The 57,671-nt window shown below is 66.6% G+C and carries 47 protein-coding genes (2 of these 47 cut by a window edge); 35 read left to right on the forward strand and 12 right to left on the reverse strand.

The window, feature by feature from the left end:
• The 4 genes in view from gcvH to HK401_RS03560 are tightly spaced (at most 10 nt apart) and all read left to right on the forward strand, a layout consistent with a single transcriptional unit that may run on beyond the window.
• Window positions 1-354, forward strand: the 3' portion of a protein-coding gene (gene gcvH, locus HK401_RS03545; protein WP_181273319.1) for a glycine cleavage system protein GcvH. 51 nt of this gene lie to the left of the window's left edge; only the last 354 of its 405 coding nucleotides appear in the window; its start codon lies off the left edge, out of view; the stop codon is at window positions 352-354.
• The gene (locus HK401_RS21145; RefSeq protein WP_181273320.1) at window positions 354-1,340 is read left to right on the forward strand and encodes an FHA domain-containing protein; all 987 of its coding nucleotides are present in this window, start codon (window positions 354-356) and stop codon (window positions 1,338-1,340) included. Before gcvH ends, HK401_RS21145 begins: the two co-directional genes overlap by 1 nt.
• 10 nt (window positions 1,341-1,350) lie before the next feature.
• Window positions 1,351-1,836: a bifunctional nuclease family protein gene (locus HK401_RS03555; RefSeq protein WP_181273321.1), complete on the forward strand. Its 486-nt coding sequence runs from the start codon at window positions 1,351-1,353 to the stop codon at window positions 1,834-1,836.
• Window positions 1,837-1,846: 10 nt separating this feature from the next.
• The gene (locus tag HK401_RS03560; protein ID WP_181273322.1) at window positions 1,847-3,241 is read left to right on the forward strand and encodes a class II 3-deoxy-7-phosphoheptulonate synthase; all 1,395 of its coding nucleotides are present in this window, start codon (window positions 1,847-1,849) and stop codon (window positions 3,239-3,241) included.
• 209 nt (window positions 3,242-3,450) lie between these two features.
• Here the strand turns inward: HK401_RS03560 and HK401_RS20975 are convergent, their stop codons facing one another.
• Together HK401_RS20975 and HK401_RS03570 are read right to left on the reverse strand one after the other, a co-directional pair.
• A complete protein-coding gene (locus tag HK401_RS20975; RefSeq protein WP_181273323.1) occupies window positions 3,451-5,610 on the reverse strand; it encodes a protein kinase domain-containing protein in 2,160 nt (719 codons plus the stop codon).
• The gene (locus HK401_RS03570) at window positions 5,607-6,902 is read right to left on the reverse strand and encodes a lytic transglycosylase (protein WP_258233992.1); all 1,296 of its coding nucleotides are present in this window, start codon (window positions 6,900-6,902) and stop codon (window positions 5,607-5,609) included. Before HK401_RS03570 ends, HK401_RS20975 begins: the two co-directional genes overlap by 4 nt.
• A gap of 130 nt (window positions 6,903-7,032) precedes the next feature.
• On the opposite strand from HK401_RS03570, the gene HK401_RS03575 reads away from it, so the two are divergent.
• Window positions 7,033-7,383, forward strand: coding sequence for an Rv2175c family DNA-binding protein (locus tag HK401_RS03575; RefSeq protein WP_166972379.1), 351 nt, complete (start codon window positions 7,033-7,035; stop codon window positions 7,381-7,383).
• Window positions 7,384-7,524: 141 nt separating this feature from the next.
• Here the strand turns inward: HK401_RS03575 and HK401_RS03580 are convergent, their stop codons facing one another.
• On the reverse strand, window positions 7,525-8,829 hold the full coding sequence (locus tag HK401_RS03580; RefSeq protein ID WP_181273324.1) for a polyprenyl synthetase family protein: 1,305 nt from the start codon (window positions 8,827-8,829) through the stop codon (window positions 7,525-7,527).
• Window positions 8,826-9,371 (reverse strand): hypothetical protein, encoded by a 546-nt coding sequence (locus tag HK401_RS03585; protein WP_258233993.1) that lies wholly within the window; start codon window positions 9,369-9,371, stop codon window positions 8,826-8,828. The genes HK401_RS03580 and HK401_RS03585 overlap by 4 nt, the downstream gene beginning before the upstream one ends.
• A 60-nt stretch (window positions 9,372-9,431) precedes the next feature.
• Here HK401_RS03585 and dinB point away from each other — a divergent pair, with 60 nt between their 5' ends.
• The 3 genes from dinB to HK401_RS20980 all read left to right on the forward strand — a co-directional run bounded on the left by dinB (window position 9,432) and on the right by HK401_RS20980 (window position 12,380).
• Window positions 9,432-10,670 (forward strand): DNA polymerase IV, encoded by a 1,239-nt coding sequence (gene dinB, locus HK401_RS03590; protein ID WP_181273325.1) that lies wholly within the window; start codon window positions 9,432-9,434, stop codon window positions 10,668-10,670.
• Between the two features lie 128 nt (window positions 10,671-10,798).
• Window positions 10,799-11,206, forward strand: a complete 408-nt coding sequence (locus HK401_RS03595) for a DUF3040 domain-containing protein (protein WP_181273326.1) — start codon at window positions 10,799-10,801, stop codon at window positions 11,204-11,206.
• A 301-nt stretch (window positions 11,207-11,507) separates the two neighbouring features.
• Window positions 11,508-12,380, forward strand: coding sequence for a YdcF family protein (locus HK401_RS20980; protein ID WP_219921714.1), 873 nt, complete (start codon window positions 11,508-11,510; stop codon window positions 12,378-12,380).
• Window positions 12,381-12,495: 115 nt separating this feature from the next.
• Here HK401_RS20980 and HK401_RS03605 read toward each other — a convergent pair whose 3' ends face one another.
• From HK401_RS03605 to HK401_RS03615, 3 genes are read right to left on the reverse strand one after another with little or no spacing between them, the layout of a single operon-like run.
• Window positions 12,496-15,141, reverse strand: coding sequence for a transglutaminase TgpA family protein (locus HK401_RS03605; protein WP_181273327.1), 2,646 nt, complete (start codon window positions 15,139-15,141; stop codon window positions 12,496-12,498).
• Window positions 15,138-16,385, reverse strand: coding sequence for a DUF58 domain-containing protein (locus tag HK401_RS03610; RefSeq protein WP_181273328.1), 1,248 nt, complete (start codon window positions 16,383-16,385; stop codon window positions 15,138-15,140). Before HK401_RS03610 ends, HK401_RS03605 begins: the two co-directional genes overlap by 4 nt.
• A 4-nt stretch (window positions 16,386-16,389) precedes the next feature.
• Window positions 16,390-17,379: an AAA family ATPase gene (locus HK401_RS03615; RefSeq protein ID WP_181273329.1), complete on the reverse strand. Its 990-nt coding sequence runs from the start codon at window positions 17,377-17,379 to the stop codon at window positions 16,390-16,392.
• A 459-nt stretch (window positions 17,380-17,838) separates the two neighbouring features.
• Here HK401_RS03615 and mraZ point away from each other — a divergent pair, with 459 nt between their 5' ends.
• The 22 genes from mraZ to nrdR all read left to right on the forward strand — a co-directional run bounded on the left by mraZ (window position 17,839) and on the right by nrdR (window position 44,281).
• A complete protein-coding gene (gene mraZ / locus HK401_RS03620; RefSeq protein ID WP_181273330.1) occupies window positions 17,839-18,270 on the forward strand; it encodes a division/cell wall cluster transcriptional repressor MraZ in 432 nt (143 codons plus the stop codon).
• A 165-nt stretch (window positions 18,271-18,435) separates the two neighbouring features.
• Window positions 18,436-19,398 (forward strand): 16S rRNA (cytosine(1402)-N(4))-methyltransferase RsmH, encoded by a 963-nt coding sequence (gene rsmH, locus HK401_RS03625; RefSeq protein ID WP_181273331.1) that lies wholly within the window; start codon window positions 18,436-18,438, stop codon window positions 19,396-19,398.
• On the forward strand, window positions 19,395-19,961 hold the full coding sequence (ftsL, locus tag HK401_RS03630; RefSeq protein ID WP_181273332.1) for a cell division protein FtsL: 567 nt from the start codon (window positions 19,395-19,397) through the stop codon (window positions 19,959-19,961). The genes rsmH and ftsL overlap by 4 nt, the downstream gene beginning before the upstream one ends.
• Before the next feature lie 82 nt (window positions 19,962-20,043).
• Window positions 20,044-21,825, forward strand: coding sequence for a peptidoglycan D,D-transpeptidase FtsI family protein (locus HK401_RS03635; RefSeq protein WP_258233994.1), 1,782 nt, complete (start codon window positions 20,044-20,046; stop codon window positions 21,823-21,825).
• Entirely contained in the window at window positions 21,825-23,480 is a 1,656-nt protein-coding gene (locus HK401_RS03640; RefSeq protein WP_258233995.1) for a UDP-N-acetylmuramoyl-L-alanyl-D-glutamate--2,6-diaminopimelate ligase, read from the forward strand. The genes HK401_RS03635 and HK401_RS03640 overlap by 1 nt, the downstream gene beginning before the upstream one ends.
• A 1-nt stretch (window position 23,481) precedes the next feature.
• The gene (locus HK401_RS03645) at window positions 23,482-24,948 is read left to right on the forward strand and encodes a UDP-N-acetylmuramoyl-tripeptide--D-alanyl-D-alanine ligase (protein WP_181273334.1); all 1,467 of its coding nucleotides are present in this window, start codon (window positions 23,482-23,484) and stop codon (window positions 24,946-24,948) included.
• On the forward strand, window positions 24,945-26,033 hold the full coding sequence (mraY, locus tag HK401_RS03650; protein ID WP_181273335.1) for a phospho-N-acetylmuramoyl-pentapeptide-transferase: 1,089 nt from the start codon (window positions 24,945-24,947) through the stop codon (window positions 26,031-26,033). The genes HK401_RS03645 and mraY overlap by 4 nt, the downstream gene beginning before the upstream one ends.
• Window positions 26,034-26,043: 10 nt before the next feature.
• A complete protein-coding gene (gene murD / locus HK401_RS03655) occupies window positions 26,044-27,564 on the forward strand; it encodes a UDP-N-acetylmuramoyl-L-alanine--D-glutamate ligase (RefSeq protein WP_181273336.1) in 1,521 nt (506 codons plus the stop codon).
• 1 nt (window position 27,565) lies between these two features.
• Window positions 27,566-29,200, forward strand: coding sequence for a putative lipid II flippase FtsW (gene ftsW / locus HK401_RS03660; protein ID WP_181273337.1), 1,635 nt, complete (start codon window positions 27,566-27,568; stop codon window positions 29,198-29,200).
• Window position 29,201: 1 nt separating this feature from the next.
• Window positions 29,202-30,302 (forward strand): UDP-N-acetylglucosamine--N-acetylmuramyl-(pentapeptide) pyrophosphoryl-undecaprenol N-acetylglucosamine transferase, encoded by a 1,101-nt coding sequence (locus tag HK401_RS03665; RefSeq protein WP_181273338.1) that lies wholly within the window; start codon window positions 29,202-29,204, stop codon window positions 30,300-30,302.
• A 2-nt stretch (window positions 30,303-30,304) separates the two neighbouring features.
• Complete coding sequence (murC, locus tag HK401_RS03670) at window positions 30,305-31,705, forward strand: UDP-N-acetylmuramate--L-alanine ligase (protein WP_181273339.1); 1,401 nt, start codon at window positions 30,305-30,307, stop codon at window positions 31,703-31,705.
• 5 nt (window positions 31,706-31,710) lie between these two features.
• Window positions 31,711-32,469, forward strand: coding sequence for a cell division protein FtsQ/DivIB (locus HK401_RS03675; RefSeq protein WP_181273340.1), 759 nt, complete (start codon window positions 31,711-31,713; stop codon window positions 32,467-32,469).
• A gap of 267 nt (window positions 32,470-32,736) precedes the next feature.
• A complete protein-coding gene (ftsZ, locus tag HK401_RS03680; RefSeq protein WP_181273341.1) occupies window positions 32,737-33,921 on the forward strand; it encodes a cell division protein FtsZ in 1,185 nt (394 codons plus the stop codon).
• Between the two features lies 1 nt (window position 33,922).
• Window positions 33,923-34,681, forward strand: coding sequence for a peptidoglycan editing factor PgeF (pgeF, locus tag HK401_RS03685; protein WP_181273342.1), 759 nt, complete (start codon window positions 33,923-33,925; stop codon window positions 34,679-34,681).
• A 76-nt stretch (window positions 34,682-34,757) separates the two neighbouring features.
• Window positions 34,758-35,282 (forward strand): cell division protein SepF, encoded by a 525-nt coding sequence (locus tag HK401_RS03690; protein ID WP_181273343.1) that lies wholly within the window; start codon window positions 34,758-34,760, stop codon window positions 35,280-35,282.
• A gap of 93 nt (window positions 35,283-35,375) precedes the next feature.
• Window positions 35,376-35,675: a YggT family protein gene (locus tag HK401_RS03695; RefSeq protein ID WP_181273344.1), complete on the forward strand. Its 300-nt coding sequence runs from the start codon at window positions 35,376-35,378 to the stop codon at window positions 35,673-35,675.
• 470 nt (window positions 35,676-36,145) lie between these two features.
• Window positions 36,146-36,964, forward strand: coding sequence for a DivIVA domain-containing protein (locus tag HK401_RS03700; RefSeq protein ID WP_181273345.1), 819 nt, complete (start codon window positions 36,146-36,148; stop codon window positions 36,962-36,964).
• Between the two features lie 99 nt (window positions 36,965-37,063).
• Entirely contained in the window at window positions 37,064-37,600 is a 537-nt protein-coding gene (locus tag HK401_RS03705; protein ID WP_181273346.1) for a signal peptidase II, read from the forward strand.
• Window positions 37,593-38,516 carry an RluA family pseudouridine synthase gene (locus HK401_RS03710; RefSeq protein WP_181273347.1) on the forward strand — a complete coding sequence of 308 codons (924 nt, stop codon included), beginning with the start codon at window positions 37,593-37,595 and terminating at the stop codon, window positions 38,514-38,516. The genes HK401_RS03705 and HK401_RS03710 overlap by 8 nt, the downstream gene beginning before the upstream one ends.
• 186 nt (window positions 38,517-38,702) lie before the next feature.
• Window positions 38,703-42,215 carry a DNA polymerase III subunit alpha gene (gene dnaE, locus HK401_RS03715; protein WP_373563640.1) on the forward strand — a complete coding sequence of 1,171 codons (3,513 nt, stop codon included), beginning with the start codon at window positions 38,703-38,705 and terminating at the stop codon, window positions 42,213-42,215.
• A 255-nt stretch (window positions 42,216-42,470) separates the two neighbouring features.
• Window positions 42,471-43,784, forward strand: coding sequence for a histidinol dehydrogenase (hisD, locus tag HK401_RS03720; protein WP_181273348.1), 1,314 nt, complete (start codon window positions 42,471-42,473; stop codon window positions 43,782-43,784).
• On the forward strand, window positions 43,784-44,281 hold the full coding sequence (gene nrdR / locus HK401_RS03725; RefSeq protein WP_181273349.1) for a transcriptional regulator NrdR: 498 nt from the start codon (window positions 43,784-43,786) through the stop codon (window positions 44,279-44,281). The genes hisD and nrdR overlap by 1 nt, the downstream gene beginning before the upstream one ends.
• Window positions 44,282-44,513: 232 nt before the next feature.
• On the opposite strand, the gene HK401_RS03730 is transcribed toward nrdR, so the two are convergent.
• Together HK401_RS03730 and HK401_RS03735 are read right to left on the reverse strand one after the other, a co-directional pair.
• Window positions 44,514-46,745, reverse strand: a complete 2,232-nt coding sequence (locus HK401_RS03730; protein WP_181273350.1) for a HelD family protein — start codon at window positions 46,743-46,745, stop codon at window positions 44,514-44,516.
• A gap of 338 nt (window positions 46,746-47,083) precedes the next feature.
• Complete coding sequence (locus HK401_RS03735) at window positions 47,084-47,836, reverse strand: spermidine synthase (RefSeq protein ID WP_309135902.1); 753 nt, start codon at window positions 47,834-47,836, stop codon at window positions 47,084-47,086.
• Window positions 47,837-48,086: 250 nt separating this feature from the next.
• On the opposite strand from HK401_RS03735, the gene HK401_RS03740 reads away from it, so the two are divergent.
• Window positions 48,087-49,397, forward strand: coding sequence for a DUF4192 family protein (locus tag HK401_RS03740; RefSeq protein WP_181273352.1), 1,311 nt, complete (start codon window positions 48,087-48,089; stop codon window positions 49,395-49,397).
• A 141-nt stretch (window positions 49,398-49,538) separates the two neighbouring features.
• Complete coding sequence (locus HK401_RS03745) at window positions 49,539-51,020, forward strand: RNA polymerase sigma factor (RefSeq protein WP_181273353.1); 1,482 nt, start codon at window positions 49,539-49,541, stop codon at window positions 51,018-51,020.
• A gap of 120 nt (window positions 51,021-51,140) precedes the next feature.
• Here HK401_RS03745 and HK401_RS03750 read toward each other — a convergent pair whose 3' ends face one another.
• Window positions 51,141-51,980, reverse strand: a complete 840-nt coding sequence (locus HK401_RS03750) for an N-acetylmuramoyl-L-alanine amidase (RefSeq protein WP_181273354.1) — start codon at window positions 51,978-51,980, stop codon at window positions 51,141-51,143.
• Between the two features lie 127 nt (window positions 51,981-52,107).
• Here HK401_RS03750 and HK401_RS03755 point away from each other — a divergent pair, with 127 nt between their 5' ends.
• Complete coding sequence (locus HK401_RS03755; RefSeq protein WP_181273355.1) at window positions 52,108-54,219, forward strand: DNA gyrase/topoisomerase IV subunit B; 2,112 nt, start codon at window positions 52,108-52,110, stop codon at window positions 54,217-54,219.
• A gap of 116 nt (window positions 54,220-54,335) precedes the next feature.
• On the opposite strand, the gene HK401_RS03760 is transcribed toward HK401_RS03755, so the two are convergent.
• Both HK401_RS03760 and HK401_RS03765 read right to left on the reverse strand, forming a co-directional pair.
• Window positions 54,336-55,202 (reverse strand): M56 family metallopeptidase, encoded by an 867-nt coding sequence (locus HK401_RS03760; protein WP_309135923.1) that lies wholly within the window; start codon window positions 55,200-55,202, stop codon window positions 54,336-54,338.
• 45 nt (window positions 55,203-55,247) lie between these two features.
• Window positions 55,248-55,610, reverse strand: a complete 363-nt coding sequence (locus HK401_RS03765; protein ID WP_166975994.1) for a BlaI/MecI/CopY family transcriptional regulator — start codon at window positions 55,608-55,610, stop codon at window positions 55,248-55,250.
• 241 nt (window positions 55,611-55,851) lie between these two features.
• Between HK401_RS03765 and HK401_RS03770 the strand changes: the two genes are divergently transcribed.
• Together HK401_RS03770 and cydB are read left to right on the forward strand one after the other, a co-directional pair.
• Window positions 55,852-57,426, forward strand: coding sequence for a cytochrome ubiquinol oxidase subunit I (locus tag HK401_RS03770; protein WP_181273357.1), 1,575 nt, complete (start codon window positions 55,852-55,854; stop codon window positions 57,424-57,426).
• A gap of 11 nt (window positions 57,427-57,437) precedes the next feature.
• Window positions 57,438-57,671 carry the beginning of a cytochrome d ubiquinol oxidase subunit II gene (gene cydB / locus HK401_RS03775; RefSeq protein ID WP_181273358.1) on the forward strand. Its footprint extends 789 nt past the window's final position, so the window shows 234 of its 1,023 coding nt (coding positions 1-234); it begins with the start codon at window positions 57,438-57,440; its stop codon lies beyond the right edge, outside the window.

Genomic DNA, 57,671 nt, shown 5'->3' on the forward strand with positions numbered 1-57,671 from the left:
TGGGCTGCGTCCACGGGTGACAACGCTGTCGTCCGTGTGGGCATCACGCATTTCGCGCAGGAGCAGCTGGGCGATGTCGTCTATGTCGACCTTCCGGCCGTGGGTGACGCGATCACCGCAGGCGAGTCCTGTGGTGAGGTCGAGAGCACGAAGAGCGTGTCCGACCTCATTGCGCCCGTCTCTGGGACCATCACCGAGGTCAACGAGTCGCTCGACGACTCCCCGGAGACAGTGAATTCGTCGCCCTTCGAAGACGGGTGGATGTATCTTGTCGAACTCAGCGAACCGGAACAGCTGGAATCGCTGATGGACAGCGAGCAGTACAAAGAGCTCATTGAGAGCGAGGAGGCGTAATGTCGCAGAATCACGATCAGAATCGTCCGGCCCCCTCGCAGCCCTGGTACGACAACGGCCAGGTGCCGCAGTCGAAGAAATTCCCGTTCGGCGCCGACAACAACGGCGACGATGATTCGGCGACCCGAGTGAACCAGCAGGTCGACCAGAACGGCCAGGGCAACAACGGCCAGGGCAACGCGCAGGCCTACGGTCAGCCGAGCAACGATGCCCCGCAGGCACCGCAATACGGCGGCGGCCAGAGCTACGGCGGCACGCCGCAGGCGAGTCAGAACTACGGTGGCACCCAGCAGGGCGGCCAGCCCTATGCGGGCAACGGTCAGGGCAGCCAGGGTCAGCAGCAGTACGGCCAGCAGGGAAGCCAGCCGCAAGGCAGCCAGTATCAGCCGCAGGGATATAGCCAGCCGCAGTACGGCTCCAACGGCGCCGGACCGTACGGCCAGCAGGGAAACCAGCCCGGCGGCTACGCACAGCAGGGCGGTGCCCCTCAGCAGTACGGTTCGAACGGCGTCGGTCAGAACGGCCAGGCCGACCCCAATCAGCCACAGTCGGGCCAGCCGCAGGGCGGACCGGTCGAAGGGAACTACGATCAGATGAGCGATTCGGGCAGCCAGCAGTTCCAGGGAATTCTGGATCCGCACACCGGCGAGATCCACCCGGTGCCCGACCTCGACGGTCTGCAGGACGCCGACGCTCTCCTCGTCGTCGTCTCGGGTCCGGACTCGGGCTCACAGATCCTGCTCGACACTGATGTGGTGACCGTGGGCCGCAGCCCGAACGCGGACATCTTCCTCGACGACGTCACCGTCTCGCGCAAGCATGCCGAGTTCATCCGCACACCCAGCGGCTTCACTCTGCGCGACACCGGATCGCTCAACGGCACCTATGTCGGTCGGCAGCTCATCGATTCCATCGAACTGCAGAACGGCGCCGATGTGCAGATCGGCAAGTTCCGTATGATCTTCCAGCAGCGTCCGCGCTCCTGACCGGGGGAAAATGTCCAAAGTCGAAGTCGAGGTTGTCGGCGTCCGCATCGAAATGCCCGCCAACCAACCGATCCTCCTGCTCAAAGCCAGCGAACCCGCCTACTACCTGCCCATCTGGGTGGGAGCGATCGAAGCCAATGCGCTCTCGATCGCACAGCGGGGCCTGACTCCTCCACGGCCGATGGCACATGCTCTTCTGCTCGACGTCCTCGCGAAGTACGAGGCCGAGCTCGATGACGTGACGATCACCGGCAAGGACGGTCAGATCTTCCTGGCCGAGCTGAATACGAACGACGGGAAGTCGATCTCCGCCCGCCCCTCGGATGCAGTGACGCTCGCGCTGACCGCGCACTGCCCCGTGTACGTCGACTCAGAACTGCTCGAAGAGTCCGGCATCGAAGCTCCCGAAGCCGACGAAGATGAAGTCGCCCAGTTCAGGGACTTCCTCGACAACGTCTCGGCCGAGGACTTCGAGACTGGAACAGAGAACCCATGAAAGCGAAACAGTGAGCCTCCACACCGATCCAGTGCTGTCCAACAGAGAAATCGCCGCTGCCGGCAATGACAATCTTCGCGGTCTCGACGACTGGCGTGAGATGGACCCGAAGCAGCAGCCGACGTATCTCGACGGCGCTGCGCTCGAGACGGTCCTCACAGATCTGCGATCCTCACCTCCTCTGGTCTTCGCCGGCGAAGCCGATGTGCTCAAGCAGCGCATCGCCGCCGCCTCGCGAGGAGAGGCATTCGTCCTCGCCGGCGGTGACTGCGCCGAGTCCTTCGACGGTGCGCAGGCGGACAAGATCCGTGCCCGTGTGCAGACGGTTCTGCAGATGGCGGCCGTGCTCACCTACGGCGGTTCGATGCCCGTGGTGAAGATCGGCCGTATGGCAGGTCAGTTCGCCAAGCCTCGTTCGGCCGATATGGAGACCCGCGACGGCGTGACCCTGCCGTCGTTCCGCGGCGACATCGTCAACGGCTACGAATTCACCGAAGAGTCCCGCCGCCACGACCCGGAACGACTGCTCAAGGCGTACCACGTGTCCGCCTCGACGCTCAATCTCATCCGCGCCTTCACCCAGGGCGGCTTCGCGGATCTGCGTTTCGTCCACGACTGGAACCGCGGTTTCCTCGCATCGAACCCCGGCTACCAGCGCTACGAGCAGACCGCGCGCGAGATCGACCGCGCCATCCGCTTCATGGATGCCTGCGGAGCCGACTTCGATGCGCTCAAGACCACCGAGTTCTACGCCGCCCACGAGGCGCTCCTGCTCGAGTACGAACGCGCGCTGACCCGCATCGACTCGCGCACCGGTGATGCCTACGACGTCTCCGGACACTTCCTGTGGATCGGTGAGCGCACTCGTGAGGTCGACGGGGCACATGTGGACTTCCTGTCCAAGGTGCGCAACCCGATCGGTGTGAAGCTCGGACCCACGGCCACGGCTGACGATGCCCTCGCGTTGGCCGAGAAGCTCGACCCGGACGCCGAACCCGGCCGCCTGACCTTCGTCACGCGGATGGGTGCCGGGCAGATCGGTGAGTCCCTGCCCAAGCTGCTCGCCGGCATCGGCGATCAGCTGCCGCACGTCACCTGGGTCTGCGATCCGATGCATGGGAACACGATCACCTCGAACACCGGCTACAAGACCCGCCGGTTCGAAGACGTCATGGCCGAAGTCGAAGGGTTCTTCAACGCCCACGGAGAGGCCGGCACGATTCCCGGCGGCCTGCACATCGAACTCACCGGCGACGACGTCACCGAGATCATGGGCGGCGCCACGGAGATCGACGACGAAGGCCTGCGTCGTCGCTACGAGACCCTCGTCGATCCCCGCCTCAACCACGATCAGTCGCTGGAGATGGCGTTCCAGGTCGCGGAGTACCTCACCCGCAGGAACTGAACGACACATTCGAGCAGTTCGCAGCGATCGAGCCGACCGAGTCACTCGAGCCGAGCGAGTCACTCGGGCGCTGAACGAAACGTTCGAACAGAGACAAAACCGGTGGCCCCGCAGTTCAACTGCGGGGCCACCGGTTTATCTGCTGGGCTGAGCCGACATCGGTCGGCCCAGGAGACAGTCGGACTAGGACACGTCCGGAGCAGGACGACTCAGTCCTTCTTGTCCTTCGACTCGTCCTTCTTCTTGTCGTCGTCCTTGGACTTCTCGTCCTTCTTGTCATCATCCGTCTTCTCCTTGCCTTTGGAGACACGGACGATGATGAGGGAGTTCGCCGGCTTCGTTTCGGAGCTCTTCGGGAACTGCGAGACGACCTTGCCCTTGGGTACGTCATCGGAGAACACTTCGTCCTTGCCGACGCGGAATCCCCGCTTGGCCAGCGTCGCATAGGCGGCGTCGAAGGTCAGTCCCTCGACATTGGGCACCGGTGTCGGCGCCACGCCCTTGGAGACGACGAGGTCGATCTTCTCGCCCTTCGACAGCTTCTCGCCGGGCCTCTTCGATGCTGAGATGATCTGGTCGTTGCCGACCGAGTCGCTGTACTTCTCGTCGACCTTGCCGACGGCGAGGTTCGCCTTCTTCAGTGCCGCCTCGGCGTCGGACCTGCTGAGTCCTTCGAGCTTGGGCACGGCGAACTTCTCCTCGCCCTTGGACACGACGACCGTGACCGTTGAGTCCGGGGCGAGTTCGGAACCGCTGACCGGTTCGGTGCCGATGACCTCACCGGCCGGAACGGAATCGTCGAAGACCTTCTTGGGTTCGGCCTTGAGGTCGTTGTCCTCGAGCTGCGAGGTAACTTCGTCGACTTTCTTGCCGGCCAGCTGGCCCGGCACGATCGATGTGGGTTCAGGCAGGTTCGCGACGACGAGCCAGGCCACGAGAGCCAAGACGGCCACGACCGCGACGAGCGAGGCTAGCACACGACGACGGCGACGGCGTGTCTTCGATGCCTTCGCCGAGGCGGGTGCGGCGGCGGCCGCGACCGCGGTCTTGTCATCGTCGTCCGATTCGTCGTCTGACCGATCCGCCGCGTCGCCACCGGATCCGGAACCTGATCCAGACCCAGATCCTGAACCGCTGCCCGAGGCAGCGCCGGCTGCGCCTGCTCCGGCCGCGACGCCGGCCTCACCGGCACCGGCCTCATCGTCACCGCTGTCATCGTCGAGGGAGCCGTTCTCCGACTCGTCGCCCGAGGTCACGGCGGCGGTGACGCCGCCGATTCCGGCAGCGGCGGCAGCGACACCGGCTCCAGCGGCGACGCCGGCTCCTCCCGCCGCATCTGATGGTGCGTCGGCACTGTCGTCATCGGCCGCCTCGGCGCCGGTTTCGTCGTCCTCACCCTCGAGGTACGGGATCTCGTCGGTCCGGGACTTCCTCTCCTTCGGGACCTCCTCGCCGAGGTCGATGCTCGCGGTGAGCACGGGGGAGTGCTCACCGGCGGCGATCGCCGGGTCGCCGAGGTCGAGTTCGGCTTCGGACATCTCGGCTCGCGCCTCGGCCAGTGCCAGGCGGAACTGGGCGGCATCGGCGGGACGGTCCTCGGGTTCCTTCGACGTCGCCCACAGGACGAGGGCGTCGAGGCGTGGACTCAGCCGGGGCACGACCTCCGAGGGCGGCGGAACCGTGTCATGGACATGCCGGTAGGCGACCTGGATCGGCACGTCGTCGGTGTAGGGCTGGGTGCCGGTGAGCATCTCGTAGAACATGATGCCGACCGTGTAGAGGTCGGTGCGGGAGTCGGCCCCGGCACGGGTGACGAGTTCGGGGGCGACGTAGCCGACGGTGCCGATGAGCGTCTTCGTCGTCGTCGCCGTCGTCACCGCGCGGGCGAGCCCGAAGTCGGCGAGCTTGACCTGACCATCGGTGCCCAGCAGCACATTGTCGGGCTTGAGGTCACGGTGGATGATGCCCGTCGAGTGCACCGCCTCGAGGGCGGCGAGGATCGCGTCGAGGACGACGATGGCCTGCCGCGGGGTGAAGGTGCCGCGGTGTTTGAGCTCGCGGCGCAGCGTCACCGAGGGCAGGTGCTCCATGACGAGGTAGACGACGTCGCCGTCACGTGCCTGGTCGTGGATGGCCACGAGGTTCGGATGGGTCAGCCGCCCGGCGTTGATCGCCTCCCGGCGGAAGCGTTCGACGAATGTGTCATCGGAGATGAGGTGTTCGTGCATGACCTTGATCGCGATCTCGCGATCCAGGCGCAGATCGGTGCCGCGATAGACCATGGCCATGCCGCCGCGGGCGATCTTCGCATCGATCCGGTAGCGCTCGTTGAGCACCGTGCCGATGAGCGGATCAGGACGGGTGCTCACAGGGCCTCCTGCATTCGGGTGCGCTGGAGCTGCACGGTGCGGACGAAGGCTTTGGTCTCCGGCAGGAGACCGTCGGCGCGGACCGAGCGCAGATCCTGGTAGTACCCGGCCAGTGCTTCGTTCTCGGATTCGGCTGTCTCGATGAGCCAGCCGAGGATGACGGTGCCGGCGACGATGTTGTCGGCGATGTCGAGCAGGTCGAGTCCGCGGCCGACGATGTCGGATGCCCAGCGACCCGAACGCGGGGTGACCTGCATGATGCCGATGGCGTTGCCGGCCGAGACCGTCGTGTGCTGGAATCCCGATTCCTGGTGGGCCACAGCCTGCATGAGTGCGGGATCGGCTCCGAGCTCCTCGGCGACGTGGGCGACGATGAGCTTGGCCTGAGCCGGGGCCGGATGACGGCGGTGGAGCAGGGTGTACTTGTTGAGGCGGGCCGCGTGGAGGACCGAGGGACGGATGCCCTCGACCTGGGCACTGGCAGCCACTCGGGGGATGTCGCGCGGCGGTTCGGGTGCGGCCCGGCGCGGGCGTGCCGTCGACGGACGCAGCAGAAGCAGCTCGCCGACCGTGAGATACGAGTCATCGCCCATCGCATTGGCCCGACGCAGGGTCGAGGCCGAGATGCCGTGCCGGGCGGCGATGCCCTGCAGTGTCTCACCGGGTGCGACGACATGCGAGGGGTCCTCATCGGGCAGGTCGTTCTTCTCCGGCAGGGACAGCACCTGCCCCTGGTGGAGGTTCTGCCGCGGCGAGATGCGGTTGAGTTCGGCCAGGGCCGGCACGGACACTCCGTGCTTGCTCGCGACCCCGTAGAGGGTGTCGCCCTGCTTCGCCTTGTACGTGCGGCCGCCGTGCGTGACCGGAACCGTCGCTCCCGCCGTACCCGAGATCCACTGCGGCCCGGTCGGAGGGTTCGCCGAGGCGGCTGCCGGGTCGGTCTCGGGTGGGTCGGCTTCGGGTGCGCCGTCGGTCGGTTCCGGGTGGACGGTCGAACCCGCCGAGGCGGCCGTCGGGTCATCGTCAGCTGCTGTGCCGGGCATGCCGTCGGGGGTGGTGCCTGTCGCCCTGCCGGGCGCGTCGTCTGCAGCGCCGGCGCGGGTCGCCTCGGTGCGGGGGTCGGTCGTATCTGAATCGGCGGCGACAGGGTCGGTCGCCTCGGTGGGGATGGCGGATTCGGGGTCGACGCGATCGGCTCCTGGGATCGGACCGGTCGAATTCACCTTCGAGGCGGCGCGGATGTCAGGAGCGGCCGTGATGGGCGTCTGCTGATTCCGTCGCGGTCGTGTCATCTGTACACCTGTTGACTTCATGTCGAATGGGGAAGCTACGGTCACCAGCCTAGCGATTGCCCGCGGCCGACCCGAGCATTCGGCCCCGCATGGCGGGGTGTTTCTGGCAAATATTGCTACCCTTGGAGGCGTGAATACCGAAGAACTCGTCCAGGACTGGGCCCCGCTGCCCGACATCGCCGAACTGACCGGGCTGAGCATCTCCCAGGTGCGGAGGCTGCTCGAAGACGACGCGATCTGCGGAATCAAGATCGGCAAGCCCAAGGTGATGCAGGTGCCCCTGGCCTTCTTCAAGGACGGCGAGGTCGTCACACCGCTCAAGGGCACACTGAGCACGCTCCACGACGCCGGGTTCGACGACGAAGAGGCGATCATCTGGCTCTTCACGCCCGATGAGTCGCTGCCCGGTCGCCCCATCGATCTGCTCCGCGCCGGCAATCGCAAGGAAGTCAGGCGCCGCGCCCAGGCCCTCGCGTTCTGAGGGGCCGTGTTCTGAGAGGTCCCTGCGTTCTGAGGGGCACTCGCGTTCTGAGTGGGACCCGGCGCGAAGTCAAGGCGTGGGAATTCCGCACGGTGATGTGAACCCGGCCGTGCTGATCCCGGTGCTGAGTCGGGGAGCGGGTCAGCTCGTGCGGTAGCTCAGTGCCGTCGCGAACTCCTTCAACCGCTCCTGTGCGGGAGCTCCGATCCGGACCCTCGCCGTGGCGGTCGGATCCGAATCGGCTGCCGACGCGGTCGTCGGTTCCGACGTGGACGTCTCTGTCGCCCACCCGGACCCTGCTGCTCCGGGCCTTGCCGCCTCGGTCCCTGCCGCTGCCCAAGTGTCGACGAGATTCTGCGCGCGGGCGTGCTTGTCCTCGATGAAGGCCTCGACGGCGGCCAGGCCGCCCGATGAGGTGATCATCTCCACGCATTCGGCCACCTCGGCGTCGGTGAGATCCGGATCGCCCAAGCGGGAGGCGAGCACATCGAACTGCGCGGGCGAGATCCGGGCCACGGTCTCGGCGATGAGCACGGTTCGCTTTCCCTCGCGGATGTCGTCCCCTGCCGGTTTGCCCGTGGCCTGCGGGTCGCCGGCGATCCCGAGCACATCGTCGCGCAGCTGGAAGGCCTGACCGAGGGGCAGGCCGAAGTCGGAGATCTCATCAAGCAGATCGTCGTCCGCTCCGGCCAGGGCCGCACCGAGGAGGAGCGGCTGCTCGACCGAGTACTTCGCTGATTTGAAGCTCAGCACCTCCCACGCCCGCTCGCCGATGCGGTCATCGTCGAGGGCGATCACCTCGGCGAGCACGTCGAGGTACTGGCCGACCATGACATCGCGGCGGACGGTGCCCCGCAGTTCGCGGGCACGCGTGTTTCCGCCGAGCGTCTCCTGCGCACGTTCGAACAGCTCCTCGCTCAGCGCCAGACAGATGTCGCCGATGACGATGGAGGCCGAGACGCCGAACGATTCGGCATCCCCGCGCAGACCCTGCCGACCATGTCGGGCTTCGAACTGGCGGTGCAGGGACGGCTGGCCGCGGCGGGTGTCGGAATGGTCGATGACATCGTCATGGATGAGTGCCGCGGCATGAAGCAGCTCGAGCGATCCTGCGGCCTGCGCGAGACCGGCGGCGGGGTTCACGGGGCTCGTGGGGTTCGCGGACCTATCGGCGCTTCCGGACACGCGTCCGCCGGCGAGCTGAAAGCCCCACCACAGCAGGACAGGACGGATCCGTTTGCCGCCGCGAGTGAAAGCGGTGAGTGACTCACCGATCGCCGCAGCATCGGGGGAGATGGCCTCGAACTGGGCGGCCTTCTCGGCGAGGAAGGTTTCGAGCTGCGCGGACACCTCGGCGGCGATCGACTGCGGTGAGTCGAGCTCGGCGACCGGCCGTGAGGACGGGGTGGAGGGCCCTCCCGGACCCAGGGGATGGTGCGAGGTCATGAAGCGATGTTTCCGCCGACGGTGACGATCGACTGTGCCTTGTCCTCGGAGTCCTCGGCGACCGTGACGACCAGGACGCTGTCGTTGTCCGTGTTCGTGAAGTTGACCACGCGTCCGCTCTTCGTCTTCGTCTCATCTCCGAGCGGCTCGAACTTCGCCTTGCCGAGCTCCTTCTCGTAGAACTCGAAGACGTCCTTCGCATGGGCCTTCGCGCGGACGACGAGACTGACCTGTTCGGGAAGCTTCGAATCCTTGTCGTTGTGGGCCTTGACGACCGAGGCCGAGAGCACCTCCGACTTCGGGTACGGCTTGATGTAGTCAGGCAGGTCCTTGACGTCGTTCGAGGTGTCGGAATCGGATCCCGTGGCATCGGTCGAGGCCTCTGCGGATGCACTCTGGGTCTCCGTCGGAGTCGCCTCGGCGGCGGAGCTCTGCTCGGCCTTCGGGGTCGAATCGTCGGCGCCCGAATCGCCCGAGGAGCACCCCGCGAGGGCGAGAGCGGCGGCGATGGGCAGTGTCATGACAGCGGTGCGCGATACCATGCTTCAAGAATACCCGGAGAGCTCTGCGGGGCCGAAAGGAACGAGTCCGAGGGGGAGGCGATGAGTCGCAAGCAACTGTCACGCTCCGGCGGCGATCTCAGCCGTCTGGGCACGGACGACACCGGGGCGACGATGCTCCACCTCGACATGGACTCGTTCTTCGTTTCCGTCGAACTCCTCACCCGACCCCAGCTCATCGGCCGACCTGTCATCGTCGGCGGTCGCAGTGGCCGCGGCGTCGTGGTCTCGGCCAGCTACGAGGCCAGGGAGTTCGGCGTCCATGCGGCCATGCCCATGTCCCGGGCGATGAACCTGTGCCCCATCGCCGAGGTGATCCCACCCTCCCACGGCCTGTACTCCACCTATTCCCGGCAGGTCTTCGACCTCGTCGCCGAGGTCACCCCCGACGTCCGACAGGTCAGCGTCGACGAAGCGTACATCGACGTCTCCGGTGCCGTGCGCCGCCTCGGTTCTCCGGTGACGATCACGTCCGAGCTGCGCGCGAAGATCAAGGAACGGACCGGCCTGAGTGCCTCGGTCGGGATCGCCGGCAGTCAGGTGGTGGCCAAGCTCGCCTCCGCCCGGGCCAAACCCGATGGGCAGCTGCTCGTTCCGCTCGCCGTGACTCAGGACTTCCTCGACCCGATGCCGATCGAAGCCCTGCCGGGTGTGGGGGAGAAGACGCAGCAGGCCTTCTCCCGCTACGGCATCCGCCTCATCGGTGACCTCGCCGACGTCGACGAAGCGTGGGCGGCGCGCGTCTTCGGCGCCCACGGGCACGCGCTGTGGCGAGCCGCCCACGGTCAGGACTCCTCCGGATTCGACCGGCAGGCGAAGGAGCACTCGATCAGCGCCGAGCACACCTTCCCCGAAGACCTCTGGGACCTCGATGTGCTCGAACACGAACTGCTGCGCCTGGCCGACAAGGTGGCCTACCGGGTGCGTGCCGAGGGCAAGGTGGCAACGACGCTGGGGCTGAAGTACCGCCTCGGCGATTTCACCACTCTGTCGCGGTCGGTGACGCTGCCGGCGCCGACGGACCTCGCCCGGGAGATGTACGAGGCGCTGCGCCCGGCGATGCGCACGCTGCGCGAGCAGCGCACCCAGGGAGTGCGCCTGCTCGGAATGCGTGCGGCGGGACTCATCGACTTCTCCGCCACCGGACGGCAGGCGACCTTGGATGAACCCGAGCATTCGGGGCGTGAGGCCGAGGTGGCGCTCGACGAGGTGAGGCGGCGGTTCGGGACCGCAGCGATCTCGCAGGCCTCGCTTCTGCGCAAACGCAGCGACGACTCGTAGGCGGTGAGCCGGGCCATAGTCTGAAGACCCAGTGAGAATCCGCACTCCAATGGCCTCCCGAGATGTTTTTTCGGTGCTCAGAGACTATGATTGTTTCAAAGTCTTGAGTAGGGAAACGGGGGTTCGAGATGCCACTCTCCGATCACGAACAGCAGCTGTTGGATCAACTGGAGCAGCAGCTGCGCAGTGAAGACCCCCGTTTTGCACGCAATATCTCGGAAACGCAGGCCGCGGCCACGGGCCCGGGATTCTCAGCCAAGCGCTTCGTCCTCGGCATCCTCATCGCCCTGGCCGGACTCGCCGCGACGATCCTCGCGATCTCGCTCGTGTCCACTTCGATGTGGTTCATCGCCCTCGGCGTCGTCGGCTTCGGTCTCATGGTCGTCGGCATGTATTGGGCGTTCAGCCGTCCGGGTCGCACGCACACCACCCAGACCGAGACGAAGAACGTCGGCTCGAAGTCCGAGTCCAAGGGCAGCGCCGGCTTCATGAGCCGTCTCGAAGACCGGTGGGAAAAGCGCCAGCGCGGCGAATGACTTCGGTCCCTGAGGATCAAGGCACTCTCATTCTGAGGGTGCCTTTTTCTATGCCCGGTTCGGCCGTGCGTGGTTCTGCGCCAGCTTCGGCCGGCGCCTCTCGACACTTTTCTGAGTCCGCTTCTCGGGCCGAAGCACAGCCGGGCGCCGATTTCCACGTGGGGCGTCCACCGGCGGCTTGGGGCGACTGTCTGCTCGGGGGCGATCGCCTGCTCGAAGGCGACTGTCGGCCGGCGGCTTGGGGCGACTGTCTATCGGAAGTGCACACGTAGTGATGAAAAACAGTACGCATGCACTTCCGATGCACAGTCGCACCGTGTGGCCGGCGAGGCGACGCTGGATGATCACGGGAGCCGGGGTCGGCCTGGGGCTGATCGCGGCAGTATTCGCCTTCGGAGAGCTCAGCCATCTGCGTTCGAGCTGGCGCCGGCTCGGCTCTCGTGGCGTCGGGGGTGGGTCGGACTCCGCTGCCGGCAGGGCGGACCTCGCCGGTGGAGGTGCCGTGCGAGGCGCCGCGGGCGGAGAGCACGCCGCAGGGGGCGCGGTGCGAGGCACCGGAGGCGGGTCGGACGTCGCCGGAGGGGGTGCCGTGCGAGGCGCCGCGGGCGGAGAGCACACCGTACGAGGACCCACCGCGGGAAGCGGGAGCGATCAGATCGTTGTGGTGCTCGGATACCGCAACCGCGGCACGAAGGCCAACGGGCTCAACCGGTTTCGGGCCAAGGCCGGCCTGCGTTCGATCGACCCGGCCGCCGGCTCACCGGTGGTGATCTTCTGCGGAGGCTCCGTCGCCGGCGCTGTGCCCGAGGCTCGCCTGCTCGATGACTATGCCCGCGACGAGCTCGGCTTTGTCGGCAGGTCGCTGTTGGAGACGGAGAGCACGTCGACCTGGGAGAACATCGCCAGGGCGACAGCGCTCATCGACGAGGTGATCCTGCCCGAGTCGACCATCTGCATCGTCTCGAACTCCCATCACGCCGAAAAGGCCCGCGAACATCTCTGGCAGATGCGCCCCGACCTCGGTGAGCGCCTCGTCCGCGGGGCCGACTACCGATTCGGCGAGCTTCCGCTCGTCAAACCGATCGCCGCAGCCCGCGGACTCCTCGCCCTGCGCGAGATGGACCGGGCACATGCTGAGCGCGAGATGGACTGGGCACACGCTGAGCGCGACTGAATCGGCACTCACTGAGGTCGACTCACCCGGCACACGGTGGGTGAGACACACTGTGCTCTGAGGGGATGGCCCGTGCGCTGGCCGCCTGCACGGGCCGGTGACGTTCACCCGACTGTCACTTCGGCGGGTCGAAGAGGCTGGCCGGCCAGATCTTCGCCGAGATCCGACTGCCCGGAGTCGCCCGTTCGGACAGATCCGTACCGACCTCATCGATGAGCGCACTCACCTCGGAGGGATCGAGCGGTTCGGACGCGGCACCGTAACGCTGCGCCTCGAGGGCATCGACGAACGCCGACAGCGCGGTATCGTCCCGGTCCCCGGCATCCGGTTGCGTCGGCACCGGACTGCGCAGACGTCGCAGACGCTCATCCGAGGATCCGAACGACGTCGTTCCGGCCGCACCGGCTCCCGCCGAGGACCCGGCAGCCACCTCGGCGGCCGATTTCCGTGTCGGAGTACCGTCCCCGGAATCTGCTGCGACGGCTCCCGAATCGGCCGCAGCCGCTCCGTTTCCGGCCGCGTCGGACGATGTCTCGGTTCCGGTTGCGGGACTCGCAGCGTTCGACGCCCCCGACTCGGCAGCGTCGGCCCCGGCCGAACCAGCGGCACTGGAACCGGCCGAACCCGTGGCACCGGCCGTATCGGACCCGGCGGTATCGGCCCCGGCCGAACCCGAAGCACCGGACCCGGCCGAACCCGTGGCACCGGCGAGGATGAGCTCGTTGAACCGCAGCGTCCCGCTCGGGTCGAGGCTCTGCCCGTAGTCGGTGGCGAGAGCGCGGACCTCGGTCCACACGGCCTCGAGGTCCGTCGGATCGTTCGTCCGCCGCGACCGCAGGATCGACCGCCAGATCGCGGGCATCGCGGCCAGGAGCAGCAGCACGAGGATGATGATGCCGCCCCACACGTATGTGCTCAGATCGGCGCCCGCCGGCTGTGCGGCCTGAGTGGACGTCTCTTCCTCGGTGGGCTCTTCGGAACCGCCGGCCGCGGTCTCCGAAGCCTCGTCGGAGGGCTCCTCGCTCGGGCTCGCGGACTCCGACTCGTCTTCCGAGTCGTTCTCCTGTGCGCCGCTGGCCAGAGTCCACTTCGGCGGATCCCCGGCCGGGCCGCCGGGAGTCGGTTCGAAGCGCACCCACCCGGCACCCTCGAAGTAGAGTTCCGGCCACGCGTGCGAATCCTGCATGCTCACGTCGTAGCCGCCGTCGGCCTCGTCGCCGCCGGCGAAGCCGACGCCGATGCGGGCGGGGATTCCCATCGTCCTGGCCATGATCGTCATGGCCGAGGAGAACTGGACGCAGTACCCCTTCTTGTCGTTGAGGAAGTCCGAGATCGCGTCGCCGCTGGCGCGTTCCGGGGCATCGAGTGAGTACTCGAACTCACCGCTGCGGAAGTATGCCTGCAGCAGGACCGCGGCCTCCCACTGGTTGTCGGCATCGGCGGTCACCCGTTCGGCGGTCTCCTTGACGGTGTCCGGCAGGGAATCGGGCACGGCGAGCTCGGTCTCGAAATCGCTCTCGCTCACCGGCGTCGCGTTCTTCAGGTCATCGACCGATGGGTTCGGCGAGAGATAGTCCATCGAGTACTTCAGGCCACCGGTCTTCTCACCGTTGCCGACGACCGTCAGGGTCTTCTCGTCGAAGATCCACCGCCGATCGAGACCGTTGGGCTGCTGCGGGGCATAGGGCGAAGGCAGGTACTGCTGGTCGTACTTGTCGCCGACGCGCACGTCGATCGTCTCGTTCTTGAAGTTCGTCTCACGCGGCATCCCCTCGGGCCAGGGCATGCCGTCTGTGGCGATCGCGAAGGGGTCGAGGCCGAAGGCACTCGGCGTCCAATTCTCCCCATCGAATTCATCGATCGAGGTCAGGCGGATCGGATCCGACTCCTCGCCCGTCGTCTCGTAGCTGAAGAGCGTGGCATCGTCACGGTCGCCGAGGTTCTGCCGGAGATTGAGGAACGGGTTCGTCACGGTCAGATCGCCCTGTCCGTTCGAAGCCCGGTCGGGCAGACTCGGCACAGGAGGCAGCGCCAAGGGAAGTCCGAGGCCGATGCCCAGAGCCAGCGCACCGGCGAGGACCGCGGTCAGTCCGCCCCTCCACCGTGTGGCCGGCAGATACGGGCTGAGCATGAGCAGCAGGAACGCAGCGAGAATCGCGACGATATGCCACCAGCGGACCTCACGGGAGGCGAAGTAGACGGGAATCATCCACAGCACGAGCAACAGCACACCGCCGACCTTCGGAGCCCGGAGGTCGGAGACGAGACCGTCGATGAGGATCGTGATGAGCGTGAACGCGATCGTGAGCATCGCGGTGAAGCCCGGGGTGCTCGCCGCCGGGGGAGCGGTGGCATAGAGATCGCTCACGCCGTCGGAGAGTCGGTCGATGACCATGCCGAAGGACTCGCCGGTGGGAATGAACCCGAGGATGAGCGAACCCTTCGCACAGATCGCGAAGACCGCGATGAGACCGGCCACACATTGGGCGATCACGGCGGTGCCGCTCGACCGCAGCGCCGGAATGCTGCGGAAGACGGCGCCGACGACGACGATGACGGCCGACGCCACGAGCACGGGCGGCAGCCACGCGAAGTCGGAGAACACGGCCGAGATCGCCACAGCGGTCAGCACCATCGCCGCGAAGACGATGCCGGCCTCGAGCCAGCCCGTCGGCGGACGCGTGTCCTGCGTCGACAGGGGGTCGGCCGAATCGTGTCCGTCCGACTCGCGGTCCACGGCGGGTGAGGTGTCGAGACTCATCGTCCCACCCCCTGCGGTCCGTCGGGCATCGGCGATCCGACGCCGGCGCTGCCTCCCGGGGTCGTGCTCGACTCGGCGGGCGATTGCGAGGCGGTGGACCGACGCTTCGATTCGAAGGTCGTCCAGGACTCGGGCAGATCCTCGCTGAGGCCGATCATCGTCAGATCACCGATCTCGCTGAGCGTGCGCAGCGTGACCGGGACCCTGCGGGAGAACGCCGAGGCGAGCTCCTGCCCGCGCTCGTCACCGACGGCACAGATGACGATGTGATTCGGATTGTCATGCTTGGGCAGTTCGACCCTGCCCGGTCGCACGATTGCGGAGAGAAGGCGCAGCCTGTCGATGTCGCGGGCTCCTTTGAGTCTGGTCTCGTGTCCGGGCGCGACGACGAAGACTTCGTAGTCGGACCGGAGGAAGGCAGTGCCGGCGGAGACGGCGGCGGCGAGGAGGAATTCGATCTCCTGCTCGCTCGGCTGAGCATCCGCGGCGTCGGCAGCGAGGTCGATGACGATGAGGGCATGCAGCGTCTCCTCATCGGCTTCGTGGCGGACCATGAGCTCACCGGACTTCGCCGTCGAAGGCCAGTGCACATGCCGCAGATCGTCGCCGGGCACGTACTCACGGGTGTGGAAGTCACGGGTCGTATGCCCCGAGCGGACCTTGCCGTCGTCGAGGCGGGCCGGCCGGATCGAGGAGTCCTTCGGGATGCGCGCGCCGAGGATCGGCACCGATACGGCCACGGGGAATGCCCCGCGCACCTTCCGCTTCATCTTCACCAGACCGAAGGGACCGAAGACGGTGATGAGCACAGCCTCGATGCCCGAGACGCCTCGACGGTTCGGGGTGAACGAGGTGAGCACGGTCTGGGAGGCCCGGTGCGCCAGCGGCGGAACCTCTCCCGATGTCGAATCGCCGAATCCCTCGGCGGCGACGAAGTCGATCGTCGCCGCGGGAATCGCGAGCTGACCGATGTTCGTCACCCGGGCCTCGACCTCGACCTCCTTGCCCTCGGCCGCCAGCGGGTAGCGGTCGCGGGAAGCGGCCAGAGCCACCTCGGGCAGGGGAGTGGACATCGTCACCGATACCCGGCGGGTGCCCCAGACGATGAGCAGAGCCGAGAGAACGACCAGACCGAGCAGCAGCAGCCCGGCCGGAAGCAGCCCCGGCAGCGCGAAGCGGTAGGCCGCGATGATCAGCGCCGCTCCGGCCAGGACGAAGATGATTCCAGAGGTGCTCAGTCGCATGCGTTCACTGGTTCGTCGAGACGGGCACGCGGGCGAGCACGCGGCCGATGAGGTCGGTGGCCAGCTCGGAGTCGTCACCGTCGCGGGGGATGATGCGGTGGGCGAGGATGTAGGGCGCCAGGGCCTGCACGTCGTCGGGAGTGACGAAGGTCCGCCCCGACAGCGCCGCCCGAGCCTTGGCGGCCCGCAGCAGGTGGACGCCGCCGCGCGGCGAGCTGCCGAGCAGGATCGCCGGATCGTTGCGGCTGGCCTGGAGGATCGCCACGATGTACTCGCGCAGCGCCTTGCTCGCCGAGACGTGCCGGACGATCGTGCGCGCCTGCGTGATCTGCTCGAGGTTCGTCACTGCGGCAGCCGTTTCGAGCGGATCGTTCTGGATCTGGTTGTCCAGCAGGTCGACCTCATCCGCCGTGGCCGGATAGCCCAGCGAGATGCGAGTGAGGAAGCGGTCGCGCTGTGCCTCGGGCAGGGCGTAGGTGCCCTCCATGTCGATCGGGTTCTGCGTGGCCACGACGATGAACGGCGTGGGCATCTGATAGGTCTGCCCGTCGATCGTCGCCTGACCTTCGGCCATGCACTCGAGCATCGCGGACTGGGTCTTCGGCGAGGCGCGGTTGATCTCGTCGGCGATGACGATGTTCGCGAACACCGGTCCCTGCCGGAACTCGAAGTGGCGGGTCTCCTGATTGAACAGGTTGACACCGACGACATCGGTGGGCAGCAGATCGGGCGTGAACTGGATGCGCCGGACCGAACCGTCGACGACCTTGCCCATGGCGCGGGCAAGCAGCGTCTTGCCGACTCCGGGGACGTCCTCGAGGAGGACGTGGCCGCCGGCGAGCAGAGCGATGAGCGAGAGCCCCACTGCCTCGTCCTTGCCTTCGAGCACCGAGTTCATGGCCGTGCGTGCCCGGGAGGTCAGATGCTGCACCCATTCGATGTGTTCAGCACCGATCACGGAATTGGTCTGTGTACCTTCTTGGCTGATCGACATAGCCCCATTGTCTCCTATCCCCGCGCCCCCAGCCACACGAGGTTTTCCCAGGCTCCCCACTTCGCTCCCCACCCCACTGCGCCATCCCTCCATTCCCCTCCCCGAGGCGGCTCCCCACTCCGCTCCCCACTTTCCTCCACACGGACCCTCCACTTTCCTCCCCACTTCGCCCCACCTCGGCGACGGGGAAGGCTGAGATCCGCACAATCGTGCGGATCTCGCCCCCTGAACCCACCCTCGCCGAGGTGGCTCACCCCTACCGTTGATCCGCCGTCCGACACCCCGATCGACCCGCCACGACGCACCGATGCGAAAAAATCCCCACTTTCCTCCACCTATCTGACCTGGGAAAACAATGCCTTCTAGACATCGGAGAGGCGAAGAGCTGGAATAGGTGGAGGAAAGTGGAGTACTGTGGTTGCTATCGGAGCCGATGGGTTTCGAAAGGGGTGAGACGACATGTTCTTGGGCACTCATATGCAGAAGCTCGACGACAAGGGTCGCCTCATCCTGCCCGCAAAGTTCCGCGAGGAGCTGTCGCCCGGACTCGTTCTGACCCGTGGCCAGGAGAACTGCCTCACCCTGTTCCCCACTACGGAGTTCGAAGCCGAGCACGCGCGAATCCAGAACGCGCCGAAGACGAATAAGGAAGCCCGCGACTACCAGCGTGTGTTCCTGTCGGCGGCATTTGCGGATCAGCCGGACAAACAGGGACGCATCACGGTCCCGAACATATTGCGGCAGTACGCATCACTTGATCGGGAGGTCGCAGTGATCGGCATGGGCAACCGAGTCGAGATCTGGGACGCACCGACCTGGGAGGACTACCTCGTCGGCGCTCAGCAGACCTTCGCCGAACGCGAGGAGGAGGTGATTCCCGGAGTGATCTGATTCTGCTCGGGTTTGATCCTTGCCCGCCGCGCTCGAGTTTCGGGGAACTTCCCCGTTTCCGAAGCTCGGATGTCCTGACACACTTCCCCGGTGGCAGGGCCGCGGCGGACAAGGTTCTGGCTCCAGCAGCACCACCACGACCACCCACGCACGAAGGATCCGACCATGACAGCTCAGCACGTTCCGGTGCTCCTCGAGCGCGTGGTCGAGCTCATCGGCATCGGCGTCGAAGCCGCACGGGCCGCCGGCATCACACCGGTCGTCGTCGACGGGACCCTGGGCATGGGCGGGCACGCCGAGGCCGTGCTCACCGCCTTCGACGACGTCCACCTCGTCGGCATCGACCGCGACACCCAGGCCATCGACATCGCGGCGAAGCGCCTGAGCCCCTTCGCCGACCGCACCGATATCGTCCACGCCGTCGACGACGAGCTGCCGGAGATACTGGACGACCTCGGCATCGATTCCATCAGCGCGATCCTGCTCGACCTCGGTGTCTCCTCCCTGCAGCTGGACGAGGACGACCGCGGGTTCTCCTACTCCCGGCCGGCACCGTTGGACATGCGCATGGACAGGACCCAGGAGCTCACCGCCGCCGAGGTGCTCGCCACCTACTCCGAATCCGAGCTGCGCCGCATCCTCCGCGAATACGGGGAGGAGAAGCTGGCCGGGAAGATCGCGAAGATCATCGTCACCGACCGGGCGCACACCCCGTGGGAGACCTCGGATCAGCTCGCGGCGATGCTCTCCCGAGTGATCCCGCAGACGAAGAAGAAGTCGCACCCGGCCAAACGCACCTTCCAGGCCCTGCGCATCGAGGTCAACGACGAACTCGGCGTGCTGCGCACCGCGCTGCCGGCGGCGCTGAAGGCGCTGCACATCGGGGGAGTGGCCGTCATCGAGTCCTATCAGTCGCTCGAGGACACGATCGTGAAGAAGACCTTCCGGACCGCCACGACCTCCTCGGCGCCGCCGGACCTGCCGGTGGTTCCCGAGGAGCATCAGCCGTGGCTGGCCGAGATCATCCGCGGAGCCGAGATGGCCGACGAGACAGAAGCAGAGAACAATCCGCGGGCGGCCAGCGTCCGTCTGCGGGCAGTGCAGAAGATCAGGGAGGCACGATCGTGAGCAATTCCCCGGCAAGAGCAGGTCGGCCCGACTTCCCCGAACGGTCCCGCCGCCTCGAGCAGGCCGGCGGCGGCCTGAGCAGCCCGAAGCTGCGGCTGCTCAAGTTCGAACTGCCTCAGTCCCGCCTGCCGTTCTCGCTGATGTGCGTGGCGATCCTCGTGGCCACCCTCGTGGCGGTGCTGCTGCTCAACATCTTCGTCTCCCACACCTCCTACAAGGTCGACCAGCTGACCAGTGAGAAGGAGGCGCTGGCCGAGCAGAAGGACCGCCTCGTCGAGGACAACTCCTACCGCGAGTCCCCGCAGAACATCTCCCTCGCCGCCGAACACCTCGGCCTCGTGCGCGACTCCTCCCCGGAGTTCCTCGACGCGAAGACGGGGAAGATCATCGACGCCCCAGGCATCGACGTCAGCGGTGAGAAAGAGCCCACAGTCGTGCCCGGGCCGCGTGCCGATACACGAGAAGACCTGCGACCCAATCTACGATCGGATGAGAAGCTCCCGGTCGTCGGGGGCAGTCCGAGTGAGGACGTCGCGGCTCCGAGCCAGGAGACCCCGAAGTAGTCCGAGCTCGCGGGCAGACGGTGCAGACCCGGCTGCGCGTGGAACCGAACGCGAACAGAGCTTAAGGACCAAGGACTCGGCTATGGGCTCAGGTAAGAATCGACTCAAGAGGAAGCGCAGAGGCTCCGGCCCCAACCTGCGACTGCGGATGGGAGCCATCGCCGCCATCGCGGTCCTCGCCCTCCTCATCACCTCGGTGCGACTCATCTCCATCCAGGGGATGGATTCGATGCAGCTTGCCGAGAAGGCCCTGTCCAACCGCCTCGTCACCCGCACCCTGCCCGCCGACCGCGGACAGATCCTCGCGTCCGACGGCACCGTGCTCGCCGACAGCGTCTCCCGCTACCAGCTCGTCGTCGACCAGGAGAACGTCGCCCAGTACAAGGTCGACGGCAAGCTGGTCGGAGCCTGGGGTGCGGCCGAAGCCCTGGCCAAGCCGCTCAACACGGATCCGGGACTCATCTATCCGAAGCTCGTCGGCGACAAACGGTGGAACCCCGTGGCCAAGGGACTGACCTCGGAGACCTGGCGGGCCGTGCAGAAGCTCGACGTCCTCGGCGTCTCCGCCGAGGAGTACTCCGTGCGCTCGTACCCCGCAGGCGGGATCGCCGGCAACCTCGTCGGCTTCCTCAGCTCCGACGGCACCGCCCAGGCCGGACTCGAGATGGCCTATGACAAGGAGCTCTCCGGCACCGACGGTCAGCAGCAGTACGAACGCGGTGCGCGTGGGGAGATCATCCCGCTCGGGGACAACAACATCAAGGACGCCGTCGACGGCGAAGGCTTGCAGACGACGATCGACCCCGACCTCCAGTACTACGCGCAGCAGGCCATCGAGGAGCAGCGGAAGAAGCACAAGGCCGAATCCGGGTCCATCGTCATCAAAGACGTCAAGACGGGGAAGATCCTCGCCGCCGCCGACGCCCCCACTGTGGACCCGAACTCGCCGGGCGAGGTCGACGGCGACGATCGCGGCTCACGGATCTTCACCGACGTCTTCGAACCCGGCTCGACGGCGAAGATGGTCACCGCCGCGGCCCTGCTCGACCAGGGTCTCGTCACTCCGAAGTCGGAATTCACGGTGCCCGACAAGTGGAAGGCACCCAACGACGAGGAGTTCCGCGACTCCCACCCGCACGAGGATGAGAAGCTCACCTTCGCCGGCATCCTCGCCCAGTCGTCGAACACCGGCACGATCCTCGCCGGACAGAAGCTCACCGAGGCTCAGCGCTACGAATACATGAAGAAGTTCGGCTTCGGCTCCACCACGGGAATCGGCTTCCCTGCCGAGACCGGGGGAATCCTCCACCCGTATCAGGACTGGGACGGACGCACGAAGTACACCGTGATGTTCGGCCAGGGTGTGGCCGCGAACGCACTGCAGACCACCGACGTCATCTCGACGATCGCCAACGGGGGAGTCCACGTCCCCTCCCGACTCGTCGACGGCATGATCTCCCCGAAGGGACAGACCGTGTCCGATCCGGCGGGCAAGACCCAGCGCGTGGTAAGCAAGAAGGCCGCCGACCAGACCCTGCGGATGCTCGAGGGTGTCGTCGCCGAGGGCACCGGCAAGTCCGCGCAGGTGTCCGGCTACCGGGTGGCCGGCAAGACCGGCACCGCTCAGGCGCCTGCCGCCGAGGGCGGCGGCTATGACGGCTACACCGCCTCGTTCGTCGGGGTGCTGCCCGCCGAAGACCCGCAGCTGGCGATCTCCGTGACTTTGCAGAGGCCCAGAGACGGCTATTACGGTGGACAGGCCGCCGCCCCCGTCTTCTCCGATGTCGCGGGTTTCGCGATGCGCCATCTGAGGATCCCCCCGTCGACCGAGAAGCCCGACCTGCCTGCTCGAGAATGGAAATGATGCGTTTTTCACAGCTGCTGCCGATCGCGCCCGGCACCCTCCACGGCGATCCCGAGAAGGAGGTCACGGGAGTCTCCCACGACTCGCGGGCGGTCACCCCAGGTCAGCTCTACGCGGCGCTGCCCGGGGCGAATGTGCACGGGGCGACCTTCGCTCCCGACCTCATCCGCCAAGGCGTCGACGCCGTGCTCACAGACGCGCACGGGTGGGACCGCATCACCGACGCCCTCAGCGGAACTGTGGCCGACCGGGAGCTGCTCGAAAAAGTCACCGCGCTCATCGTCGAAGCCCCGCGGGCGGTGCTCGGATACGTCTCCGCAGCCGTCTTCGGGACCACCTCGGCGCCGGAGCTCATCGGCGTCACCGGGACGAACGGCAAGACCACGACGACCTACCTGGCCGACGGAATGCTCGCCGCCCTGGGCCACCGGACCGCCGTCATCGGCACCGTGGCCATCCTCATCGCCGGAGACACCGTTCCCAGCGTGCGGACGACCCCCGAGGCGCCCGAGCTGCACGCCCTGTTCGCGAAGATGCGGGCGGCCGACGTCGACACCTGCACGATGGAGGTCTCCTCCCACGCCCTGAGCCAGCACCGCGTCGACGGCGCCCACTTCACCGTGGCCGGGTTCACGAACCTGTCCCAGGACCACCTCGACTTCCACAACACGATGGAGGAGTACTTCGAGGCCAAGGCAACGCTGTTCACCCGCACCTTCTCCGACCGTGCCGTCATCGTCGTCGAGGACGACTGGGGCGAGCGGATGGTCGCGGCCTCCCAGGTGCCCGTGCGCACACTCGGCCGCGACGAGCGCAGCGAATGGCGCATCGAGCACACACCGGGCGAGTCGGAGTTCCTCCTCCACCTCGGTCGGGGAAGCGACGCGAATCTCGGTCGGGGAGACGACGCGGATGCGGCTGCCCGCGCGGACGGAGGGCCACGATCAGCGGTCGACCAGCCCGAAAGCATCCGGCTGCGATCACCGCTGCCCGGGGACTTCAACGTCACGAACACCGCCCTGGCCGCAGCCATGCTGCTCGAATCCGGCATCAGCCCCGCAGAACTCGACGCGATCGGCCGCAGCTTCGCGGCCACGGTGCCGGGCCGGATGGAGATCATCGACGTATCCGGTCCCCGCGCCCTCGGCCAGTCCCACCCCGAACTCCTTCCCCGCGCCATCGTCGACTACTCACACACCCCCGACGCGATAGCGAAGGCGCTGGCGAGCCTCGACGCCGATTCCGAGGAGCTCGTCATCGTCTTCGGCGCCGGCGGCGACCGTGACCGCGGCAAACGCTTCGGCATGGGCCAGGCTGCCGCTCGCGAGGCCGACGTGATCGTTCTCACCGACGACAATCCCCGCACCGAGGACCCGTCCGCGATCCGCGCCGCCATCCGCGAAGGCATCGACGCCGAGGTGGCTGCGGGAAACGCACGTGTGAAAAAGATCATCGAAGTCCCCGATCGCGGAACCGCCATCGACGAGGCGATCGCGTCGGCACACCCGTCTGCGACCGTGCTCATCGCAGGAAAGGGACACGAGACAGGCCAGACCGTGGGCACGACCGTGACCGAATTCGACGACCGTGCCCGGACACGCTCGGCGCTGTCCATGCGACTGGGCGGGGCACAACCAGGTAAAGTTCACAGTTGATATGAAGCGACTGACTGCAGCCGAGATCGCAACCGCCCTCAGCGGCGAGTTGTACGGCATCGACCCCGAGACCCCATTGACCGCCGGCGTGGTGACCGACTCGAGAGAGGTCGGACCCGGCGACATCTATGTTGCCCGCCGAGGCGAGAGCTTCGACGGCATCGAATTCGCCGCCTCCGCCATCGAGGCGGGTGCGGCGCTCATCATCGGCGAATCCGTCCCCACCGTCGATGACGAACCCCTGCCGAGTGTGGTCGTGGCGGATGCCACCGAGGCGCTGGGGCAACTGGCCAAGCACAGCATCGAGGGCCTGCGCGCCGACGGTGAGCTCACCGTCGTCGCGATCACCGGTTCCGTCGGCAAGACCACGGTGAAGGACCTCGCTGCGGACCTGCTCGCCGGCGCTGCCGAGACCGTGTGGCCGCCGAACTCGTACAACAACGAGGTCGGGGTGCCGCTGACCGCGCTGCGCGCCGTCGAGTCGACCCGGTTCCTCGTCCTCGAGATGGGCGCCCGTTCAATCGGCAACCTCGCCTACCTCACGAGCCTCATCCGCCCCGACATCGCCGTCGAACTCGCCGTGGGCACCGCCCATTCCGGCGTGTTCGGGTCGATCGAGAACACCGCCCGGGCCAAGGCCGAACTCGTCGAGTCCCTGACCGCCGGGTCGACGGCGATCCTCAACGCCGACGACGCCCGCGTGGCCGGAATGCACGAGGTGCTCGCCCCCGATGTGAACACGCTGTGGTTCTCGCAGCGGGAATCCCTGCCCGAATGGGTCGGGGCGAACGATGAGGTCGTCCGCGGCACGTCGATGAGCACCGACGCCTCGGGTCACCCCGCGTTCACCCTGACGCTTCCCGGCGAGGAGCCGCAGGACTTGCGGCTGGCCCTCATCGGCGAACACCATGTCGGCAACGCGCTGGCCGCCGCGGCCATCGCCCATGCCTGCGGGGTCGGAACGAAATCGATCGTGACCACCCTGTCGACCTCCTCGGCGGCGAGCCGGTGGCGGATGGAGCTCATCGACTCGCCCTCGGGCGTGACGGTGCTCAACGACGCCTACAACGCGAACCCCGAGTCGATGCGGGCCTCCCTGAAGACGCTGGCGTCGATGGGCCGCGGAGACGACGAGAACGGACCACGCCGAACCTTCGCCGTGCTCGGTGAGATGCTCGAACTCGGTGACGAGTCCGTGTCCGCGCATTCGGACATCGGAGAACTCGTCGTCCGCCTCAACATCACCCGCACCATCGTCGTCGGCGAGGGCGCGAAGCCGATCTTCAACGCCGCGAACCTCGAAGGCTCATGGGGCAATGAGGCCGCGTGGGTCGCCACCGCGGCCGAGGCGAAGGATCTGCTCTCCGCCGAACTCGCCCCCGGCGACATCGTTCTGTTCAAATCCTCCCGCGACGCCGGACTGCGGTACCTCGGGGACGAAATCGCCGGTGTATCGGGGGCCCAATGATCGCCGTACTGCTCGCAGCCTGCCTGGCTCTCATCTTCGCCCTCGTCGGGACCCCTCTCTTCATCAGGGTGCTCGTCAAACAGGGCTACGGCCAGTTCGTCCGTGACGACGGCCCGACCTCGCATGCGACGAAGCGCGGCACCCCGACGATGGGCGGAGTCGTCATCATCGGCGCCGCCATCCTCGCCTACCTGCTCGGACACCTCTTCACCGGGTCCGTGCCGACCGCCTCTGGGCTGCTCGTCCTATGGTTGGCCGGGGGGCTCGGCGTCGTCGGCTTCCTCGACGACTTCATCAAGATCAAGAAACAGCGCTCCCTGGGTCTGCGCCCGGTGCCCAAGCTCATCGGGCAGGCCTTCGTCGGCATCTCCTTCGCCGTGCTCGCCCTGCAGTTCCCGAACTCCTTCGGTGAGACCCCGGCATCGACGAAGATCTCGTTCATCCGCGACACGAACCTCGACCTCGCCTTCGGCTCCGCGGTGCTCGGTCTCATCCTGTTCGTCGTCTGGGCGAACCTCATCGTCACCGCCGTGTCCAACGCGGTCAACCTCACCGACGGCCTCGACGGACTCGCCGCGGGAGCCTCGGTGGTCGTCTTCGCCGCCTACGTCGTCATCGGCACCTGGCAGTCGACTCAGAACTGCAACCTCATGTCCGAGGCCACGAACGCCTGCTACTACATGCGCGACCCCCGCGACCTCGCCATGGTCGCCGGCGCCATGGCCGCCGCCTGCTTCGGCTTCCTGTGGTTCAACACCTCACCGGCGAAGATCTTCATGGGCGACACCGGTTCGCTGGCCCTCGGCGGCGCCTTCGCCGGACTCGCGATCATGTCGCGCACTGAACTCCTGCTCATCGTCCTCGGCGGACTCTTCGTCATCATCACCCTGTCGGTGATCATCCAGGTGGCCTCGTTCAAGACCACCGGCAAACGGGTGTTCCGGATGGCCCCGCTCCAGCATCACTTCGAGCTCAAGGGCTGGGCAGAGGTGACGATCGTGGTGAGATTCTGGATCATCGCCGCACTCTTCGTCATCGCCGGCATCTGTCTCTTCTACGCCGATTGGGTGGCCCGTGTTGGCTGATGAGGAGACGATGAGCGGAGCCGGCCCGGCCGGGCAGGTCCCGGCTGCACTGAGCGGTCCGAGCTCCTCCCTGGCCGGACTGCGCATCCTCGTCACCGGCCTCGGCGTGACGGGCTTCCCCGCTGCCGTCCACCTCGGCGAACGCGGTGCCGACGTCATCGTCATCGACGGCGACGATCAGGCCGACGTCAGCGAGAAGGCACAGATCCTCGAGGTCTTCGACGTCGACATCCGTCGCGGTCCCGAACACGTCGAGGCCCTGCCCGAGGGACGCCTCGACCTCGTCGTGACCTCGCCCGGCTGGCGACCTGACCAGCCGGTGCTCGCCGCCGCAGCCGCCGCGGGCATTCCCGTCATCGGCGAGGTCGAGCTGGCCTGGCGGATCCGCGGGACCAATGACGCGAAGTGGCTGGCCATCACCGGCACGAACGGCAAGACCACGACCACGACGATGCTCGAAGCGATGCTGCTCGCTGCGGGACTCAGGGCCAAGGCCTGCGGCAACATCGGCACGCCCCTGCTCGAGGCCGTGCTCGAACCCGGACTCGAGGTTCTGGCGATCGAACTCTCGAGCTTCCAGCTGCACTGGCAGGAGTCGATGAGCGCCGACGCCGCCGCAGTGCTCAACATCGCCCCCGACCACCTCGACTGGCACGGCAGCGCCGAGGCCTACGCGGCCGACAAGGCGAAGATCTACCACAACGCGAAGCTCGCGTGCGTGTACAACTGCGCCGACGACGCGACCTTGCACATGGTCGAAGAGGCCGATGTCGTCGAAGGCGCCAAAGCCATCGGCTTCACCACAGGTGTGCCGCACCCGGGCGAGCTCGGGGTCGTCGAGGACCTGCTCGTCGACCGGGCGTTCATCCCGCAGCGCTACTCCTCGGCCGCGGAGATCGCGGCGGTGAGCGACGTCGCGACCGCCACCGGCGTCGAAGGCAGCCGACCCGCCGACCATCAGGTCGCCAATGCCCTGGCCGCGGCCAGCCTGGCCCGAGCCATCGATGTGCCGGGACAGGCGATCGCGGCCGGACTGCAGAACCATTCGCTCGGCGCCCACCGTATGGTCACCGTGGCCGAACAGAACGGCCTCCGCTGGGTCGACGACTCGAAAGCGACGAACACCCACGCCGCAAACGCCTCGCTCGGGGCCTTCGACTCGATCGTGTGGATCGCCGGCGGACTGCCCAAGGGTGCGGACTTCACCGCACTGTTTAACGATCATCGGGACCGGATCAAGGCACTCGTGCTCATCGGTGCCGACGACTCGGCCTTCCGCGAGGCGATCGCGGCAACCGTTCCCGACCTCGAGGTCGTGCGCATCGAACCGGCGCTGGGCATCGACTCCGGTGTTCCGAAGCGACGTGGAGAGGCGGTGGCCTCCGCCGCCGTTGCGGCCGCAGCGCAGTTGGCGGGACCGGGAGACACCGTGCTGTTGGCTCCCGCAGCCGCGAGCATGGACCAGTTCCTCAACTACAACACGCGCGGCGAACTGTTCACCGAGGCCGTCCACACCCACCTGGGGCGCTGACATGGGACGGCAGACCACCGCGAAGGCGGATGAGCGCCGGCGCAGGAAGAACGCGAAGGCATCGCTGAAGGGTGGACCTGCGGCGCGCCCGACCCCATCCGTGTCGGAGGCGTCGTCGTCGGCCGCGTCGACGAAGCCCGCGCGGACGAAGGTCACCGTCGGTGCTCGAACCGGGACGGCCGCAGGCTCGGCGGCAACCGGCTCGACAAAGTCGGGCCCCCGCGTCACGAAGCCGAGCACGTCTGCGAAGAAGCCCGCTGCTCAGGCGTCGGGACCGAAGACATCGAACACCGGTGCGAAGACGTCCCGCTCCAAGACCTCCGCCGTGAAGACTTCGGGCAGCGACGCTCAGACCTCGAACACCGGCGCGAAGACGCGCAGCCGAACGACCGTCCCGGTGATCAAGCGCGCCTGGACGTCCCTGCGCGCGGACTTCACCCGAGGCTCCGCCTACCCGCTGACGACCTACTACCTCATCCTGTTCTCCGTGCTCGCGCTCACCGGGCTCGGCCTCGTCATGGTGCTCTCGGCCTCCTCGATCACCTCCTACGCCGGGGGAGAAGGCTCGTCGTTCGCGTACTTCAACAAACAGGCGATGTTCGCCGGCATCGGCATCGTGCTCATGGTGGCTGCGAGCCTCATGCCCCTGAGCGTGTGGCGCAGGATCGCCTGGTGGGTGCTGCTCGGCGGACTCATCCTGCAGGCGGCGGTGTTCCTGCCCGGGCTCGGCAAGGCGACGAAGGGCAACGCGAATTGGATCGGCTTCGCCGGTTTCCAGCTCCAGCCCTCCGAATTCCTCAAGGTCGCGTTGGCCCTGTGGCTCGGCTTCATCCTCGCGAAGAAGTTCGGGAAGATGGACACCTTCGGTCACGCCATGATTCCCGTCGTACCCGGCGTCCTCGCCGCCGCTGGACTCATCGTCGCCGGCAACGACCTGGGTACCGCGCTGGTCATCATGGCGATGGCCGTCGTCTGCCTGTGGGTCGGTGGGTTCCCGATGAAGTACTTCCTCATGCTCGGCGGGGTGCTCACCGCCGCCGTCGTGTTCTTCGTCCTCAGCTCCGAGAACCGACTCAAGCGCATCGAGGCCATGCTCACCGGTCACGCCGACCAATCGGCCGCGGACACGATGGGCCAGGCCTGGCAGTCCAACCACGGACTGTTCTCCCTGGCCTCGGGCGGCTGGCTGGGAGTCGGGCTCGGCGCCAGCCGTGAGAAATGGTCCTGGCTGCCCGAGGCCCACAACGACTTCATCTTCGCGATCATCGGCGAAGAGCTCGGACTCGTCGGCACGCTCGCGGTCATCCTCGTCTTCGCGATCCTCGGCTACGGCATCATCCGCGTGGTCATGCGCTCGAAGGACCTCATGGTCCAGGTCGCCGCCGCCGGCTACTTCGCGCTGCTCATCGGCCAGGCCGGAATCAACATCGGCGTCGTCACCGGCATGCTGCCCGTGATCGGACTGCCCCTGCCGTTCGTGTCCTACGGCGGCTCATCGATCATCTCCTCCCTGCTGGCCGTCGGTGTGCTGCTCTCGTTCGCCCGAACCGAACCCGGCGCCGAGGCGGCCATCGCCGTCCACAAGGACCGGATGCGGTCCTCATTCGCCGTACTAGCCCGCAAGAGAAGGAAATGAGATGACGAGCATCCTGCTGGCCGGTGGAGGCACCACGGGCCATATCTCGCCGATGCTGGCGATCGGCCGCGAACTGCGCGAGCGACACCCCGACTGGGACATCGTGGCCCTTGGCACGCCCGACGGTCTCGAGGCCGAGATCGTCCCGCGCACCGGATTCGAACTGCTGACCATCGACAAGGTGCCCATGCCCCGGTCGATCAGTCCGGCCCTGCTGAAGTTCCCCGGACGCTTCTCCGGCAACATCTCCGAGGTCAAGAGGATCATCTCCTCCCGCAGCGTCGCCGCCGTCGTCGGCGTCGGCGGCTATGTCTGCCCGCCGGCCTTCCTCGCCGCCCGGTCGGCGAAGATCCCGCTCATCGTCCACGAAGCCAACGCGAAGCCGGGAATGGCCAACCGCCTCGGCGCCAGGCTGACGAAGCCCGGGCGGGTCGGGATCACCTTCCCGGACACGAAGCTGCCCGGCTCCACCCTCGTCGGCATGCCCATGCCCACCGAGATCACCGACCTCGACCGCAGTGATGCGACCCAGCGCTCGGCGTACCGCAACGACCTCGGCCTCCGCGACGACCGCCCGGTCCTCGTCGTCACCGGCGGATCCTCCGGTGCACAGCGGATCAACGACGCGTTCCTCGCCGCCGCCACCGCCTGCCAGGACGCCGGCGTGCAGGTCCTCCACATCACCGGCGCCGGCAAGGGCGACGCACTCCGGGAAGCGACCGCGGACCTCGCCGACTACCACGTCGTCGACTATGTCGACGGAATGCACCGGGCCTACGGGGCCGCCGACCTGCTCGTCGCCCGCTCCGGTGCGGCCACCGTCTCCGAAGCCACCGTCGCCGGAGTCCCCGCGGTCTACGTCCCCCTGGCCATCGGCAACGGCGAACAGCGACTCAACGCCGCCGGCAGCGTGCGTGCCGGGGCCTCACTGATGGTCGACAACGCCGACTTCACCGCGGCCACCGTCACCGACACGATCCTGCCGCTGGTCACCGACACCGACAGGCTTGAGCAGATGAGCCGCGCCGGAGAAGACCTGAACTATCCCACCGATGCCGCGGCCCGCATGGCCGACATCGTCACCCGCGCTCTGGAAGGCTGAACATGAGCACTGCGAACATCGTTCCCGTAGGCGAACTCGGCGCCGTCCACTTCATCGGCATCGGCGGATCGGGGATGTCCGGGATCGCCCGGATCATGGTCATGAACGGAGTCACCGTCTCCGGTTCGGATGCGAAGGAATCCTCCGTCGTCGACGTCCTGCGGACGCTGGGCGCCACCGTGACGATAGGGCATTCGGCCGACAACCTCGGCGAGGCCGACACCCTCGTCATCTCCTCGGCCATCCGCAAGGACAACCCCGAACTCGTCGAGGCGGAGCGCCGCGGACTGCGCATCCTCCACCGCTCCGGGGCACTGGCCTCGCTCATGGTCGATCGGCGGGCCGTGGCCGTGGCCGGCACCCACGGCAAGACCACGACGACGTCGATGACGACCGTGGCGCTCCAGGCCTGCGGGATCGACCCGTCCTTCGTCATCGGGGGAGTGCTGTCGACGACCGGTACGAACGCCCACCTGGGCACCGGCGACGTGTTCGTCGCCGAGGCCGACGAATCCGACGGCTCGTTCCTCCTCTACGAACCCGCGATCGGCATCCTCACCAACGTCGAAGCCGATCACCTCGACCACTACGGGACGCCGGAGAAGGTCCGTGAAGCGTTCATCGAATTCTGCAACGGCATCCAGACCCGCGGCGGCACCATCATCGCCTGCGCCGACGACCCCGGATCCCACGACGTCGCCGCACACGCCCGCGCACAGGGCGCCGACGTCGTCCTCTACGGAACCGCCGAGGACGCCGACATCCGCCTGCGCGACCTCGACTCCGGGATCGGCTCGCGCTTCGTCCTCGTCCTGCCCGGACGCGCAGAACCGCTGGCGGTCGAACTGCGGCAGCCGGGACTGCACAACGCGCTCAACGCCACCGCCGCAATCGCCGTGGCCGCGAGTCTCGGCGCCGACGTCGACCGAGCCGCCACCGGCCTGGCCGGCTACGGCGGCACCCGGCGTCGCTTCGAGGAACGCGGAATCGCCGCGGGCGTGCGCGTCATCGACGACTACGCTCACCACCCCACCGAACTGCGCGCAGTGCTCAACGCCGCCCGCGGAGTCGTCACCGACGGCGGGCGAGTCTGGGCCATCTTCCAACCCCACCTGTACTCGCGGACCATGGAGTTCCGCGAGGAGTTCGGCGAAGCCCTCGGGCTCGCCGACGAGGTCGTCGTCCTCGACGTCTTCCCCGCCAGGGAAGACCCCGTACCCGGAGTGACCGGTGCGCTCATCGCCGACCGCGTCCCGCACGATCACGTCAGGTTCGAAGAGTCCTTCGCCGAGGCGGTCCCCTTCGTCGCCGCCCGGGTGCAGCCCGGCGACCTCGTCCTCACCTTGGGCGCCGGGGATGTGACGATCCTCGGCCCCGAGCTGCTGAGCTCCCTGGAGAGCTGAGACCCATGGCGCCACTTCCCCCGGCCCGCGCCGGCGACGACAACTCCACCGCCGACCTCACCGGGGTCATCCGCGCCCGCCGATGGCAGCTGTGGCGCACCCGGCTGACGGCCATCGGCATCGTCGTGGCCCTCATCGCCGTCGTCGCCGTTGCCTGGTTCTCACCGCTGCTGGCCCTGAAACAGGTAACCGTGAGCGGAGGCGACCTCGTCGACCACGACAAGGTCAGCGACCTCGTCCTCGACACCGAAGCCGGAACCCCGCTGCCTCAGGTGCGACCGGGAGAGGTCGAAGACGCTGTCCTCAAGGCGTTCCCGAAGGCAGCCAAAGCCTCCGTCCACTACGGCGGACCGCGGACGCTGACGATCGCGATCACCGACCGCACGCCCGTCCTCGCGATCGAGGGCTCGTCGGGCTACCGCCTCTACGACGCCGAGGCGGTCGACCTCGGCGTCGTCGACACGGCCCCGAAGAAGCTCACGGTGCTCGGTCACTCCGGCGGAGAACCCGACCGGGAGACCGTGTCCGCCGTCATCCGCTTCATGGGCAGCCTCCGTCCCGAACTGCGCCGAGCGCTGACGACGATCGAGGCGAAGGACGAGATGAGCATCAAGGGCCGCCTCGACACCGGCGACCAGCAGGCCACGGTCGTGTTCGGTGACGACAGCGATCCCGGCCTCAAGGTCCGCACCGCGATCCAGCTGGCAGCCGAAGGTCGCACCGAGATCGACGTGTCCGTGCCCTCGGTGCCCGTGACGAACTGATCCAGGTGCCGACAGTGCGGCGGAGCAGCCACGTGCGACCTGGTGCCGCCCACCGCCGGTGGCCGCGGTGGGCCGCCCTGCATCCGATCGCCGAGGATTGCCTGCGTTTGGCCCCGACACACCGGGTCTGAAGTTTGGCCGAAGTCCGACACTCCGGCGAGAATGGTTGCAGTGGTGTTGCCCCGCCCAATAGCCTCAGGGCAGAGAACACAGACCGAACCCGCACGCAGAAACTGCGTGGGCAAGCGCTTGAGACGAGGAACCGACTTGGCTGAATTCCCACAATCCGGAGCGGACATCAAAGTTGCCGGTACCGGCGGCGGCGGTGTCAACGCTGTTCAGAGGATGATCGACGTCGGACTGCGCGGCGTGGAGTTCATCGCAATCAACACCGACGCCCAGGCTCTCGTCCTCTCCGATGCCGACGTGAAGCTCGAGATCGGTCGAGACCAGACCCGCGGCCTCGGCGCCGGAGCCGATCCCGAGATCGGCAAGAAGGCGGCCGAATCCTCCGAAGACGCCATCCGCGACGCCCTCGAAGGCGCCGACATGGTCTTCGTCACCGCCGGTGAAGGCGGAGGAACCGGTACCGGCGCGGCACCTGTCGTGGCTCGCGTCGCCCGCTCGCTCGGCGCCCTGACCATCGGTGTCGTCACCCGTCCGTTCACCTTCGAGGGACGACGTCGTTCCGCGCAGGCCGAAGCCGGCATCGCCGCCCTGCGCGAAGAGGTCGACACCCTCATCGTCATCCCCAACGACCGCCTGCTCTCGATCTCCGACCGGTCCGTCTCCGTCGTCGAGGCCTTCCGCTCGGCTGATGAGGTCCTGCGCTCGGGTGTCCAGGGCATCACCGACCTCATCTCGGTGCCGGGCCTGATCAACCTCGACTTCGCCGACGTCAAGTCGGTGATGCAGGATGCCGGCACCGCGCTCATGGGCATCGGCGCCGCCACCGGCGACGACCGCGCAGTCCAGGCCGCGGAATCCGCGATCGCCTCCCCGCTGCTGGAAGCCAGCATCGACGGCGCGCACGGAGTGCTCTTCTGCATCACCGGCGGCGGCGATCTCGGCCTGTTCGAGGTCAACGAGGCCGCACGCCTGGTTCAGGAGGCCGCGCACCCCGAGGCGAACATCATCTTCGGTGCCGTCATCGACGACAACATCGGCGACGAATGCCGGGTGACCGTCATCGCCGCGGGCTTCGACAACACCTCTCCGAACGCCGAGATCTCCGGCGGCGTCGAGGCGATCCCGGCCGCCGTGCCCGCTGCAGCGGCCGAGGCCGACACGGAACCCGCCGTGAGCTCCGAGCCCGAGTCCGACGAAGCCGAGGAGTCCGAGCCGGCGGCACCGCGCCGCAGCGAGGAGCACCAGATCCCTGCCACGCTGCCGAACGAGCGCAGCAGCTCGAACTTCGACTCGGATCTCGATATCCCGGACTTCCTCAAGTAACATGCTGCGCTCGAGGTTCGTCATCCCGGGCAGACGGACTGCCCATGTCGCCTTCACCGACAGGCACGGCGGGTACTCGACGGGGGACTTCTCCTCGTTCAACCTCGCCCGCCACGTCGGCGACGATGACGAACTCGTCGCGGCCAACCGCGCCGCTCTCGCTCAGGTCCTCGGCCTCAGCGGTGAGCGGCTGGCGTTCGTCTCCCAGGTCCATGGAACCGAAGTGCGGACGATCAGCGACGAGCGGGAACTGCGAGCAGAACCCGTCGAAGCCGACGCCCAACTGACGACGCTGACCGGGATCGGTCTGGCGATCATGGTCGCCGACTGCACCCCGGTCATGCTCGCCGATGCCGAGGCCGGCATCATCGCCGCCGTCCACGCGGGCCGTCCCGGGATGGCCGCCGGCATCGTCCCTGCCACCGTCGATCGGATGCGCAGCCTCGGTGCGGGCGACATCCATGCGGTCATCGGACCCTCGGTGTGCCCCCGCTGCTATGAGGTGCCTGCCGAACTGCGTGACGAGGTCGCCGCAGTCGAACCCGTGGCCGCCTCGGTGTCGGTGACGGGAACACCCGCCCTCGATGTCGCCGGGGCGGTGGCCGAGCAGCTGCGGCGGGCCGACGTGACCATCGATCATTTCTCACGGACCTGTACGAAGGAATCCGAGGATCTTTTCTCCTACCGCGGAGCACAGCGGACGGGTCGGTTCGCCGGAATCATCTGGCTGCAGGAAGAAAACACCACGACACACCCATAGGACTCACCCGCCCATCCGCCCACGTGCGATAGTTTGGCGACAGGTGAGCAAGTGCCGAAGGCCGAGGAGCTAAGACATGTCAGCAATCAAGAAGACGCTGGAATACCTGGGTTTCGTCGAAGAAGAGGACGAGACCGTCGATCGTCATGAGACCGATCGTCGCGAACCCGCCCACCGTGACCGCGAAGTCGTCGAGACCTACGACGAGGTCGACGAGCACGACGAACCCGAGTCGGCAGGCGACCGCGCGCCGGCTCCGGTGACGCCGATCCACCCGTCGCCGATCCGTCCCGTAGACACCCCGGCTCCAGGAACCTCAATGAATCGCATCAGGACCATCCACCCCCGCAGCTACAACGATGCCATGGTCATCGGTTCGGCCTTCCGCGAGGGCACCCCCGTGATCATGAATCTCTCGGAGATGGACGAGAACAACTCGAAGCGCCTCGTCGACTTCTCCGCCGGACTGATCTTCGGTCTGCACGGATCCATCGAACGCGTGACGAACAAGGTCTTCCTGCTCACCCCTGAGAACATCGAGGTCGCCGGCGAGACCGAGACCGACTCGGATTCGCAGGCGAGCTTCTTCAACCAGAGCTGAACGGGCAGAGGACCACTCTCAACTCCTCTTCAGCTCGGGCCGATAGGCTGGGGCTTCCACACTCAAGCAGCAAGGAAGGCGCGAGGGACCCACGTGGCCATCATCTTCTACATCCTCGGCACGGCACTGAGCCTCTATGTCTATGTTCTCCTGGCACGCGTCGTCCTCGACCTCGTCCAGGTCTTCTCCCGTGATTGGAAGCCGAGCGGGTTCCTCCTCGTCCTCGCCGAGATCGTCTACACGCTCACCGATCCTCCGCTGAAACTGCTGCGCAAGGTGATCCCGCCGCTGCGCCTGGGTCAGGTCTCCCTCGACCTCGGCTTCATCGTCCTGCTCATCGGCATCCAGATCATCGCCTCGGTGTTCTTCAACCTCTCCCGCACGACGATGTGAACCGGGCGCCGATCGCCTGAGGGGGTCGGCTCTGTCTGATCGATGGTGATCCGTGCGGTTCGCTCGAGAGTGAACGGTCCGGTTCGATCGATTCGGACGGTTCGACCGATTCGGATGGGGCGGGCGCGTTCGGCGGGGTCAGGCGCGTGCGGCCGGGCGGGTCAGGTGGGTTCGCGCAGATCGGCGGGGCCACCTCGGCGGGTGAGACATTCCCGGCCTCATTCGCGCCGGAATTCCCGCGAATGATTTCCGGGAATTGTTTGGGCGGATTGCCCATAAGTCGTGAATATGATCACGAGAATTGGCCGCCGGTGCGCTCGGGTTGTTAGCCTCGGGGAGGAAATAATCGTCATCGAATACGTGACACGCCACTACTGCACGACAAAACTGCAGGTGTTACGCTAATGTGACGTTGAAGCCGTCCTTCGGGGCGGCTGCGTAATGAATGTAGATCGACCGAAGGTGACCTCATGGCGCTCACGCCTGAAGACGTAGTAAACAAGCGGTTCCAGCATGTGAAGTTCCGCGACGGGTACGACCAGGATGAAGTCGACGATTTCCTTGACGAGGTCGTCGTTGAGATCCGTCGGCTCTACCAGGAGAACGACGAACTGCGTCAGAAGCTCTCCACCGCCGAACAGCGCGTGAAGGAACTCGAAGCAGGCGGCGCCTCCTCGGCTCCGGCTCAGGACATCGACGCCACGCAGGCCATGCCTGCCGCAGTGCCTGCTCCGGAGGAGAAGGCCGAGGCACCCGAGCCGAAGGAAGCTCCTGCTGCTCCGGCTCCGGTCGAAGACACCCAGGCGTCCGCGCCGGTCGTCAAGGAAGCCGCCCCGGCTCCGCAGGACAACTCTGCGAACACCGCATCGTCGGCCGCTCCTGCTGTGGGTGCCGGTGGTGCCGCAGGCGCCGGACTCGGCGCAGCCGTGGCCGGTGGCGACGGAGACGCACACGGTCTCATCGCTCTGGCTCAGCGCGTTCACGATGAGCACGTTGCCGAAGGTGAGCGCAAGCGCGACGAACTCATCAAGGGCGCTGAGAAGGAAGCCGCCGACATCGTCGGCAAGGCCGAGAGCAAGCGCGACGAGACTCTGTCGACCCTCGAGTCGCAGAAGTCGACGCTCGAGCGGTCGATCGATCAGCTCTCGAACTTCGAGCGCCAGTACCGCACGCGTCTCAAGAGCTACCTCAACGACCAGCTGCGCGACCTCGAGAACTCCACGAGCCTGGCTCCGGAGACCCTCGACGGAAACGGCCCGCTGGGTGGTTCCTCGAGCCACAAGCTCTGATCTGCACCACACTGCGACCGAGGTCCGGGAACTCCGATGAGTTCCCGGACCTCGCTTATGTGTGCGCAGCCCCAGGGGCGGTGGACTAGAATGAACCGAATGAACGACCCTGCCCCACGGGCGAAGAGACCGCGTGCGCTCATGTTGGCGCTGCTGTTCTCGATAGCAGCCATCGTCCTGGTCATCGACCAGTTCACGAAGTTCCTCGCCGTCAGCTTCCTCGAAGGGCAGCCGCCCCTCCGTGTCATCGGATCGCTGGCCGGATTCACCTTCTACCGGAATCCCGGAGCCGCGCTCGGACTCGGCGCGGGTGTGACCTGGGTGTTTCCGCTCATCGCCATCGGCGTGTTCGCGGCGATCCTCGTGCTCTCACGCAAGCTCGGCTCGCGCACCTGGGCGATCGGCCTCGGTCTGCTGCTCGGCGGGCTCTTCGGCAACCTCGTCGACCGCCTGTTCCGGGAGCCGTCGTTCCTGCACGGTGCCGTGGTCGACTTCATCGATCTCTCGCTGTTCATCTGCAACGTCGCCGACATCGCGATCTCGGCCGCAGCGGTCACCCTCGTCGTGGCCAGCCTCAAGGGCATCGAGATCGACGGCTCAGACTCCACCCGCGCAAAAGAGGACTCCCATGACTGAACGCTCCATTCTCGTCCCCGAAGGCCTCGACGGGCAGCGTGTGGACGCTGCGATGTCGAAGCTGCTGGGACTCTCACGCACCGCCGCCGCAGACATCTGCGCCGACGGGGGAGTGCAGATGTCCGGTCGGCCCGTCATCAAATCCGATCGCGTCATCGCCGGGGAGCGCCTCGACATCATGATGCCCGAGCCCAGGCGGCCCCTCGAGGTCGTCGCCGACCCTGTGCCGGGAATGCGGATCGTCCACGACGAGGACGCCTTCGTCGTCGTCGACAAGCCCGTCGGCGTCGCCGCTCATCCGGCCCTCGGCTGGACCGGACCGACCGTCGTCGGCGGACTCGCCGCCGCCGGCTTCCGGATCGCGACCTCCGGTGCCCCCGAGCGGCAGGGCATCGTCCAGCGCCTCGACGTCGGCACATCCGGTCTGATGGTGATTGCGAAGAGCGAATACGCCTACAGCGTGCTCAAGCGCGCGTTCAAGGAACGCACCGTGGAGAAGACGTATCACGCTGTGGTCCAAGGCCTGCCCGACCCCGTGCTCGGCACGATCGACGCCCCGATCGCCCGCCACCCCAAGCACGACGGGCTCTACGCCGTGCGCACCGGCGGGAAGAACGCGATCACCCACTACGAGGTGCTCGAGGCCCATCGTCGGGCCGCACTCGTCGAGGTCCACCTCGAGACAGGACGGACGCACCAGATCCGCGTCCACTTCTCCGCCACCAAGCATCCCTGCGTCGGCGACCTGCCCTACGGCGCCGATCCCGTGCTCGCGAAGGAACTCGGCCTGGAGCGGCAGTGGCTGCATGCCGTCAAGCTCGGCTTCCACCACCCCGACACGCAGAAGTGGGTGGAATTCGAAAGCGGATATCCCGAGGATCTGCAGACTGCGATCGACCTCATCCGCCCGAACTGAGCTGCTTGGGCACCGTCCGCGGGCGATGAGCAGACACGCCGATGGTGCCGAGAGCAACAGTCGGTGAAGGGCCGTCGACGGGCGTCGATGGACTAAGCTGGGTGGGCAACACAGGCCACATCAGGAAGGCGGCTGCCCGTGCCGAATGAGGACTTCGTCCACCTCCACGTCCACACCGAATACTCCATGCTCGACGGTGCGGCCCGGCTGGGCGACCTCATGGCCGCAACGAAGGCCTCGGGCATGTCGGCGATCGCAACGACCGACCACGGCTACCTCTTCGGCGCCTTCGACTTCTGGTCTCAGGCGACCGCCGCAGACATCAAACCCATCATCGGCGTCGAAGCCTATGTCACCCCCGGCACCGACCGTCGCGATAAGACGAGGGTGAAGTGGCGGACCGAGGAGTCGCAGAAGCGCGACGACCTCTCCGGTGGTGGTCTCTACACGCATATGACTCTGCTGTCGCGGAACAACACCGGCATGCGCAACCTCTTCAAGGCCTCGTCGTATGCCTCGCTCGACTCGGTCACGGCGAAGTGGCCGAGGCTCGACCAGGAGCTGCTCGAAACCTACTCCGAGGGTCTCGTCGCCACCACCGGCTGCCCGTCGGGAGAGATCCAGACCCGTCTGCGCCTGGGCCAGTACGAGGAGGCGAAGGCTGCGGCCGGGAAATACCGGGAGATCTTCGGGGCCGAGAACTACTACTGCGAACTCATGGACCACGGCCTGTCCATCGAGAAGCGGGTGACGAAGGACCTCCTGCGCCTGTCGAAGGAGATGGACATTCCGCTGGTCGCCACGAACGACCTGCACTACACCCACGAATCCGACGCGAAGGCCCACGAGGCGCTGCTGGCGATCCAGTCGGGATCGAAGCTCATCGAACCCACCTACGACCAGGGCGGTTCCCGCTTCGCCTTCTCCGGGTCCGGGTACTGCCTCAAGACGCCCGCGGAGATGCGGGCCCTGTTCAAGGAATTCCCCGAAGCGTGTGACAACACGCTTGAGATCGCCGAGAAGTGCGAGGTCTCCTTCGACACCTCGGCGAACTATATGCCGAAGTTCCCCTGCCCTCCCGGCGAGGACGAGACGTCGTGGCTGATCAAAGAGGTCGCGAAGGGTCTCGACTACCGCTACCCGAACGGCGTGCCCGACGATGTGCGCAAGCAGGCCGACTACGAACTCGACATCATCATCTCGATGGGCTTCCCCGGCTACTTCCTCGTCGTCGCCGACTTCATCAACTGGTCGAAGGACCACGGCATCCGGGTGGGACCCGGCCGCGGATCCGGTGCAGGCTCGATGGTCGCCTATGCGATGCGCATCACCGACCTCGACCCGCTTCAGCATGGGCTCTTCTTCGAGCGCTTCCTCAACCCGGACCGCGTGTCCATGCCCGACTTCGACGTCGACTTCGATGATCGCCGTCGCAGCGAGGTCATCGACTATGTGACGGAGAAGTACGGCGACGAACGCGTCTCGATGATCGTCACCTACGGCACGATCAAGACCAAACAGGCCCTCAAGGACTCCGCGCGCGTGCTCGGCAAGCCCTTCTCCCTCGGCGAGCAGCTGACGAAGGCGCTGCCTCCGGCGGAGATGGCCAAGGACATCCCGCTCAAGGACATCGAGGATCCCGACTCCAAGCGCTACAAGGAAGCCGGCGAGTTCCGCGAATTCGTCGATACGAACCCGGAGGCCAGGGAGACCTTCGAGACGGCGAAGGGGCTCGAAGGGCTGAAACGCCAGTGGGGCGTGCACGCCGCCGGCGTCATCATGTCCTCGGACCCGATCATCGACGTCATCCCGATCATGCGCCGCTTCCAGGACGGCCAGGTCATCACCCAGTTCGACTATCCGACGTCCGAGGGCCTCGGACTCATCAAGATGGACTTCCTGGGCCTGCGCAACCTCACGATCGTCTCCGACGCGGTCGAGAACATCAAGGCCAACCGGGACTTCGACCTCGACCTCGAACACCTCTCACTCGATGACCGTGCGGCCTACGAGCTGCTGGCCCGCGGAGACACCCTCGGAGTGTTCCAGCTCGACGGCGGCGGACTGCGCGCCCTCCTGCGAATGATGAAGCCCGACAACTTCGAGGACATTTCGGCGACCCTCGCCCTCTACCGCCCCGGCCCGATGGGTGCGGACTCCCACACGAACTACGCCCTGCGCAAGAACGGCCTGCAGGAAGTCACCCCGATCCACCCCGAGCTCGAGGAACCGCTCAAGGACATCCTCGACACCACCTACGGCCTCATCATCTACCAGGAGCAGGTGATGGCGATCGCGCAGAAGGTCGCCGGCTACTCGCTCGGCCAGGCGGACATCCTCCGCCGCGCGATGGGCAAGAAGAAGAAGTCCGAGCTCGACAAGCAGCAGGTCGGCTTCTTCGGCGGCATGAAGGAGCGCGGCTACTCCGAAGCCGCAGCCCAGTCGCTGTGGGACATCCTGCTGCCGTTCTCGGACTACGCGTTCAACAAGGCCCACTCGGCCGCCTACGGCGTCGTGTCCTACTGGACCGCCTACCTCAAGGCCCACTACACGGCCGAGTACATGGCGGCGCTGCTGACCTCGGTCGGCGACAACAAGGACAAACTCGCGATCTACCTCAACGAGTGCCGCCGCCTGGGCATCACCGTGCTGCCCCCCGACGTCAACGACTCGGCGCTGCACTTCACTCCTGTCGGCAACGACATCCGCTTCGGCATGGGAGCGGTGCGCAACGTCGGCGGCAACGTCGTCGAAGGCATCGTCGAGGCTCGCGGGGAGAAGGGCGCCTACACCTCCTTCACGGACTTCCTCGACAAGGTGCCCAGCCACGTGTGCAACAAGCGCACGATCGAATCGCTCATCAAGGCCGGGGGCTTCGACTCCCTCGGCCATTCGCGCCGGTCGCTCGTCGAGATCCACGAGGAGGCCGTGGACTCCGTCATCGGCGTCAAGCGCCAGGAGGCCAACGGACAGTTCGACCTCTTCGCAGGCCTCGGCGGCGGTGACGACGACGCTCCCAGCTTCTCCGTGGCGATCCCCGACCGTCCGGAGTGGGAGAAGAAGGAGAAGCTCGCGTTCGAACGCGACATGATCGGCCTCTACGTCTCCGATCACCCGCTCAACGGTCTCGAAGGGGTGCTGGCCGCGGAATCCGATGCCTCCATCGCCGAGGTGGTCGATCCCGAATCGCACCGTCACGACGGTTCCCAGATCAAGGTCTGCGGAATGATCACCCAGGTCACGCGCAAGGTCTCGAAGAACTCGGGGCGCCCGTATGCGATCGTTACCCTCGAGGACCTCGAAGCCGAGATCGAGGTGATGTTCTTCGGGGACACGTATGAGCCCGTGGCCAGCCTCCTCGCCACCGACCTCGTGATCTCGCTGACCGGGCGCATCCGCACCTCGGACGACCGTCCGACCTCGCTCATGGCGATGTCGATGACGATCCCCGACGTCACCGACCCCAACGACCGCCCGCTCAATCTGCTCATGCCGATGGAGAAGGCGACCGAGGAGATGGCGACCAAACTCAAGCAGATCCTCGAATCGAACAAGGGACAGACCGACGTTCACGTCATCCTGGCGCAGCCGGGCCGGCAGACGGTGATGCGCCTCGACCGGTCCATCCGCGTCGACCCGAACCCGAGCCTCTACGGCGACCTCAAGGCTCTGCTCGGCTCCCGCTGTCTCAGCGTCTGAGGCTCAGCCTGAGCGTTTGCGGCTCAGCCGCACGTGGCTCACGTCGACTGAGCGGCCCAGCGCCGCTCACGGCCATGAGTGGCCGCAGGCAGCGCGGCACGCAAGCTGTTTGAGCACACCTTCCGCTGAAAAGCCCATTTTCTTCCGTGGGCTTTTCAGCGAAAGGTGTGCCGTTTCACCGGTCGCTCCGTTGCGGCGGCTCCGGTCGGTCCGCACTCCGGGCTGAAGGACTGCCCCGTTGCCTCGGCGACTAGAATGGTGCGGGTGAACATTCTGGACTTCCGTGGTGAGACCCTCAGCAAGCGATTCCTGGCCCAGCGTCTGCCTCGGGCCGCCGAGACCCACGCTGACATCGAACGGCGCGTGGCCGAGCTGCTCGAGACCGTGGCTGCGGGCGGATCGGAGGCGGTCAAGGACTTCACCGAACGTTTCGACGGGGTGCGCCCCACATCGCTGCGTGTGCCGGAAGCCGCACTCGACGCAGCGGAGGCTGCACTCGAACCGACGGTCAAATCAGCCCTCGTCGAATCCATCGACCGTGCCCGGAAGGTCGCTGCCGATCAGCGCCCCGCGGACGTGCGCACCGAACTGGCCCCGGGTGCCTTCGTCACCACCCGCCACCTGCCGATCGAGCGCGTCGGACTCTACGTCCCCGGCGGACTCGCTGTCTATCCCTCGACAGTGATCATGAACGTCGTTCCCGCGCAGACCGCCGGAGCACACTCACTGGCCATCGCCAGCCCGCCGCAGTCCGACGGCCTGCCCCACCCGACGGTGCTGGCCACTGCTCGCATCCTCGGCGTCGACGAGGTGTGGGCGATGGGCGGAGCCCAGGCGATCGGCGCATTGGCGTACGGCTTCGACGATGGGGAGGACCTCGAACCCGTCGATCTCATCACCGGACCCGGCAACGCGTACGTGGCTGCGGCCAAGTCCCTCGTCCGCTCGCAGGTCGGCATCGACGCGGTGGCCGGGCCGACGGAGATCATCATCCTCGCCGACGGGCAGGCCAACCCGCGCTTCGTCGCCGCCGACCTCATCAGCCAGGCCGAACACGACGAGCTCGCCGCCTCGGTGCTCGTGACCGATTCCCCGGAGCTCGCCGACCGGGTCAGGGCAGAGATCGAGAAGCAGGCGGCCGAGGCGATGCACACCGAACGCATCGCCGCGGCGCTGTCGGGGCGGCAGTCGGCCATCGTCCTCGTCGACGACCTCGATGCCGGCATCACCGTCGTCAACGGCTACGCGGGTGAACACGTCGAGATCCACACCGCCGAGGCTGCGGCCGTGGCGGGAAGGATCACAAACGGGGGAGCGGTGTTCCTCGGGGACTGGGCACCGGTCGCGCTCGGCGACTACTGCGCCGGATCGAACCACGTGCTGCCCACGATGGGCACCGCGGCACACGGTTCGGGCCTGGGTGTGCACTCGTTCATCAAGGTCAGTCAGGTCATCGACTATGATCGTGAGGCTCTGGCGGAGGTCGCCGGCCACATCGGTGCGCTGGCCGAGCGCGAACAGCTCCCGGCGCACGGCCGGGCCGTCGACATCAGATTCGAGGAGCAGTAATGCGTTGTCCCTTCTGCCGTGAGTCCGACTCCAGAGTCGTCGATTCGCGGACCAGCGAAGACGGTGCCGCGATCCGCAGGCGGCGGCAGTGTCGGCACTGTGGTCGTCGCTTCACGACGATGGAGGCCACGAGCCTGTCGGTGATCAAACGCTCCGGAGTCACCGAGGAGTTCTCCCGTCAGAAGATCATGTCGGGTGTGCGCAAGGCCTGCCAGGGTCGTCCGGTCAGCGACGACGATCTCGCGAAGCTCGCGCAGCGGGTCGAGGAGAACATCCGTTCGAAGGGCATCGCCGAGATCGATGCCGACGAGGTGGGCCTGTCGATCCTCGAGCCGCTGCGCGAACTCGACCAGGTCGCGTACCTGCGCTTCGCCAGCGTCTACCAGGGTTTCGACTCGCTCGAGGACTTCGAAGCGGCGATCGATTCGCTGCGTGCCGACGCCCACCTGCAGTCGGGTCGGACGAGGGAACCACAGCCCGAGGACTTCGCCGACTGAACGATTTCTGAGAATGCTCAGGATTCCTCTCAGAAATCTTCGTTCCGAGTACGTCCGCACAGGAATAGTTGTGTAGTATTGACAGTGCGCGCTACGGCGCGCGGCCGCTTGCGGTTCGGAGGGGAAGCCGAACCCAAGCGGCCTTTAACATTCACCCTCTTACTACCTGACGGCGGCCCAGCAACCTCGCGCAAGGTTGCTGGGCCGCCGTCAGGTAGCAAAAGGGTGAGGGTCAGCCGGCTTGGCGGATCGCCTCGGCGTCGAAGAGCTCACTGAGTTCGGTGCGCACGGAGGCAAGGATGCGCAGCCGCTCCGTCGTCCTCGTCAGGGCGACGTAGAGCCCGCCGATTCCCTCGTCGCTGCCCACCGGAGCGATACGCCCGGGCTCGACGATGATGACCGAGTCGAACTCGAGGCCCTTGGCCTGCTGCGGAGTGATGAGCGCGATCTGATGGTCGAGCCCGGTGGCCGACCGTCCGAAGTCGAAGTCGGCGAGCACCTCCGCGATGGGGTCGATGAGCTCCTCATCGGCGATGACGGCGATCTTCCCGCCCGCGGCCTCGGCGACCTCCTGCGCGGCCGCCTCGGCGAGGGATCCGAGCACATCGGATTCGGTGGCGAGGACGTCCAGACGAGGGTCCGCACCGCCCTGCCGCACCGATTCGACGAGCTCGAGCTGCGGGAAATGTCGGTGGAGGTACCGGTTCGCGAGGTCCATCACCGACTGCGGAGTGCGGTAGGAGACGGTGAGGACCTGCAGGGCGAAGCGGTCGCCGACGAATTCGGAGAGGATCGAACCCCACGTCCGGGCATTGTCGACCTGGGAGGATTGGGCGAGGTCGCCGACGACGGTGGCCGACTTCGAGGGCACGCGGCGGAAGAGCACCCGCCACTGCATGGGGGTCAGTTCCTGTGCCTCGTCGACGACGAGGTGGCCGTACGTCCATTCGCGGTCCTCGAGGGCACGCTCGGCCAGGGTCGTCGACGGACCCTGCTCCTCCCACCGGGCGGCGAGCATTTCCGCGGTGACCATGCCGCCGGTCTCGGTCATATCGACCACGGCCTCGGCATAGTCGCGGGCCGCATCGTCCCGGGCCTGCGTCGGCTGCGGGCTGGAGCCGAGCAGCTCAGCCAGTTCGTCGAGCAGCGGCACATCGGAGACGGTGAAGTCCTCGTGGTAGTTTTCCGACAGGGTCGCCTGCTCGGCCGGGCTCAGCAGTCGGCCCGCAGCAGACGCCAGCTTGTGTGGCTTGCCCAGCAGTGCGCGCAGCGCACCGGCGGGTCCGATGGGGAACCACGCGAGGTTGAGGGCGCGGCGGACGTCGACGGAGGAGCGCAGCTCCTCGAGCAGTTCCGGCAGCCGTTCGCCGGCCGCATCGAGGCCCATCTCACGGGCGAGGTCCTCGGCGAGGATCTTGAGCAGACCGGTGACGAAGCCGTTGCGGGCGGCATTGTGCGCATCGCCGCTGCGGCGGGCGCGATCCCGTGCACCGCGGACGTCCTTCCTCCGCAGCACGACGGTGTGCGAGCCGACCCGCAGCTCTTCGTCGTGGTCGGGTACGCGTTCGTAGTTCGCGACATGGTTCTTCAGCACCGTCGCCATGGTGATGCGACCCTTGATCTCGGCGACGGCGGGGGTGTCGACGGCGTCCGTGTCGAGTCCGGGATAGAGCTGACCGGGAGTGAGCAGCACGGCTCCGGTCTCGCCGAGGCTGGGCAGCACCTTCTCGATGTACTTGAGGAACACGGTCGAGGGCCCCACGAGGAGGACACCGGACTTCGCGATGCGTTCCCGGTGCCGGTAGAGGAGGAAGGCCGCACGATGCAGAGCGACCGCAGTCTTGCCGGTGCCCGGTCCTCCCTGGACGACGAGGACGCCGGAGAGGGGGCGGCGGATGATCGCGTCCTGTTCGGCTTGGATGGTGGCGACGATGTCGCCCATCCGTCCGGTGCGGTGGCTGGTGAGAGCGGCGAGCAGGGCTCCCTCGCCCTGGAGGTTCGACTTCTCGTGCTCGTCGAGGGCGTCGATGTCGAGCACATCGTCCTCGATGCCGGTGACCTTCCGATTGGCGGTGACGAGGTGACGGCGGCGCGTGACGCCGTCGGGGCTGGCCGCGGTCGACTGGTAGAAGCGTTCGGCGGCGGGGGCGCGCCAGTCGATGAGGATCTGCTGCCGCTGCTCATCGGTCAGCCCGATCCGACCGATGTAGGTGGGATCGGACTCGTCGACGAGGTCGAGGCGACCGAAGCACAGCCCCTCCTCGGCGCCGTCGAGGCGGATGAGCTGATCTTCGTACAGCGTGGCGAAGGCATCGCGTTCGGTGCGATGCTGGTGATTGCCTCCGACTTCGGAGATCCTCACGGTTCCCAGGCGGGCTGTCGTCTCCTCCCGCAGCACATCGAGACGGGCGTAGAGCTCGTCGAGCTTGGCCTGCTCGACGCGAATTTCTGAAGTTTCGGTCATCTCACCTTCTTGGGTCGGCATTCAATTATGCCGAACTTTCGGCGGCGACTGTAGTCACGACGTCATTTCACTTCGGGGCGTTTCTCACATTCGATCGGCAGGGCCCTGTCAGGCGGGGCGCCGGCATGGCCTCGTCGGGTGCAACCGCCTGCGAGGCGCAGCGGGTGGGTCACTCGGCTGGGCCCCGGCGGGTGGGCCACTCCCCAGGGCTCCGGCGGGCGCAGTCTCTTGTGGGGACCTGGAAGTAGTGGACACCCGAAGGGCCTTGGAGCCGCCCGGGCGCAGGCCGCAAGCGCCGTGCGGTCTCACCCTGGGGTGCCACCCCGCGGTCTCGCCTCTCACATCCCGAGGCGGGAGCGCAGACCATTCCCGGCCAGGAACGTCGCGGAACTCGCCGCGGTGCGCAGACTGCGATCGAGACCGGCCGTGTCCAAGGGCGTGTTCGATGCAAGGACGACGACATTGCCGCGTCGCCGTCCCTTGAGGATCGCCGGTTCGGTGGCCGCCGCCAGATGGGCGAAATGCTCCGAGAGGGCGGTGAGGTCCGACTTGAGGGTGCGGTGGCCACCGCCGTCGGGAACGTTGGCGACATAGAGACCGGAGCTCTTGAGCGCAGCGGCGCAGGAGGCGAAGAACTCTCCCGTCTGCAGCGCAGAGGGCACCGAGTCGTGGTCGAAGGCGTCGCGGATGATCACATCGAGGCTCTCGGGCCGGAACTTCCCGATCTCGACGGCGCCATCGCCGGCCCGCAGGGACAAGGCGGGGGAGCGGGGAAGGTCGAACCACTGCCGGGCGAAGTCGAGCAGCCTCGCATCGACATCGACGGCCGTCTGCTTCGACCCCGGTCGGGCAGCGTCGAGAGCGCGGGCCAGCGCGCAGCCGGCCGCACCGATGTGCACCGCTCGCAGCGAACCCGCAGGCAGCGAGACATCGATGGCTCGACGCATCCAGTCGAGATATTCGAAGTCGAGACGCTCGGGATCGCTGAGCGTGATCGAGGACGAGGGGACTCCGTTGACATGGAGGACGTAGGAATCGGCCTCCCCGTCGAGCTTCTCCAGGTGCGCCGTGCCAGTCGAGATGTCGACCACTTGAGAGCCGGGTGCTGTGTATATCCGTCGCTTCGCCACCCCTCACTTCTATGCCAGTCGCGCCGAGGAGGCAATTCGGCCCGACTCCACGTGGGGGCGAGACCCCCGACTTCGACGCCGATCGCCTGTGGAGGCAATCCCTCTGTCCACAGGGCGTCGGGCGTGCCTGTTCCGCGCCGAGGCGGATCGGCTGGAGTGGAGACCCGACCGCAGCGCCGCGGCCACGCACACGAGAAGAGGACACCCGATCATGGAGACACCGGCCCGAACCCCAGAGGACATCATCGGCATCATTCCCCACACGTTGGGCTACATACCCCGCGACAGCCTCGTCGCCGTGATCATCGGCACCGAGACCAACGGATCGCAGTCGAGCTCGACGACCCTGCGCGTCGACTTCACCCTCGAAACCGCCGCAGACATCCTCCTGACCGGCGGCAGCGGGTACGTCGACCTCATCGGTCGGGCCTGCGCGGTCACCGGTGTCTTCCTCGTCGTCTACGACGAGGGCTACCAGCCGATCACCCCGCTGACGGGAAGCGGTGATCAACCGACCATCGGCGAGGCGGCCGGCAGCAGAATCGTGCCGACTCCCGCCGAGACAGCCCCCGCCGCGGATGAAGCCGCGGAGACGACCCCCGCCGAGACCACCCCCGCCGAGACCACCCCCGCGGATGGGGCCGACTGCGAGGATGCCGCCGTCCATCGCGGGCTCGTCCGCGCCGCCATCGACGAACTCGCCCAGTCATTCGCCTCAGCGGGAATCGACACGCTCTGCGCATGGTGGGTGAGCCAGGAGCAGTTCGGTCGCATCGACGACGACGGGGACGACTCCACGCCTCTCATCGCAGCGACGACCTCGCCATGCGCCACGGAACTCATCGCTGCGGGATCGAATCCGGTCGGCACTCCACAGGAGCTGGTCATCGCCCCGATGACGGCCCAGGCCTTCGCCCACAGTCGACGAGGACACACGGGCGAATGGATGGGCACGGACGATGCGTTCGTCATCCTCGCCGATGTCTATGCGCGACTGGACGCGATCCGTGCGGACGACGAACCCATCGACGTGACCCATCTGCATGCGATGCTTGACCTGCCGACCGTGATGGCCATCGACGCGCTCCTGGCCGAGAAATGGTCACGCGATGCGCTGGAGATGATCCTCAGCTTCGATCACCCGGACTTCCCACCTTCACTGGTCACCCGACTCGACGGAGAGCAGCTGTGCGACCGCTCCCGTCGGTTCAGCGCCCGGTCCGAATCGGCGCAGGAGATCGTCGGACTCTCAGCACGGGCCCCACGTCCACGAGACGTCATGCTCACCATCGCCTTCCTCAAGGAGTACCTGCCGATGTGTCATCCGCGGGTGCGTGCCGACACCTATGCCGTCATCGCATGGTTCGAGTGGGCGTTGGGCGGGTCGACGATGGCGGACAGCTACGCCAGAGCCGCGACCGACATCGACCCCGAACACGGACTGGCGAAGCTCGTCGTGCGTGCCGTACGGTTGGGATTCCTGCCGCGCTGGCTCATGGAGAGCGAGCCTTCTTCCTTCTGAGTCGCTCGGTTCGCCGATTCGCAATGCCGGGAATAACGTGCGAAAATTAGGCGTTGACCCAGTCATTGCATGATGGGCGAGCTATGCGTTCGCCCCGGACCGTACAGCGGACCACTTGACTTGGGTCTTAGTACTGTCCGAATGCATGGGGAAGTTTCAACGCTCGCGAAAGGTGAACACGTGCCGAGAGTCGACAAGGAATCCACAACGGTGACAGAGAAGTCGGAGGGAACTGCCGGCACGACCTCGACCGGTGGATCCAAGACCACTGCGGCGTCGAAGTCCACTGCGAAGAAGACGACGAAGACGTCGAGCTCTGCCGGAACCAAGACAACCGCCGCGAAGTCGACGACGGCGAAGTCGGCTGCGAAGAGCGAGACCGCTGCGGCCAAGAAGACCACGGCGGCGAAGAAGACCGCTGCCGAGAAGCCGGCCGAGACGAAGTCGGCGACCAAGGCCACCTCGAAGGCGACTGCCGCCAAGGAAGCGAAGAAGGCGACCAAGGCGAAGAAGACCGACGACGACATCGACACCACCGAGGAGGTCGAGCCCACCGCGGACGCCCTGGCGACCGAGGAGAGCCCCGCCGAAGCGACCGAGACGAAGAACTCGGAAGAGAAGGAGAAGAACGCCGCCGTGGCCGAGGCCGGCGGATTCATCGTCTCCGACGCCGACGAGGAGGACGCTCCCGCCCAGCAGGTCGTCTCCGCGGGTGCCACGGCCGACCCGGTCAAGGACTACCTCAAGCAGATCGGCAAGGTGGCGCTGCTCAATGCCGCCGAGGAGGTCGATCTGGCCAAGCGGATCGAGGCAGGCATGTATGCCGAGCACCTCCTCGACTCCGGCGAGGTGAAGGATCCGCGCGAGACGATGGACTACAAGTGGATCATCCACGACGGTCGGATCGCGAAGAACCACCTGCTCGAGGCGAACCTCCGCCTCGTCGTGTCTCTGGCCAAGCGCTACACCGGCCGCGGCATGCTCTTCCTCGACCTCATCCAGGAAGGCAACCTCGGTCTCATCCGCGCCGTCGAGAAGTTCGACTACACCAAGGGCTTCAAGTTCTCGACCTACGCCACGTGGTGGATCCGTCAGGCCATCACCCGCGCCATGGCCGACCAGGCCCGCACCATCCGCATCCCCGTGCACATGGTCGAGGTCATCAACAAGCTCGCCCGTGTGCAGCGTCAGATGCTGCAGGATCTCGGTCGCGAGCCGACCCCCGAAGAGCTTGCGAAGGAACTCGACATGACGCCCGAACGCGTCGTCGAGGTCCAGAAATACGGTCGTGAGCCCATCTCGCTCCACACGCCACTGGGCGAGGACGGCGATTCGGAGTTCGGTGACCTCATCGAAGACTCCGAAGCCGTCGTACCGTCGGATTCGGTGAGCTTCACCCTCCTGCAGGAGCAGCTGCACTCGGTCCTCGACACGCTCTCCGAGCGCGAGGCCGGTGTGGTGTCCATGCGCTTCGGACTCAACGACGGTCAGCCGAAGACCCTTGATGAGATCGGCAAGGTCTACGGCGTCACTCGTGAGCGGATCCGCCAGATAGAGTCGAAGACGATGGCGAAGCTGCGTCACCCGTCCCGCTCGCAGGTTCTGCGCGACTATCTCGACTGAAATCCGTCCGGCTCGCACGGCGGCGTCGCCTCGTCTCGGAGACGCCGCCGAAGGAGCAACAGTGAACGAACGCCCCTGGGATCTCCCCGGGGGCGTTCGTCATCCTCGGGGCGAAGCGGCTCAGTACCAGTCGACGATGCCGTCGAACAGCGCGTCCGCGTACTTCTTCTGCCCGGACTTCGACTCCATGAGCTTCGCCTCGTCCGGGTTGCGCATCTCCCCGCACTCGACGATGACCGCGGGCACGGAGGCATTGTTGAGGCCGGCCAGATCGGGTCGGCGGCTGATCGCATCCCTGCCGTAGGCGCGGTTCGGGGTGAAGGTCTTGCCCATCGACGTCCCGATCGACTCCGCCAGAACAGTCGAGGCCTTCTCCGTCTTCTCATCCGCGCCGGGGTCGGCGACGATGACGTGAAATCCCTTCGCCGATGTCGACTCGGCTCCGTCGGCATGGATGCTCACGAGCAGATCCGCATCGTCGGCGAACGTGCCGCGTTCGTCGACGCAGGGGCCGACGCCCTTGTTGTCCTTGCGGCTGAGTACGACGGTCGCCCCCGCATCTTCGAGCGAATCGCGCAGGCGTTGTCCCACCGCCCACGTGAAGTCGGCTTCCGGGTAGTCCGATTCCGTCGCCGTACCGGTCGTATTGCAGGCCTTCGTACCGCCGCGTCCGTCGGGAACCTGCTTGTTGATCTCGGTCGGGTGTGACGCGTTTCCGCCGTTGTGACCGGGATCGATCGCGATCGTCTTGCCCTTGAGGTCGACTTCGGCCTCATCGCTCGCCGAGGTGGTGCTCCCTGTGCCGCGATCCCCGCCGTCCGTCTTGTCAGCCGCGGTGGTCTCGGAGTCCTTCGACGTCGGTGCCGACGGAGCGGGGGCGTCTGTTCCGCAGGCGGCGAGACCGGGGAGGAGGAGAACAGCGGTGAGCAGGAGGCTCGGTGCGAGAGTGCGGTGGGGCATGGTGTCCATTGTCCCGCACAACTGCGGGATCTGTCGGTCGCCGTCGGAATCGGCTGCCGACACGGCCCGCGGGAAATAGGGTCCCGCGCTCACAGCGATTAGAATTTAATCGAACGAGAGGAATTCAGTGGAAGACGAAAGCTACGGCGCCAGGCACCTGTCCGTCCTGTCCGGTCTCGAGGCGGTGCGCAAGCGCCCCGGCATGTACATCGGCACGACCGACTCCCGCGGTCTCATGCACTGCCTGTGGGAGATCATCGACAACAGCGTCGACGAAGCCCTCGGCGGCCACGGATCCGAGATCCTCATCGAGCTCGCCGCCGACGGGTCGGTCGCCGTGACCGACAAGGGACGCGGCATTCCCGTCGACATCGAACCGAAGACGGGCCTGACCGGAGTCGAGGTCGTGCTGACCAAACTCCACGCCGGCGGCAAGTTCGGCGGATCCTCCTATGCCGCATCGGGCGGTCTGCACGGCGTCGGCGCCTCCGTCGTCAACGCCCTGTCCGCCCGCCTCGACGTCGAGGTCACCCGCGGGTCGAAGGTGCACAAGATGTCCTTCCGCCGCGGCGTTCCCGGACGCTTCGACGACTCCTCGGGGCAGCCGAGCCCGGACAATCCCTTCGAAGAGTTCCAGGAACCGACCGGCCTCGACATCGTCGGTAAGGCCAAACGCGGGGCCACGGGCACCCGCGTCCAGTACTGGGCGGATCCGCAGATCTTCCTCGCCAAGGCCCAGTTCGACTACCAGCACCTCATCGAACGAGCACGGCAGACGGCGTTCCTCGTCCCCGGTCTCGAGCTGCGCATCATCGATCGGCGCGGTGTCGCCCGCGATGAGACCGGAGTGGTCATCGCCGAACGCGAAGAGGTCTTCAAGTTCGACGGCGGCATCACCGAATTCGTCGACCATCTCTCCATCGACCCGCCGATGACGGACACCTGGCGCCTGCAGAACACCGGCACCTTCAAGGAGACCGTGCCGGTGCTCGACTCCTCGGGCCACCTCGAGTCCAAAGAGGTCGAACGCGAGGTCGGCGTCGACGTCGCACTGCGGTGGGGGACCGGGTACGACACGAAGCTCAAGTCATTCGTCAACGTCGTCGCCACCCCGCACGGCGGCACCCACCTCGCCGGGTTCGAGCAGGCCTGCCTCAAAGCGCTGCGCAAGGCCGCCGACGCCAACGCCCGCAAACTCAAGATGGGCAAGGACAAGCTCGAGAAGGACGATGTCCTCGCCGGTCTGACCGCCGTGGTCACCGTCCAGCTCGCCGAACCCCAGTTCGAGGGCCAGACGAAGGAAGTGCTCGGCACCGCCGCCGTCAGGCAGATCGTCGCGAAGACCGTCGAGACCCAGCTCGGCGACATCCTCGCTTCGACCAAGCGCGCGGAGAAGCAGCAGGCCGCTGTCCTCATGGAGAAGGTCGTGGCCGAAATGAAGTCGCGTATCTCCGCCCGCACCCACAAGGAGAACCAACGTCGCAAGACCGCGCTCGAGGCCTCCTCGCTGCCGGCGAAGCTCTATGACTGCCGCGACAACGGGGTGGAGAACACGGAGCTGTTCATCGTCGAGGGCGATTCGGCGATGGGTACGGCCAAGGCGGCCCGCAACTCCGACCACCAGGCGCTGTTCCCCATCCGCGGGAAGATCCTCAACGTGCAGAAGGCCACCCTGGCCGACATGCTCGCCAATGTCGAGTGCTCGGCGCTCATCCAGGTCATCGGTGCCGGTTCCGGGCGCAGCTTCGATCTCGAATCGGCCCGCTACGGTCGCGTCATCATCATGACCGACGCCGATGTCGACGGCGCGCACATCCGCACGCTGCTGCTCACTCTCTTCTTCCGGTACATGAAGCCGATGGTCGAAGCCGGACGTGTCTTCGCCGCTGTTCCGCCGTTGCACCGGGTCGAGGTCGTGACGAAGCGCGGGACGCCGAACGACATCGTCTACACCTACACCGAGGCGGAGTTGCACGCGCTGCTCAAGAAGCTCGAGAAGCAGAAGAAGGCGTACAAAGAGCCCATCCAGCGCTACAAGGGACTCGGCGAGATGGACGCCGACCAGCTGGCCGAGACGACCATGGATCCGAGCATGCGAACCCTGCGGCGGGTGACGATGGCCGACGCCGAGGCGGCGGAGAACACCTTCGAACTCCTCATGGGCTCATCGGTGGGACCGCGCAAGGAATTCATCGTCTCCGGCGCCGCCGTCCTCGACGCCGAACGCATCGACTCGTGAGGTGAGGGGTCTCCATACTCGAGACGGGGCGCGTCAACTCGTCAGGTGAAATGACTCGAGACGTGAGTTGAGGCGCTGAGATTCCTCAGGCGAGTCCCGCACGCATCGCGGGCTGCTCAGATCCCGAAGGCCGCCGGAGCGAGGATGAGCGTCGTCGGCACGAGCAGGAGCACCACAGCCAGTCCGATCGACATCAGCCGAACCGGGATCCTGGCTGAATCCAATGGGCGCGAGAGCCTGCGAATGCGCTGCTTCGAGAGTTCGCTGCGGTGGTCGGGGCTGATGGCAGCGGCCGAGCGCACCGCGCGGGCGAGGATCTGCGGATCCACATGCTCGCGGGCCTCGTCGTCGGCCATGAGTTCGATGAGCTGATTCACCGAGTTCAGCCCGATCGCCGTGGCGGAGAAGTACGGGAGCGCCTGGTGCCAGGCGGCAAAGGGGATGACGAGCACGTCGTGCCGGAAGTCCAGGTGGGCTCGCTCATGGGCGATGACCGCGGTTCGCTCCTCCTCATCGAGGGCCTCGATCAGCCCGGTCGACAGCACCGCTGTGCCCTTCCTCGGCCCCTTGGGCAGACAGTAGGCGACCACCTCGTCGGTGGTGATGATCCGGGTATCGGGGTACGTCGCCGAGGGCTCGCTCAGCAGGTGGAGGATCTCATCGTGGCGCAGGCGGGCCCTGCGCGCTGAGTAGAAGGTCAGGATCAGGCATCCGAGCAGCCTGCCGATGAGCAGCACGGCGATGATGAGGAAGATCCACGCCATGATCGAGAGCTGGGCGTGGGACTCACCGCGTGCAAGAGAGACGATGCCCGACGGCAGGCTCGTTGCTCCCGGCGCGACGGCGAAGGCGAGGGCGGCACCGATGAGGGACAGGCCGCCGGAGAGCCCGACGGCCTGCCAGAGGACGACCTCTGAGATCGGATCGCCGCGGAAGCGGGCGAGAGCCGCAGGGATCGGCCACGCGAGCAAGAATGCCAACACGGCCAGAATCAGACCCACGATGGTCATTGACGTGACCGATCTGGGTCAGGAATGTGTCGAGTGATTGCGCCCGAGCAGATTGCGCAGCGCCTTGGTGTCGGCCTCCGAGACGGTGCCGAGGAATCGCGCGAGCACGGCCTGGCGGTCGGGGGCCTGTGAGAGCATCTCCGTCATCAGCTCGGCGACGTGATCCTCACGAGTGGACACCGCGAGGTAGCGGTGAGGTCGGATGCTGCGATCGCGGGTGACGAAGCCCTTCTTCTCCAGACGGGAGAGGACGGTGTGCACCGTCGTCAAGGCGAGTTCCCGGTCGGCGAGGACCTCACGCAGTTCAGCTGCACTCAGCCCGTCATCATGCACCCAGATGGCGTCCATGACGCTGCGTTCGAGTTCACCAAGTGTTCCCACAGTTTCCAAGTCCTCATCATCTGCGAATTGTCGTTGTCATGAGTATATCTCTACAGGCTGTCGAATTCCAGGCGAAGCCGCGCCGATCGGGCTGGGATTCTCTGGCCCGGGCGCTGACCCGAGGCGCATACTTGGTACGGGGAATCTTGGATGACGGAATGGGGGCGGTCAGGGTTCTACCGCATGTAGAATTCTACGTGACGTAGAAATACTGCCCTCGGGAAACTTGAATGGAGAGCCCATGGATCTCGACCCGGTCCTCATCGGACGGTGGCAATTCGGAATCACCACCGTCTATCACTTCTGGATGGTGCCGCTGACTCTGGGACTCGGCATGCTCGTGGCGATCCTGCAGACGGTCTACCACCGCACCGGCAACGAGGTCTACCTGCGGGCCACGAAATTCTTCGGCAAGCTCTTCCTCATCAACTTCATCATGGGTGTGGCCACCGGTCTCGTCCAGGAATTCCAGTTCGGTATGGCCTGGAGCGAGTACTCCCGCTTCGTCGGCGACGTCTTCGGAGCGCCCCTGGCACTCGAGGCGCTGCTGGCCTTCTTCCTCGAATCGACGTTCCTCGGCCTGTGGATCTTCGGGTGGGGACGGCTGCCCCGGGCGGTCCACCTCGGTGCGCTGTGGTGTGCGGTCATCGGCTCCTGGATCTCCGCCTACTTCATCATCGTCGCGAACTCATGGATGCAGCACCCCGTCGGGGTCGAACTCGTCGACGGCAAGCCTGTGATGACCGACGTGTGGGCGGTGCTCGGCAACAACACCGCGATCGCCGCCTATACCCACACACTCTTCGGGGCACTGGCCGTGGGCGGCTCGTTCCTGCTCGGCATCTCCTGGTACCACCTCTATCATCGCCGCAAGGACGGCATCGACACCGTCGGGCCCGACGGAAAGGTCATCGTCGGCGAATCCACGGACTTGCCGGGTCGCGACAAGACCGACCATGCGGTGTGGATCAAGTCCCTGCGCATCGGCGCCCTCGTCGGCATCATCGCCTTCGCCGGCGTCTCCATCACCGGCGACGTGCAGGCGAAGCTGATGTTCGAACAGCAGCCGATGAAGATGGCCTCTGCGGAAGCAGCATGTCACGACGGCACCCAGTTCTCCGTGCTCACGATCGCAGACCCGTCCTCGAACGACTGCGACGGGGTGCAGAACATCTTTGAGATCCCCGGTCTGCTCTCCTTCCTCGCCAAAGGCGACTTCTCCACCCCGGTCCATGGGGTCACGACCCTGCTGCCGGAATACCAGGATCGCTACGGCACCCACATTCCCGACGACCCTCGCTACGGCGAACACGCCGGCGAGGCGATCAACTACCAGCCCATCATGATCGTCACCTACTGGGGATTCCGGATGATGATCGGCTTCGGAGCGCTGGCCGCCGGGGTCTGCCTCATCGGACTGTGGTGGGCACGCAAGGGCACAGTGCCGCAGTCGAAGTGGCTCAGCCGCGGATTCCTGCTGGCGATCACCGCGCCCTTCATTGCGAACTCAGCCGGGTGGATCTTCACCGAGATGGGCCGCCAGCCCTTCGTCGTCGCTCCCAACCCGGCCCAGCTCGACGGGGTGTACATGTACACGCAGGCGGCGCTGTCACCAGAGGTGACCCCGGGTATGCTGCTGTTCTCGCTGATCAGCCTCACTCTCGTCTACGGGGTGCTGATGGTCGTCGAACTGCGGCTGCTCACGACCTATGTCAAGGGCGGGGTCGCCTCGGCGATGCCCGAATTGGAAGCGAAGAAGACGTCCAAGCCCACGATCACCGACGACGGCGATGATGTGCTGTCGTTCGCCTACTGAGGAGTCTCACGATGGAAGTTCTCGCCACGATCTGGTTCGTCCTCATCGTCGTGCTGTGGATGGGATACCTGTTCCTCGACGGCTTCGACCTCGGCGTCGGTATGCTGCTGCCGTTCCTGGCCCGCAGCGAACGCGGCAAACGAGTCATTCTCAATACGATCGGACCGGTCTGGGACGGCAACGAGGTGTGGCTGATCACGGCCGCAGGGGCGATGTTCGCGGCGTTCCCGCACTGGTATGCCTCG

The organism is Brevibacterium oceani (assembly GCF_013623835.1).
In the GTDB taxonomy this organism is placed as follows: Bacteria; Actinomycetota; Actinomycetes; order Actinomycetales; family Brevibacteriaceae; genus Brevibacterium; species Brevibacterium oceani.

What these genes read in the sequence shown, in the direction of transcription:
- HK401_RS21145 (WP_181273320.1), top strand. Translation starts at nt 354, where the DNA reads ATGTCGCAGAATCACGATCAGAATCGTCCGGCCCCCTCGCAGCCCTGG.
- HK401_RS03555 (WP_181273321.1), top strand. Translation starts at nt 1,351, where the DNA reads ATGTCCAAAGTCGAAGTCGAGGTTGTCGGCGTCCGCATCGAAATGCCC.
- HK401_RS03570 (WP_258233992.1), bottom strand. Translation starts at nt 6,902, where the DNA reads ATGACACGACCGCGACGGAATCAGCAGACGCCCATCACGGCCGCTCCT.
- HK401_RS03580 (WP_181273324.1), bottom strand. Translation starts at nt 8,829, where the DNA reads ATGACCTCGCACCATCCCCTGGGTCCGGGAGGGCCCTCCACCCCGTCC.
- HK401_RS03585 (WP_258233993.1), bottom strand. Translation starts at nt 9,371, where the DNA reads ATGGTATCGCGCACCGCTGTCATGACACTGCCCATCGCCGCCGCTCTC.
- dinB (WP_181273325.1), top strand. Translation starts at nt 9,432, where the DNA reads ATGAGTCGCAAGCAACTGTCACGCTCCGGCGGCGATCTCAGCCGTCTG.
- HK401_RS03595 (WP_181273326.1), top strand. Translation starts at nt 10,799, where the DNA reads ATGCCACTCTCCGATCACGAACAGCAGCTGTTGGATCAACTGGAGCAG.
- HK401_RS20980 (WP_219921714.1), top strand. Translation starts at nt 11,508, where the DNA reads ATGCACAGTCGCACCGTGTGGCCGGCGAGGCGACGCTGGATGATCACG.
- HK401_RS03605 (WP_181273327.1), bottom strand. Translation starts at nt 15,141, where the DNA reads ATGAGTCTCGACACCTCACCCGCCGTGGACCGCGAGTCGGACGGACAC.
- HK401_RS03610 (WP_181273328.1), bottom strand. Translation starts at nt 16,385, where the DNA reads ATGCGACTGAGCACCTCTGGAATCATCTTCGTCCTGGCCGGAGCGGCG.
- HK401_RS03615 (WP_181273329.1), bottom strand. Translation starts at nt 17,379, where the DNA reads ATGTCGATCAGCCAAGAAGGTACACAGACCAATTCCGTGATCGGTGCT.
- mraZ (WP_181273330.1), top strand. Translation starts at nt 17,839, where the DNA reads ATGTTCTTGGGCACTCATATGCAGAAGCTCGACGACAAGGGTCGCCTC.
- rsmH (WP_181273331.1), top strand. Translation starts at nt 18,436, where the DNA reads ATGACAGCTCAGCACGTTCCGGTGCTCCTCGAGCGCGTGGTCGAGCTC.
- HK401_RS03635 (WP_258233994.1), top strand. Translation starts at nt 20,044, where the DNA reads ATGGGCTCAGGTAAGAATCGACTCAAGAGGAAGCGCAGAGGCTCCGGC.
- HK401_RS03640 (WP_258233995.1), top strand. Translation starts at nt 21,825, where the DNA reads ATGCGTTTTTCACAGCTGCTGCCGATCGCGCCCGGCACCCTCCACGGC.
- HK401_RS03645 (WP_181273334.1), top strand. Translation starts at nt 23,482, where the DNA reads ATGAAGCGACTGACTGCAGCCGAGATCGCAACCGCCCTCAGCGGCGAG.
- mraY (WP_181273335.1), top strand. Translation starts at nt 24,945, where the DNA reads ATGATCGCCGTACTGCTCGCAGCCTGCCTGGCTCTCATCTTCGCCCTC.
- murD (WP_181273336.1), top strand. Translation starts at nt 26,044, where the DNA reads ATGAGCGGAGCCGGCCCGGCCGGGCAGGTCCCGGCTGCACTGAGCGGT.
- ftsW (WP_181273337.1), top strand. Translation starts at nt 27,566, where the DNA reads ATGGGACGGCAGACCACCGCGAAGGCGGATGAGCGCCGGCGCAGGAAG.
- HK401_RS03665 (WP_181273338.1), top strand. Translation starts at nt 29,202, where the DNA reads ATGACGAGCATCCTGCTGGCCGGTGGAGGCACCACGGGCCATATCTCG.
- murC (WP_181273339.1), top strand. Translation starts at nt 30,305, where the DNA reads ATGAGCACTGCGAACATCGTTCCCGTAGGCGAACTCGGCGCCGTCCAC.
- HK401_RS03675 (WP_181273340.1), top strand. Translation starts at nt 31,711, where the DNA reads ATGGCGCCACTTCCCCCGGCCCGCGCCGGCGACGACAACTCCACCGCC.
- pgeF (WP_181273342.1), top strand. Translation starts at nt 33,923, where the DNA reads ATGCTGCGCTCGAGGTTCGTCATCCCGGGCAGACGGACTGCCCATGTC.
- HK401_RS03690 (WP_181273343.1), top strand. Translation starts at nt 34,758, where the DNA reads ATGTCAGCAATCAAGAAGACGCTGGAATACCTGGGTTTCGTCGAAGAA.
- HK401_RS03700 (WP_181273345.1), top strand. Translation starts at nt 36,146, where the DNA reads ATGGCGCTCACGCCTGAAGACGTAGTAAACAAGCGGTTCCAGCATGTG.
- HK401_RS03705 (WP_181273346.1), top strand. Translation starts at nt 37,064, where the DNA reads ATGAACGACCCTGCCCCACGGGCGAAGAGACCGCGTGCGCTCATGTTG.
- HK401_RS03710 (WP_181273347.1), top strand. Translation starts at nt 37,593, where the DNA reads ATGACTGAACGCTCCATTCTCGTCCCCGAAGGCCTCGACGGGCAGCGT.
- dnaE (WP_373563640.1), top strand. Translation starts at nt 38,703, where the DNA reads ATGCTCGACGGTGCGGCCCGGCTGGGCGACCTCATGGCCGCAACGAAG.
- hisD (WP_181273348.1), top strand. Translation starts at nt 42,471, where the DNA reads ATGGTGCGGGTGAACATTCTGGACTTCCGTGGTGAGACCCTCAGCAAG.
- nrdR (WP_181273349.1), top strand. Translation starts at nt 43,784, where the DNA reads ATGCGTTGTCCCTTCTGCCGTGAGTCCGACTCCAGAGTCGTCGATTCG.
- HK401_RS03730 (WP_181273350.1), bottom strand. Translation starts at nt 46,745, where the DNA reads ATGACCGAAACTTCAGAAATTCGCGTCGAGCAGGCCAAGCTCGACGAG.
- HK401_RS03740 (WP_181273352.1), top strand. Translation starts at nt 48,087, where the DNA reads ATGGAGACACCGGCCCGAACCCCAGAGGACATCATCGGCATCATTCCC.
- HK401_RS03745 (WP_181273353.1), top strand. Translation starts at nt 49,539, where the DNA reads ATGCATGGGGAAGTTTCAACGCTCGCGAAAGGTGAACACGTGCCGAGA.
- HK401_RS03750 (WP_181273354.1), bottom strand. Translation starts at nt 51,980, where the DNA reads ATGCCCCACCGCACTCTCGCACCGAGCCTCCTGCTCACCGCTGTTCTC.
- HK401_RS03770 (WP_181273357.1), top strand. Translation starts at nt 55,852, where the DNA reads ATGGATCTCGACCCGGTCCTCATCGGACGGTGGCAATTCGGAATCACC.